Annotated in this window: 48 protein-coding genes; 27 read left to right on the top strand and 21 right to left on the bottom strand. The window is 67.4% G+C overall.

The genetic code is table 11. The features are described 5' to 3' along the window. Positions 1–96: 96 nt before the first annotated feature. On the bottom strand, positions 97–1,233 hold the full coding sequence (locus tag ASE78_RS14825; RefSeq protein WP_056498102.1) for a sensor domain-containing diguanylate cyclase: 1,137 nt from the start codon (positions 1,231–1,233) through the stop codon (positions 97–99). A gap of 73 nt (positions 1,234–1,306) precedes the next feature. Then, positions 1,307–3,898 (bottom strand): aminopeptidase N, encoded by a 2,592-nt coding sequence (gene pepN, locus ASE78_RS14820; protein WP_056498100.1) that lies wholly within the window; start codon positions 3,896–3,898, stop codon positions 1,307–1,309. 149 nt (positions 3,899–4,047) lie between these two features. On the opposite strand from pepN, the gene ASE78_RS14815 reads away from it, so the two are divergent. The 3 genes from ASE78_RS14815 (at position 4,048) to ASE78_RS14805 (ending at position 8,470) form a co-directional block, all read left to right on the top strand. Continuing rightward, entirely contained in the window at positions 4,048–5,676 is a 1,629-nt protein-coding gene (locus tag ASE78_RS14815) for a M20/M25/M40 family metallo-hydrolase (RefSeq protein ID WP_235515097.1), read from the top strand. Between the two features lie 178 nt (positions 5,677–5,854). Beyond that, positions 5,855–7,471, top strand: a complete 1,617-nt coding sequence (locus tag ASE78_RS14810; protein WP_056498097.1) for a M20/M25/M40 family metallo-hydrolase — start codon at positions 5,855–5,857, stop codon at positions 7,469–7,471. Between the two features lie 171 nt (positions 7,472–7,642). Then, positions 7,643–8,470 (top strand): hypothetical protein, encoded by an 828-nt coding sequence (locus ASE78_RS14805; protein ID WP_056498094.1) that lies wholly within the window; start codon positions 7,643–7,645, stop codon positions 8,468–8,470. Here ASE78_RS14805 and ASE78_RS14800 read toward each other — a convergent pair. The 3 genes from ASE78_RS14800 to ASE78_RS14790 all read right to left on the bottom strand — a co-directional run bounded on the left by ASE78_RS14800 (position 8,380) and on the right by ASE78_RS14790 (position 12,820). Beyond that, positions 8,380–9,297: a DMT family transporter gene (locus tag ASE78_RS14800; protein ID WP_056498092.1), complete on the bottom strand. Its 918-nt coding sequence runs from the start codon at positions 9,295–9,297 to the stop codon at positions 8,380–8,382. The two genes, ASE78_RS14805 and ASE78_RS14800, sit on opposite strands and share 91 nt — an antisense overlap. Then, positions 9,294–10,295, bottom strand: coding sequence for a threonine aldolase family protein (locus ASE78_RS14795; protein ID WP_056498091.1), 1,002 nt, complete (start codon positions 10,293–10,295; stop codon positions 9,294–9,296). The genes ASE78_RS14800 and ASE78_RS14795 overlap by 4 nt, the downstream gene beginning before the upstream one ends. Positions 10,296–10,657: 362 nt before the next feature. After that, positions 10,658–12,820: a transglycosylase domain-containing protein gene (locus tag ASE78_RS14790; protein ID WP_056498090.1), complete on the bottom strand. Its 2,163-nt coding sequence runs from the start codon at positions 12,818–12,820 to the stop codon at positions 10,658–10,660. 235 nt (positions 12,821–13,055) lie between these two features. On the opposite strand from ASE78_RS14790, the gene ASE78_RS14785 reads away from it, so the two are divergent. Further along, positions 13,056–13,415 (top strand): hypothetical protein, encoded by a 360-nt coding sequence (locus tag ASE78_RS14785; RefSeq protein ID WP_056498089.1) that lies wholly within the window; start codon positions 13,056–13,058, stop codon positions 13,413–13,415. A gap of 82 nt (positions 13,416–13,497) precedes the next feature. Here the strand turns inward: ASE78_RS14785 and ASE78_RS14780 are convergent, their stop codons facing one another. Next, complete coding sequence (locus tag ASE78_RS14780) at positions 13,498–14,064, bottom strand: HNH endonuclease (RefSeq protein WP_056498088.1); 567 nt, start codon at positions 14,062–14,064, stop codon at positions 13,498–13,500. 77 nt (positions 14,065–14,141) lie between these two features. On the opposite strand from ASE78_RS14780, the gene gluQRS reads away from it, so the two are divergent. The 5 genes from gluQRS to egtD are packed head-to-tail and all read left to right on the top strand — an operon-like array spanning position 14,142 to position 18,073. Beyond that, positions 14,142–15,014: a tRNA glutamyl-Q(34) synthetase GluQRS gene (gluQRS, locus tag ASE78_RS14775; RefSeq protein WP_056498087.1), complete on the top strand. Its 873-nt coding sequence runs from the start codon at positions 14,142–14,144 to the stop codon at positions 15,012–15,014. A 10-nt stretch (positions 15,015–15,024) separates the two neighbouring features. Further along, positions 15,025–15,252 carry a twin transmembrane helix small protein gene (locus ASE78_RS14770; RefSeq protein WP_055758999.1) on the top strand — a complete coding sequence of 76 codons (228 nt, stop codon included), beginning with the start codon at positions 15,025–15,027 and terminating at the stop codon, positions 15,250–15,252. Continuing rightward, complete coding sequence (locus tag ASE78_RS14765) at positions 15,252–15,818, top strand: cob(I)yrinic acid a,c-diamide adenosyltransferase (protein WP_056498086.1); 567 nt, start codon at positions 15,252–15,254, stop codon at positions 15,816–15,818. Before ASE78_RS14770 ends, ASE78_RS14765 begins: the two co-directional genes overlap by 1 nt. An 18-nt stretch (positions 15,819–15,836) precedes the next feature. After that, positions 15,837–17,099, top strand: a complete 1,263-nt coding sequence (gene egtB, locus ASE78_RS14760) for an ergothioneine biosynthesis protein EgtB (RefSeq protein WP_056498085.1) — start codon at positions 15,837–15,839, stop codon at positions 17,097–17,099. Next, positions 17,099–18,073: an L-histidine N(alpha)-methyltransferase gene (gene egtD, locus ASE78_RS14755; protein ID WP_056498084.1), complete on the top strand. Its 975-nt coding sequence runs from the start codon at positions 17,099–17,101 to the stop codon at positions 18,071–18,073. The genes egtB and egtD overlap by 1 nt, the downstream gene beginning before the upstream one ends. A gap of 89 nt (positions 18,074–18,162) precedes the next feature. Here egtD and ASE78_RS14750 read toward each other — a convergent pair whose 3' ends face one another. After that, positions 18,163–19,257: a DUF1176 domain-containing protein gene (locus tag ASE78_RS14750; protein WP_056498083.1), complete on the bottom strand. Its 1,095-nt coding sequence runs from the start codon at positions 19,255–19,257 to the stop codon at positions 18,163–18,165. An 82-nt stretch (positions 19,258–19,339) separates the two neighbouring features. On the opposite strand from ASE78_RS14750, the gene ASE78_RS14745 reads away from it, so the two are divergent. The 3 genes from ASE78_RS14745 to ASE78_RS14735 all read left to right on the top strand — a co-directional run bounded on the left by ASE78_RS14745 (position 19,340) and on the right by ASE78_RS14735 (position 20,888). Then, positions 19,340–20,209 carry a 3-hydroxyacyl-CoA dehydrogenase NAD-binding domain-containing protein gene (locus ASE78_RS14745; protein ID WP_056498082.1) on the top strand — a complete coding sequence of 290 codons (870 nt, stop codon included), beginning with the start codon at positions 19,340–19,342 and terminating at the stop codon, positions 20,207–20,209. A 65-nt stretch (positions 20,210–20,274) separates the two neighbouring features. Beyond that, the gene (locus tag ASE78_RS14740; protein WP_056498081.1) at positions 20,275–20,691 is read left to right on the top strand and encodes a hypothetical protein; all 417 of its coding nucleotides are present in this window, start codon (positions 20,275–20,277) and stop codon (positions 20,689–20,691) included. After that, positions 20,688–20,888: a helix-turn-helix transcriptional regulator gene (locus ASE78_RS14735; RefSeq protein ID WP_056498080.1), complete on the top strand. Its 201-nt coding sequence runs from the start codon at positions 20,688–20,690 to the stop codon at positions 20,886–20,888. The genes ASE78_RS14740 and ASE78_RS14735 overlap by 4 nt, the downstream gene beginning before the upstream one ends. 185 nt (positions 20,889–21,073) lie before the next feature. On the opposite strand, the gene ASE78_RS14730 is transcribed toward ASE78_RS14735, so the two are convergent. From ASE78_RS14730 to ASE78_RS14720, 3 genes are all read right to left on the bottom strand, one after another. Further along, a complete protein-coding gene (locus ASE78_RS14730) occupies positions 21,074–21,376 on the bottom strand; it encodes a YggT family protein (protein WP_055759019.1) in 303 nt (100 codons plus the stop codon). Positions 21,377–21,434: 58 nt separating this feature from the next. Beyond that, entirely contained in the window at positions 21,435–22,331 is an 897-nt protein-coding gene (argB, locus tag ASE78_RS14725) for an acetylglutamate kinase (RefSeq protein ID WP_056498079.1), read from the bottom strand. A 246-nt stretch (positions 22,332–22,577) separates the two neighbouring features. Then, complete coding sequence (locus ASE78_RS14720; RefSeq protein ID WP_056498078.1) at positions 22,578–23,231, bottom strand: queuosine precursor transporter; 654 nt, start codon at positions 23,229–23,231, stop codon at positions 22,578–22,580. Positions 23,232–23,368: 137 nt separating this feature from the next. Between ASE78_RS14720 and ASE78_RS14715 the strand changes: the two genes are divergently transcribed. Both ASE78_RS14715 and ASE78_RS14710 read left to right on the top strand, forming a co-directional pair. Then, positions 23,369–24,631 carry a NupC/NupG family nucleoside CNT transporter gene (locus tag ASE78_RS14715; RefSeq protein WP_056498077.1) on the top strand — a complete coding sequence of 421 codons (1,263 nt, stop codon included), beginning with the start codon at positions 23,369–23,371 and terminating at the stop codon, positions 24,629–24,631. A gap of 84 nt (positions 24,632–24,715) precedes the next feature. Next, positions 24,716–25,123 (top strand): Hpt domain-containing protein, encoded by a 408-nt coding sequence (locus tag ASE78_RS14710; RefSeq protein WP_082467242.1) that lies wholly within the window; start codon positions 24,716–24,718, stop codon positions 25,121–25,123. 48 nt (positions 25,124–25,171) lie between these two features. Here the strand turns inward: ASE78_RS14710 and bfr are convergent, their stop codons facing one another. The 4 genes from bfr to purL form a co-directional block, all read right to left on the bottom strand. Then, the gene (gene bfr, locus ASE78_RS14705; RefSeq protein WP_055759029.1) at positions 25,172–25,663 is read right to left on the bottom strand and encodes a bacterioferritin; all 492 of its coding nucleotides are present in this window, start codon (positions 25,661–25,663) and stop codon (positions 25,172–25,174) included. A 104-nt stretch (positions 25,664–25,767) separates the two neighbouring features. After that, entirely contained in the window at positions 25,768–25,938 is a 171-nt protein-coding gene (locus ASE78_RS14700; RefSeq protein WP_055759032.1) for a bacterioferritin-associated ferredoxin, read from the bottom strand. Positions 25,939–26,020: 82 nt separating this feature from the next. Beyond that, positions 26,021–27,241, bottom strand: a complete 1,221-nt coding sequence (locus ASE78_RS14695; protein WP_156351516.1) for a DUF418 domain-containing protein — start codon at positions 27,239–27,241, stop codon at positions 26,021–26,023. Further along, positions 27,234–29,456: a phosphoribosylformylglycinamidine synthase subunit PurL gene (gene purL, locus ASE78_RS14690; protein WP_056498188.1), complete on the bottom strand. Its 2,223-nt coding sequence runs from the start codon at positions 29,454–29,456 to the stop codon at positions 27,234–27,236. The genes ASE78_RS14695 and purL overlap by 8 nt, the downstream gene beginning before the upstream one ends. 278 nt (positions 29,457–29,734) lie before the next feature. On the opposite strand from purL, the gene ASE78_RS14685 reads away from it, so the two are divergent. Beyond that, positions 29,735–29,971, top strand: coding sequence for a hypothetical protein (locus ASE78_RS14685; protein ID WP_056498075.1), 237 nt, complete (start codon positions 29,735–29,737; stop codon positions 29,969–29,971). A gap of 58 nt (positions 29,972–30,029) precedes the next feature. Here ASE78_RS14685 and ASE78_RS14680 read toward each other — a convergent pair whose 3' ends face one another. From ASE78_RS14680 to aroQ, 6 genes are all read right to left on the bottom strand, one after another. Then, positions 30,030–30,299: a hypothetical protein gene (locus ASE78_RS14680; protein ID WP_056498074.1), complete on the bottom strand. Its 270-nt coding sequence runs from the start codon at positions 30,297–30,299 to the stop codon at positions 30,030–30,032. A 19-nt stretch (positions 30,300–30,318) separates the two neighbouring features. Beyond that, complete coding sequence (locus tag ASE78_RS14675) at positions 30,319–31,914, bottom strand: phospholipase D-like domain-containing protein (RefSeq protein WP_056498073.1); 1,596 nt, start codon at positions 31,912–31,914, stop codon at positions 30,319–30,321. A gap of 197 nt (positions 31,915–32,111) precedes the next feature. Then, on the bottom strand, positions 32,112–32,447 hold the full coding sequence (gene arsC, locus ASE78_RS14670) for an arsenate reductase (glutaredoxin) (RefSeq protein ID WP_056498072.1): 336 nt from the start codon (positions 32,445–32,447) through the stop codon (positions 32,112–32,114). Positions 32,448–32,800: 353 nt separating this feature from the next. Continuing rightward, positions 32,801–34,153, bottom strand: a complete 1,353-nt coding sequence (accC, locus tag ASE78_RS14665; RefSeq protein WP_056498071.1) for an acetyl-CoA carboxylase biotin carboxylase subunit — start codon at positions 34,151–34,153, stop codon at positions 32,801–32,803. Position 34,154: 1 nt separating this feature from the next. Further along, positions 34,155–34,667, bottom strand: a complete 513-nt coding sequence (accB, locus tag ASE78_RS14660; RefSeq protein WP_055759051.1) for an acetyl-CoA carboxylase biotin carboxyl carrier protein — start codon at positions 34,665–34,667, stop codon at positions 34,155–34,157. A 38-nt stretch (positions 34,668–34,705) separates the two neighbouring features. Then, positions 34,706–35,152 (bottom strand): type II 3-dehydroquinate dehydratase, encoded by a 447-nt coding sequence (gene aroQ / locus ASE78_RS14655; RefSeq protein WP_200911068.1) that lies wholly within the window; start codon positions 35,150–35,152, stop codon positions 34,706–34,708. A gap of 111 nt (positions 35,153–35,263) precedes the next feature. Between aroQ and thiS the strand changes: the two genes are divergently transcribed. Then, entirely contained in the window at positions 35,264–36,259 is a 996-nt protein-coding gene (thiS, locus tag ASE78_RS14650; protein ID WP_082467241.1) for a sulfur carrier protein ThiS, read from the top strand. 89 nt (positions 36,260–36,348) lie between these two features. Beyond that, positions 36,349–36,531 (top strand): CsbD family protein, encoded by a 183-nt coding sequence (locus ASE78_RS14645; protein ID WP_056498070.1) that lies wholly within the window; start codon positions 36,349–36,351, stop codon positions 36,529–36,531. An 88-nt stretch (positions 36,532–36,619) separates the two neighbouring features. Here ASE78_RS14645 and ASE78_RS14640 read toward each other — a convergent pair whose 3' ends face one another. Further along, positions 36,620–38,272: a thiamine pyrophosphate-binding protein gene (locus tag ASE78_RS14640; RefSeq protein WP_056498069.1), complete on the bottom strand. Its 1,653-nt coding sequence runs from the start codon at positions 38,270–38,272 to the stop codon at positions 36,620–36,622. A 125-nt stretch (positions 38,273–38,397) separates the two neighbouring features. On the opposite strand from ASE78_RS14640, the gene ASE78_RS14635 reads away from it, so the two are divergent. The 10 genes from ASE78_RS14635 to grxD all read left to right on the top strand — a co-directional run bounded on the left by ASE78_RS14635 (position 38,398) and on the right by grxD (position 45,142). Continuing rightward, entirely contained in the window at positions 38,398–39,099 is a 702-nt protein-coding gene (locus ASE78_RS14635) for a CoA transferase subunit A (RefSeq protein ID WP_056498068.1), read from the top strand. A 128-nt stretch (positions 39,100–39,227) separates the two neighbouring features. Continuing rightward, a complete protein-coding gene (locus tag ASE78_RS14630) occupies positions 39,228–40,130 on the top strand; it encodes an HAD family acid phosphatase (RefSeq protein WP_056498067.1) in 903 nt (300 codons plus the stop codon). Positions 40,131–40,136: 6 nt separating this feature from the next. Then, the gene (locus ASE78_RS14625; RefSeq protein WP_056498066.1) at positions 40,137–40,772 is read left to right on the top strand and encodes a CoA transferase subunit B; all 636 of its coding nucleotides are present in this window, start codon (positions 40,137–40,139) and stop codon (positions 40,770–40,772) included. Between the two features lie 429 nt (positions 40,773–41,201). After that, positions 41,202–42,647, top strand: a complete 1,446-nt coding sequence (leuC, locus tag ASE78_RS14620; RefSeq protein WP_056498065.1) for a 3-isopropylmalate dehydratase large subunit — start codon at positions 41,202–41,204, stop codon at positions 42,645–42,647. Further along, the gene (locus ASE78_RS19815; RefSeq protein WP_268795720.1) at positions 42,644–42,766 is read left to right on the top strand and encodes a hypothetical protein; all 123 of its coding nucleotides are present in this window, start codon (positions 42,644–42,646) and stop codon (positions 42,764–42,766) included. The genes leuC and ASE78_RS19815 overlap by 4 nt, the downstream gene beginning before the upstream one ends. Continuing rightward, entirely contained in the window at positions 42,766–43,593 is an 828-nt protein-coding gene (locus ASE78_RS14615; RefSeq protein ID WP_056498183.1) for an N-acyl homoserine lactonase family protein, read from the top strand. The genes ASE78_RS19815 and ASE78_RS14615 overlap by 1 nt, the downstream gene beginning before the upstream one ends. Next, positions 43,593–44,183, top strand: a complete 591-nt coding sequence (gene leuD, locus ASE78_RS14610) for a 3-isopropylmalate dehydratase small subunit (protein WP_056498064.1) — start codon at positions 43,593–43,595, stop codon at positions 44,181–44,183. The genes ASE78_RS14615 and leuD overlap by 1 nt, the downstream gene beginning before the upstream one ends. Before the next feature lie 65 nt (positions 44,184–44,248). Next, entirely contained in the window at positions 44,249–44,572 is a 324-nt protein-coding gene (locus tag ASE78_RS14605; protein WP_056498063.1) for a DUF1476 domain-containing protein, read from the top strand. A gap of 1 nt (position 44,573) precedes the next feature. Further along, positions 44,574–44,810: a BolA/IbaG family iron-sulfur metabolism protein gene (locus ASE78_RS14600; protein WP_056498062.1), complete on the top strand. Its 237-nt coding sequence runs from the start codon at positions 44,574–44,576 to the stop codon at positions 44,808–44,810. A gap of 11 nt (positions 44,811–44,821) precedes the next feature. Then, positions 44,822–45,142, top strand: a complete 321-nt coding sequence (grxD, locus tag ASE78_RS14595; RefSeq protein ID WP_055759082.1) for a Grx4 family monothiol glutaredoxin — start codon at positions 44,822–44,824, stop codon at positions 45,140–45,142. Positions 45,143–45,472 lie beyond the last annotated feature (330 nt).

The following is a 45,472-nucleotide window of genomic DNA, read 5'->3' as shown; positions in this document are numbered from 1 at the left end:
CCTCCCGACCACCCACAGCGTATCCTGAATGGGTGGTCGGGAGGGGGAGCGGGCCGGCACCGCAAAATGCGTTTCGACGCATTTTCGGACATCCTGTCATGCGGCGCAGGGCACGCCCGACCGCCGCGCCTGTTTCGCCGCATACAGCGCGTCGTCGGCCGCCTGCATCGCGCCCTGCAACGTCGCCGATCCGGCGGGGCAGTGGGCGATGCCGATGCTCGCCGACCATGGCGGCACTTTTGCCGGACCATGCGGCGCGGCGCCCAGGTGGCGGTGCAGCGTGGCGGCCAGCACTTCGTCGTCGGGCATGAACAGGATCAGGAACTCGTCACCGCCCAGCCGGACCACCTCGGCGGCATGGGCATCGGCCCAGTGCCGCAGATGCGCGGCGAAATCGACCAGCAACCGGTCGCCCGCCGCATGGCCGCACCGGTCGTTGACCCCCTTGAACCCGTCGAGGTCGATCATCGCCACGCCGGCCCCCGCCGCCGCCCGCGCCGCTTCGCCATCGCCCAGCCAGCGACGGTTGTAGAGGCCGGTCAGCCCGTCGCGCCACGCCGCCTCGCGCAGCCGCTCCATCGCCACCATGCCCGGCATCGCCAGCAGCACCAGGTCGATCGCGACCATCAGCACCGGCTGCGTCATGCGCAGATAGGACGCTATCGCGTCGTTGCCCTCGCGCCCGATATAGACCGAGGCGAGGACCGTCGCATAGCTCGGCAGATGCGCCAGCAGCGCCACCCCGACCGCGCGCGACCATCCACCGACGCGCCGCGCCACGGTGCCCGCGAACAGCGACGCGCCGCATCCTCCCAGCACGACCGTCAGCATCGTGCCGCCGACCATGCGCTGCAACGGCGATCCGCCGGGGGTCGTGCCACCCGACGACAGGAACGCGGCCGCCAGATACCCGGTCGGCGGCAACGCCAGCAGGACGACGATCCACCACCGCCACGCCGGCATGCCGGCAAAGGCGCGCATGCCCACCAGCGTCAGCACCGTCGCCCCGCCGACCAGGCCGAACAGGACGCCGCCGATCGTCGGCACGATCGGCTTCGCCAATTCGCTCAGCCCGACGACGCCGACGATGTAACAGATGCCGCTCGCCGCCCAATATCCCCAGTAACGCTCGGCCGGCTGGCGCAGGCGCAAGGCGAGGAACGTCGCGGTGAAACACAGGCTGACGACGACCGCGCACAGGCTCAGCGTGGTTTCATCGGGCACCCGGAACACCGGCACGGTCCTTTTCGCATCGCATTGATTCGAAAAAGACTAACCGGGATTGATTGACGAGGGGTGAAACCGCTTACCCCAGCGACTTGCCCACCTGCTCCAGCATATCCTTGGACAGTCCCGGCACCGACAGGATGCGCTCCAGCTCAGCGCGCATTCGCTGGCCGCGCGCCGCGTCGAATCGCCGCCACCGCGCGAGCGGGGGCAGCATCTTGGCGGCGGTCTGCGGGTTGATCCGGTCGAGCGCGATCAACCGGTTGGCGAGGAAGCGGTATCCCGCGCCGTCGATCCGGTGGAACGCCTTCTGGTTCATCGCGAACGCGCCGATCAGCGCGCGGGCGCGGTTGGGGTTGGTCAGCGTGAAGTCGCGGTGCCCGGCCAGTTCCTCCACCTGCTCGAACGCATCGGCGCGGGTCGACAGCGCCTGCGTCGTGAACCATTTGTCGAGCACCAGCGCGTTGTCGCGATACCGGTTGTAGAAGATGTCGAGCGCGGCGATGCGCGCGTCGGCATCCGAATTGACCAGCGTCATCAGCGCGCCCTGCCGGTCGGTCATGTTGTCGGCGGCATCGAACTGGGCAAAGGCGATGGTGGCGGCATCGGCCGCGCCCGACGCGGCGATATAGCCCAGCGCCACGGTGCGCAGTCGCCGCTTGCCCTTGGCATCGGGGGTATAGGCGAAACCGTCGGGCGCGGCGGTGGCGGCATAGACCTCGCGCCAGTCGGCGATCAGCGCCCGGCCGATGTCGGCCCGCAGCGCCTCCCGCGCGGCGAAGATCGCATCGGGATCGACGATACCCATCTGGTCGCCGACGAAACTGTCGGACGGCAGCAGCACCGCCTCGGCCACGAACGCGCGGTCGAGCCGGTCGTCGGCCAAGGTGTTCGCCACCGCCTGCACCACCGCGTCATGCTCGCCGCGCCCGCCCGCGACCGATGCGACCAGCGTGTCGAGCATCAGTTGCTGCATCGCCTCGTATCGCGCGAACGGATCGTCGTCATGCGCGCTCAGGAAGGCGAGGTCGGCCGAACTGCGATCGGTTTCGACGATGACGGGTGCCGAAAAACCGCGGTTGATCGACAGGATCGGCCGCTCGGCCACCACTTCGAAAGTGACGCTGGCGGTTTCCTCTTCCAACAGCACCAGATGCTCCTCGCTCGCCGGCTCGCCCGTCTCGCCGCCGAACAGCTTGATCCTGAGCGGCAGGACCATCGGCCGCTTCACCTCCTGTCCCGGCGTCGGCGGCACCATCTGCCGGAGCGTCAGCGTGGCGCGCCCGCCGCCGGCGGTATGCTTCAGCATCGCCGAGACGCGCGGCGTCCCCGCCTGTTCGTACCAGCGGCGAAAACGCGACAGGTCGACGCCCGAGGCTTCCTCCATCGCGACCACGAAATCCTCGCAGGTGGCCGCCGTCCCGTCGTGCCGCGCGAAATACAGGTCGGTGCCGGCGCGGAATGCCTGCGGCCCCAGGATCGTCGCGATCATCCGCACGACCTCCGCCCCCTTGTTATAGATGGTGGCGGTGTAGAAGTTGCTGATCTCCTGATACGCATCGGGCCGGATCGGGTGGGCCAGCGGCCCGGCATCCTCGGGGAATTGCGACGCGCGCAAGGATCGGACATCCTCGATCCGCTTGACCGCCGCCGATCCCTGATCCGCCGAAAACCCCTGATCGCGGAACACGGTGAAGCCCTCTTTCAGCGAGAGCTGGAACCAGTCGCGGCAGGTGATGCGGTTGCCCGACCAGTTGTGGAAATATTCGTGCGCGACCACGGCGGCGATGCCGTCGTAATCATAATCGGTCGCGGTATCGGGGTCGGCGAGGATGTAGCGGCTGTTGAAGATGTTCAGCCCCTTGTTCTCCATCGCCCCGAAATTGAAATCGTCGACCGCGACGATGTTGAACACGTCGAGGTCATATTCACGCCCATAGACCCGCTCGTCCCACGCCATCGACGTTTTCAGCGCGTGCATCGCATGGTCGGTCTTGGGCAAGTCGGCGGCGCGGACCCAGATGCCGAGGTCCACCTCGCGCCCCGACGCGGTGACAAAATGCGACCGGTTGGCGACCAGATCGCCCGCCACCAGCGCGAACAGATACGACGGCTTGGGGAAGGGGTCGTGCCACTCCGCCCAGTGCCGCCCGTCGTCCAGATCGCCCGCGCCCACCGGATCGCCGTTCGACAGCAGCACCGGGAAGCGCGCCTTGTCGGCGGTCATGCGTACGCGGTAGCGTGCCAGCACATCGGGCCGGTCGGGGAAGAAGGTGATGCGGCGGAACCCCTCCGCCTCGCACTGGGTACACAGGTTCCCGCCCGAGGCGTACAGCCCCATCAACTGGGTATTGGCCTGCGGTTCGATCACGACTTCGGTCGTCACGTCATGCGCGTCGCCGGTGAGCGGCACGACCAGCACCGGGCCGTCCATATGCCAGCCATCGAACGGCACGCCGTCGACCTTCACCGCGCGCGGGGTCAGCCCGTCGCCGTCCAGCCGCAACGGCTCGTCGCCGTGCCGCACCACCGACAGCGTCGCGGTGACATGCGTGCCGCGCGGATCGAGGTCGAAATCCAGCGCCACGTCGCGCACCTGCCATGGGGGGGCGCGATACGCATCACGCCGGATGACGGGCGGGGCGATCGGGGTGCGCGTCGCGTCGAGCATAAGCATAGGAACTTCCGTTGGTGCCGGCGGCAGCCGGCGCGTTGCACGCCGCCCCGACTGGCGGTACGCCTGTATCTATGATCGCTTGTCGAAGGATTCCAATGTTCCGTCCAGCCTTGTCGCTTGGTCTTTTGCTTTCCACCGCCGCCATGGCCCAGACGCCACCCGCGCCCGCGCAGCCGACCGCTGCCGAGGTTCAGGCGAGCAATGCCCAGATCAACGCCGTCCTGCCGCCGGCGCAGGCGGCGATGAAGGCGCACGTCATGTTCCTCGCCAGCGACGCGATGCGCGGCCGCGACGCGGGGTCGCCCGAATTCGACATCGCGGCGCAATATGTCGCCTCGCAATTCTATGCGGCGGGGCTGCGTCCGGCGGGTGACGACGGCAGCTATCTCCAGCGCGTGCCGCTCATCAAGGTCGGCCCGGCCGACATGGGCAAGCTCGCCCTGAACGGTCAGCCGCTGACCTTCGGGCAGGACTATCTGCCCGGTGTCAATCCGGCGTCGGCGCAGACCATGCTCGCCGCACCGGTCGTCTATGTCGGCTATGGCGTGTCATCGCCGTCGCGTGACGATTACGCCGGGCTCGACGTGCGCGGGAAGATCGTCGCGGTGGTGCGCGGTGCGCCCGACGGCCTCGACAGCGAGGAAGCGGCGCATTTCGGCGGCCTGCCGACCAAGGCGGCGATTGCGAAGGCGAAGGGCGCGGTCGGAATTATCGCGCTCCAGACGCCCGAAGCGGCGGTACGCATGCCGATGGGCAAGACCGTCGCCACCGCGCAGCCGACCAGCGTCACCTGGGCCGAAGCCGATGGCAAGGGCCACATCATGGGCGACGGCGTGCCGACGCTCGCGACGCTGTCGGCGGCGGGTGCCGAAAAGCTCTTCGCCGGTTCGGGCACCACCTGGGCGAAGGCCGCCCAAGCGCTGTCGGCCAAGGGCAAATTCCGCGGGCTGGCGTTGAAGCCCCGCCTCGACGTGGCGATCAACACCGCCACCACCCCGTTGCCGAGCTACAACGTCGCCGGCATCCTGCCGGGCAGCGATCCCACGGTCGCGCCGGAGACGGTCGTGCTTTCGGCGCATCTCGACCATGTCGGCGTCGGCAGCCCGAATGCGAAGGGCGACACGATCTACAACGGCGCGATGGACAATGCGGTCGGCATCGCCTCGCTGATCGAGGAAGCGAAGCGCTTCGAGACGGCGGGCAAGGCGCCGCGCCGCTCGATCCTGTTCCTCGCGGTCACGGCCGAGGAAAAGGGCCTCGTCGGCTCCGACTATTTCGCGCACAACCCGACGATCGCGAAGATCATTCCGGGCGGCACGATGGTCGCCGACGTCAATCTGGACATGCCGATCATCACCTACAAGTTCACTGACGTCATTGCTTTCGGCGCGGCGCGCTCGACCTTGGGGGACATCGTCAAGCGCGCGGCGGCACAGGCCGGGGCCAGCTTCTCGCCCGATCCGATGCCCGAAATGGCGCTGTTCGTCCGCTCGGACCATTATCGCTTCGTGCAGCAGGGCGTGCCCTCGGTGTTCCTGTGGCCGGGCACGTCGGGGCCGGGCAAGGCGGCGGTCGATGCGTTCTTCGCCAACAACTACCACAAGCCTTCGGACGAGGTCGTGCAGGGGCCGCCGATCGACTGGGAATCGGGCGAACGCTTCATCAACGTGAACTACCAGATCGCCCGCGACATCGCCGACGCCCCCCAGCGCCCGGCATGGAACAAGGGCGATTTCTTCGGCACGCTGTATAACGGGTACGGCGCGAAGTGAGCTGACCGCCGCGTACGCCCCCTCATCCCCCGGACTTGTTCCGGGGGGCACGGTGCCGCAACCACAACGACTGGTGCGTGCGCGGCACGGTGGCCCCCGGAACGGGTCCGGGGTGACGATGGGGATGCGGAACCGGCTTCACGCCATCCTCCGCCGACCTTTTGATCGGGACACCCCCATGCGCCTCCTGCCCCTCACGCTGCTGCTCGCATCCACCACCGCGCTGGCGCAGACCGCGCCGCCGCTCACCCCGCAGGAAGCCGCGATGCGCGCGCATGTCGCGTTCCTCGCCAGCGACGCGATGCAGGGGCGCGAGCCCGGCACCCCCGAATATGACCGCGCGGCGGCCTATGTCGCCGATCAGTTCCGCGCGGCTGGCCTGCAACCTGCCGGCGACGACGGCGGTTATCTGCAAAAGGTGCCGCTCGCCGCGCTGGTGCCGGCGGGCGAGGGGCGGCTGACCGCGCCCGGTCGCCCGGCGCTGACCTTCGGCACCGACTACATCACCCCAACCAGCTTCCGCGAGGCCGACTTCCGGCGCGGCGGCGAGGTGGTGTTCGTCGGGCGCGGCGTCGTCGATGCGACGCACGGGCTCGACGACTATGCGGGCCTTGATGTGCGCGGCAAGATCGTCGCCTATCTCTACGGCGCGCCCGCCGGCCTGCCGAGCGAGATCCGCGCCCATCTGGCCAGTAGCGATTCGAAGCGCGCGACGGCGGCGGCGAAGGGCGCTACGGCCGTGATCGCGATCGAGAATGCCGAACAGGCCAAGCGCTATCCCTTCAGCTACATCGCCGGCATCTGGCGCGCGAAGCGGATGACGTGGGTGGGCAAGGACGGCGTGCCGCACGTCGTCGCCCCCGCCGCGCAGGCGGTCGCCGCGCTGAGCGCCACCGGCGCGGCCAAGCTGTTCACCGGCACGAAGATCGACTGGGCGGCGGTGGTGAAGGCCGATGCGGCGGGCCAGCCGACCCCGCGCGGGGCCACCGGCGTGCGCGTGTCGACGCAGCAGCGCGGGGTCGTCACCCGGTTCGACAGCAGCAACATCGTCGGCAAGCTCCCCGGCAGCGATCCGGCCTTGCGCGACCAGTATGTCGCGCTGTCGGCGCATCTCGACCATATCGGCGTCTCGACCGATCCCGACCTGCCCGCTGGCGCGGACCGGATCAACAACGGCGCGATGGACAATGCCGCCGGCACCGCCGCGATGATCGAGGCGGCCAAGCTGTTCGCCACCGACGTGAAGAAGCCGCGCCGCAGCCTGTTGTTCGTGAGCGTCACCGCCGAGGAAAAGGGCCTGATCGGCAGCGACTATTTCGCACAGAACCCGACGGTGCCTGTCGGATCGATCGTCGCCGACGTGAACCTCGACATGCCGATCCTGACCTATCGCTTCGAGGACCTCGTCGCGATCGGCGCGGACCATTCGACCGTGGCGCAGGCGGTCGGCCGCGCCGCCGCCGCGCGCGGGCTGAAACTCACCCCCGATCCCGAACCGGAGGAAGCGATCTTCGTCCGGTCGGACCATTATAGCTTCGTCAAGGCGGGTATCCCGGCGGTATCGCTCGACACCGGTCCCGCCGGCCCGGGCAAGGCGGCGATCGCCGATTTCCTCGAACACCGTTACCACCAGCCGGGCGACGACATGACCCAGGCGTTCGACTGGGCGGCGGGGCGCGCGTTCGTGAGCATCAACCACGACATCGCGCTCGACCTCGCCGATGCCGACGAACGGCCGCGCTGGAACAAGGGCGATTATTTCGGCCTGCTCTATGGCGGCTACGGCGCAAAGTGATCGGTTGACGGTGGTGTTGACGATGACCGCGCATCCACCCCCATCGTCACCCCGGACTTGTTCCGGGGTCCACCGTGCCGCGAACGCCGCAATCGTTGCTTGCGCGGAACCGTGGACCCCGGAACAAGTCCGGGGTGATGGCGGGATCGGAACGAACGAAAGCGAACGACCATGCGCCTCCTGATCTTCGGCATGGGCTACACCGCCCGCGCCATCGCCGACCGGCTGGAGCCGCACGGCTGGCGCGTCGCCGGCACCACCCGCGACGGTCGCGCTGGCACCATCGCCTTCGCCGACCATGATCGGGTGGCGTTCGAGGCGCGAGCCGCCACCGCGATCCTGTCGAGCATCCCGCCCGACACCGACGGCGATCCGGTGCTGAACACCTACCGCGATCTGCTGGACGGCCCGGTCCTCGCCTATCTCTCCTCGACCGGAGTCTACGGCGATGCCGGTGGCGGCTGGGTCGACGAGGCATCGCCCATCGCCGGCCGCCGCGTCGGCCGCAACGCCGCCGACGCCGACTGGCTGGCGATGGGCGCGCGGGTGTTCCGCCTGCCCGGCATCTACGGCCCCGGTCGTTCGCCGCTCGACCGGGTAGCGGAGGGCAAGGCACACCGCGTCGACCTGCCCGATCAGGTGTTCAGCCGCATCCATGTCGCCGACATCGCCGATGGCGTCGCGCGCGGCCTCACCGCGCCCGCCGGCGCCTACAACCTCGCCGACGACCTGCCATGTTCGCAGAACGAGGTCGTCGCCTATGCCGCCGCGCTATTGGGCCTAGCCCCGCCGCCGTTCGTACCGCTAGAGTCGCTCAGCCCGATGGCCCGCGCCTTTTATGCCGAGAACCGCCGCGTCGCGAACGGCCGGGCGAAGCGCGTCCTCGGCTGGACCCCGGCCTATCCCGACTACCGGTTCGGCCTGCGTGCCTTGAGCGCCACCACCAGCCCGACCAGCGCCAGCGCCGCGCCGGCACCGGCCAAGAGCGACCAGCGATAACCCTCGAACAGGGTCGACAACAGCATCGCGATCACCGGCACGATCACGCCATTATACGCCGCCTTGGCCGGGCCGATCACCCGGATCAGCCCGAAGTACAGCGTAAACGCCACCGCCGAGGCGATGATGCCGAGGTAGAACAGCCCGGCGACATAGCTCCACCGCCAGTCGAACACCGGCGCCCCCACCGTCGCCCCGGCATAGGCCGCGTCGATCGTGGCACCGATCAGCATCGCGATCCCCAGCACCGGCACCATCGGATAGGCCCGCGCGGTCGGCGTCGCCTGCATCACATTGGCCGCCGATGCCGCGAACACGCCCGCCAGCGCGATGCCCAGCCCCAGCAGCACCTCGCTCCCGCTCTCGGGACGCACCCGTGCTTCGTGCAGGAACAGCAGCGCGACGCCGCACAGCGCGATGCCCGATCCGACCAGCAACTGCCCGCCCATCCGTTGCCCCAGAAAGACGCGCGCCAGCACCGCATTGGGCACGATCAGCAACGCATACATCAACGCCACCAGCCCGGAGGTGATGTGCAGTTCGGCGCGATAGACGAAATTGAAGTTCAGGCAGAATTGCGCGAGCCCAAGGCCCGCGGCGAACAGCCATCCGCGCCGGTCGAGCGCGAACCGGTCGCCGCGCATCGCCGCCCATGCCAGCATCGTCACCCCCGCGATCACGAAGCGGTACGTGACCGACCATGACGCCGGCACCACCCCCAACTGGTCGCGGATGACGATCCACGTCGATCCCCAGATCAGCGTGACGATGCCGAACGGCACCAGCACGGCGGCGCTCGCCGAACGGGGCGGGGCGGCGTCGCTCACAGCGCCGCGATCGCGCGGGCCAGCGGGGCGACGATCTCGGCTCCCTGATCCCACGCCACCACCAGCCGCGCCTGCCCCGCGCCCCAGTCGTAGAAATCAAACCCCTGCGCGCGCAGGCCCGCTGCCTCTTGCGCGTTCAATCGCACGAAGACCTCGTTGGCCTGCACCGGATGCACCAGCCGCTCGCCCGCGGCCTCCGCCAGCATCGCTGCCCCGACATTGGCGGTCCGCGCATTGGTCAGCCACACGTCGTCGTCCAGCATCGCCAGCAACTGCGCCGCGAGGAACCGGCCCTTCGACGCCAGCAATCCGGCACGCTTGCGGCGGTACTTGGCGACCTTCGCCAGTTCGGGCCGGAAGAACACCAAAGCCTCGGCCGACATGCCGCCGTTCTTGATGAAGCCGAAGCTAAGCGCATCGACCCCGGCCTTCCACGTCACCTCGGCGGGCGTGCAGCCGAGATACGCCACCGCATTGGCGAAGCGCGCGCCGTCCATATGCAGCCCCAGCCTGCGTTCTCGCGCCATTGCGCCGATCGCCGCGACCTCTTGCGCGGTGTAGACGCACCCCGCCTCGGTCGCCTGCGTGATCGACACGACATGCGGCTGCACCTGATGCACGTCGTCGCGCACCGTCGACAGGAACGCGGTGATCGCATCCGGGGTCAGCTTGGCCTGCTCGCCGCCCAGCAGCATTAGCTTGGCGCCATGGGTGTAGAATTCAGGCGCGCCGCCCTCGTCGTTCTGGATATGGGCGTCCGCGTGGCAGACGATGCCGCCATGCGGCGGACACATCGCGGTCAGCGCGAGGCAGTTGGCGGCGGTGCCCGACGGCACCCACAACACCGCGACCTCGCACCCGAACACCTCGCCGAACCGCGCGTCGAGCCGCCGGCTCAGCGAATCGCCGTCATAGGCGGTATCCTGCCCGTTCGCCGCGAGAATCGCCTCCAGCACGGCGGGATGGGCGGGGGCGGCATTGTCCGAAAAGAAACGCATGACCAGCGCCTTGGAACGCGGGCGGGCAGGGGTCAACCGTTGCCCGAACCCGTCTGTGGGGCCGGTACGAAGCGGGGTGACAATAGGGGAGGGGCGGGCCGACAAACCCAAATCGTCACCCCGGACCTGTTCCGGGGTCCACCTGTCCGCAAGCGTTGCTACCGGAAATCGCTGCGGCAGCGTGTGCGGATCGGTGGACCCCGGAACAAGTCCGGGGTGACGAGGGGGAATCGCCCCACACTCCCTCGTCATTCCCGCGAAGGCGGGAATCCATAGACGCAACGGTTGCGGCCCAAGACCCCACGTCAGCGTGTATGGATTCCCGCCTGCGCGGGAATGACGAAAGATGCCCCGAAAAATCCCTACTGCTCGCCCTCATCCTCCGGCGCGCGACGGTCCTCCACCGGCGGCCCATCGTCCTCCCGCCGCCGCTCCTCGCGCGGATTGAACCGCACCTGCCCGTCACGGTCGAGCGACACGTCGAACCCCGGTCCCTCCACCGTCATCGGCCCCTCGTCGGGGATGCCCAGCGCTTCCTGTACCGCGTCGATCGCATTGTCGATCGGCTCCGGCTCGGCCACCACCGGTTCGGGCGCGCGCAGGTCGAGCGCCTGGCGCATGAAGTCGCGCCAGATGCGCGCGGGCAATCCGCCCCCGGCCAGCCCCGGATTGGGCGTGTTGTCGTCGTTGCCCAGCCACACCCCGGCGACGATCCCGCCGGCATAGCCGATGAACAGCGCGTCGCGGCTGTCCTGCGTCGTCCCGGTCTTGCCGAACGCCTCGACGGGCAGGTTCGCGGCGCTGCCCGTGCCCTGCCGGATCGATGCCGCCAGCAGCGTCCGCATCCCCTCCAGCTCGTGCTTGCCCAGCGACTTGCGCGACGAGCGCAGCTTGTCGAGCCAGCTCGGCTCCTGTTCCTCCGCCAGCCCGCGCGGCACGATCGGCGCTTCGCCGGCGGCGATCGCGGCATAGGCGCTGGTGAGTTCGAGCAGCGACACGGTCGAGGTGCCAAGCGCGATCGACGCCTCGTTGGCGATCGGCGTGGAGATGCCCAGATCGCGCGCGGCGCGGATCACGTTCTTGACGCCGACTTCCTTGGTCAGCCGCGCGGCGGCAACGTTGCTCGATCGCTGGAACGCGCGGGTCAGGCTGATCGTCCCCTGATAGCGGCCGTCGCTGTTCTTCGGACTCCACTCGCCGATCGTCACCGGCTCGTCGAGGACGTCGCTGTCGGGGTCGAGCCCCGAGCGCAGTGCCGCCAGATAGACGAACAGCTTGAACGTCGACCCCGGCTGCCGCCGCGCCTGCACCGCGCGGTTGAAGGGACTCGCGCGGTAATCCTTGCCGCCGACCATCGCGATCACCCGCCCGTCGGGCCGCATCGCGACGATCGCCACCTGCGTCTGTTTCAGCCCGGCGTTGCGTACCGCGCGCTCGGCGGCGCGCTGCATCTTCACTTCCAGCGTGGTCGTGACCTTGCGATCCGCGCCGATCCCGCCGGCGCGGTCGCGCGCCTGCGGCAAGACCCAGTCGGCGAAATAGGTTCCCGACGGCAGCGTCCGGGTGCCGCCGACGCGCAGCACGGCCGGCTGGACGCGGTCGGCCTCGGCCGGCGTCAGATAGCCCGCCGCCTCCATCGCGCCGACGACGACCTTCTGCCGCGCGCGCGCACCCTTCAGATTATCGGTCGGGGCAAGCCGCGACGGCGCCTTGACCAGTCCCGCCAGCATCGCCGCCTGTCCGACGGTCAGGTCCTTGGGCGCGCGGCTGAAATAATGGCGCGCGGCGGCATCGAGGCCGTAGGCGTTGTCGCCGAAATAGGCGTTGGACAGATAGCGCGACAGGATTTCGTCCTTGGTCAGCCACGCTTCCAGCCAGAAGGCGATCATCACCTCGCGCAGCTTGCGCGCTGCCGTCCGGTCCGAGTCGAGGAACGCATTCTTGGCGAGCTGCTGGGTGATCGTGCTCGCCCCCTGCCGCACGCCGCCCGCCGCGGTGTTGGTCCACAGCGCGCGGGCGATGCCGCGCGGGTCGACCCCCCAATGGGTGCGGAACCGTCGGTCCTCGATCGCCATGAACGCTTCGGTCACATGCGCGGGCAGTTTGGCGGCGTCGACCGGCTTGCCGATATTGGCGCCGCGCTCGGCGATCGGTTTCCCCTCGGCCGACAGCAAGGTGATCGACGGCGGGGCAGGGGGTTCGAGCGACTTGGACAGCGGCGCGGTCAGCGCCAGCCACGCGATCGCGATGACCAGCAGGACGATAAGCACGCCAAGGCCCCGCATCGCCCAGCGCAGATACCAGCGCAGTGGCCGCTTGCGCCGGGGCGGCTCCGTGCCACCGCCGCCATCGCCTTGACCACCGCCGCCGCCAGTACCGGGAAACGACCGGTCGAACGCGGCCAGCGCCCCGTCGAACGAATCGATCCGCTGCCGCCGTGTTCCCGGATCGTCGCGCAACGTGCGCGGCGGTTCGGCCAGCGCGCCGTCCAGCGTCCGCCTGCGCGCCAGCGCCTCGCCCGACAAGGGCCGGGACAGCCGCCCGATGTCGCCCGGCGCAATCCTCGGGTCAGGCGACTCCCCGGACGGAGCGTGGTCGGGACGGGAAACGCGGCGCCGGAACATCACACTGTCCTATTGGGATAGGACAGCGCGCGCAAGCGGCGTTGCGGCGGGCCGAACCGTCCGCCGCGCACCCTTGCCGGAACCGCCGGGTGCTGCCACGCGCTGGGCCCTCCACAATCACTGGAGACAAGCGACCATGGACGACGATCGCATCTGGAGCTTCGAGGAAAGCCTGTGGACTGCCGATGCGGCGCATTACGAGGAGTCGGTCGACGACGAATGCCTCATGGTGCTGCCCACCCCGCCGTTCGTCTTTACCGGCGCACAGGCCATTGAGGCGGTGAAGAACACCCCGCGCTGGGACAAGGTGTCGCTGACCGACCGCCAGGTCGCCCGCCCGCAGGAAGGGCTGATCGTCGTCGCCTACAAGGCGGAAGCGCACAAGGGCGGCGAGGCGTATCTCGCCTATTGCACCTCGACCTATCGCTGGATCGAGCACGGCGTCTGGACCGTCGTTCAGCACCAGCAGACCCCGCCGCTGACCTCGAAGGGCTAATAAGCGCTACGCCGAACCAGACGTCATTCCAGCGCAGGCTGGGATGACGCCGGGTGGCAGCGGCGCGATCCAGTCGTCCCGCTCAGGCCTCCAGTTCGACGTCCCAGTATAGCCAGTCGTGCCACGTGTCGTGCAAATGTCCCGGTGGAAAGCGGCGGCCCTGTTCCTGCAACTGCCAGCTCGTCGGGCGGATCGGCGCGACGTACAGCGGCATCGCTGCCTGCTTGGGCGTGCGCCCGCCTTTGCGCAGGTTGCATGGCGCGCATGCCGTCGCGACATTTTCCCATGTCGTGCGGCCGCCCTGCGCGCGCGGGATGACGTGATCGAACGTCAGGTCGTGCGCCGCCCCGCAATATTGGCAACTGAACCGGTCGCGCAGGAACAGGTTGAAGCGGGTGAACGCCGGAAACGCCGATGGCCGGACATATTGCTTGAGCGCGATCACCGACGGCAGCTTGATGCTGGCGGACGCGCTGCGCACTTCGCGCTCATATTCCGCCACGATGTCGACGCGGTCGAGGAACACCGCCTTTACCGCCGTCTGCCACGGCCAGACGCTCAACGGGTAATAGCTCAATGGCGTATAGTCCGCGTTGAGCACCAGCGCGGGACAGCCATCGGGATGGCGGAGGCGATCGGGATGGTACATGAAGTCCCCCTCGCGTAAAGGTCGCAGCCGATATGATCGGCATCGATTACGCTGGCATGACAGCACGGCGCGACCCCATGAGTCAAACCGGTGGCGTCGTCACCCGCTTCGCCCCCAGCCCCACCGGGCCGCTCCACCTTGGCCACGCGCTCGCCGCGATCGAATCGCATGATCGCGCGCGGACGTCGGGCGGCCGTTTCCTGCTGCGGATCGAGGATATTGACACCGGCCGCAGCCGCCCCGAGCATGTCGCGAGCATCCTTGTCGACCTCGACTGGCTCGGGCTGGCAAGGGACGGCGAGGTGGTGTTCCAGTCGCAGCGGATGGCGCAGTATGCCGCCGCCCTCGACCGGCTGCGCGCGCAAGGCCTGCTCTACCCGTGTTTCTGCACCCGCGCCGACATCGCCCGCGAGGTCGCCGACAGTGCGTCGGCCCCGCACGGCGCGGACGGGGTGCGCTACCCCGGCACCTGCCGCGCGCTGCCCCGCAACCCCGCGCTGCTCGCCCGCCCGCACGCATGGCGGATCGACATGGCCCGCGCGGTGGCGATCGCCGGTCCGCTGACATGGACCGACGAGATCGCCGGCACGATCGCCGCCGATCCGCTCGCCTCGGGCGACGTTGTCCTCGCGCGCAAGGACGCCGGCACCAGCTATCACCTCGCCGTCACCGTGGACGATGCCGCGCAAGAGATCACCCACGTCGTGCGGGGGGTTGATCTGTTCCACGCTACCCACATCCACCGGCTGTTGCAGGCGCTGCTCGACCTGCCGGTCCCGACATGGCGCCACCACCGGCTGCTGACCGGCCCCGATGGCCAGCGCCTTGCCAAGCGCAGCGGCGCGTCCGCGCTGGCGCTGCTGCGCGCGGGCGGCGTCGACGGACCGGCACTGGCCGACGATCTGCGTGCTGGCCGGCTACCGCTTGGCATCGGCACCACAAGTCCCTAGCTTCAGGTCCATGAACACCTTCCTCGTCCTGTTGCTGATCGCGGCGATGATCGCGGTCGTCGTCGCGCTCGTCCGCGGCATCGTGTCGTTCCTTGCGCAAGGGAGCGCCGAGGTGCGCGGCGAGGGGCCGAGCGAACACGCCATCAAATCGAACAAGATGATGCAGGCCCGCGTGCTGTTTCAGGCGATCGCGATCCTGATCGTCGTCGTGCTGCTGTTCGTCGCCGGCCGCACCTGATGGTCAAGCTCAACCGGATCTACACCCGTACCGGCGATGCGGGGACGACCTGCCTTGTCGACGGATCGCGCGTGGCGAAGGATGCCGCCGTGGTGCAGGCGATGGGCGATGTCGATGAAGCCAATTCGGCGCTCGGCCTCGCCATCGTCGCATTGGGCGACGATCCCGCCATGGCGACCTTGCTGACGATCCAGAACGACCTGTTCGACGTGGGAGCGGACCTTGCCACCCCCGCCGGCATCGACGGTGCGCTGCGCATCGTCCCCGGTCAGGTGACGGCGATCGAGGCGGCGATCGACCGGGTCAACGCCGACCTCACGCCGCTCACCTCGTTCATCCTGCCCGGCGGGACGGGTGCTGCCGCCGCGCTGCACCTCGCCCGCGCCATCGTCCGCCGCGCTGAACGCTCGGCGGTCGCCGCCGATCATATCGCGCGGCTCAACCCAGATTTATTGGCCTATCTCAATCGCTTGTCTGATTTCCTGTTCGTGTTGGCCAGAAAGCTGAACAAAAACGGCACATCGGACGTTTTATGGGTGCCTGGGGGGGAGCGCCCTCGGCCATAGTAGCGGGAGCAGGCCGGAATGCAGTCGATACCGGCCCCCGCCACTGCGCCATGTCTATGGCTCACCGATCGGTTCCGCGCCGTCCGCGCGCTTACCGACTCACTCGCCACGCCGCTGTCCGATGCCGATGCCAGCGTCCAGTCGATGGACGATGCTTCGCCGGTAAAATGGCATCTGGCGCACACCACTTGGTTCTTCGAAACCTTCGTCCTGCGCGACCATGTGCCCGGTTACACACTGTACGACGACCGGTTCCCGTTCCTGTTCAACAGCTATTACGAGGCGGAGGGGCGTCGCCACGCCCGCGCCCGGCGCGGCATGATTACCCGCCCGTCATTGGACGAAGTGCGCGGCTATCGTGCCGCCGTCGACGCCGCACTGATCGCTGCCTTGCCCGATCTGCCGCCCGCCGCGCTCGAACTGGTGGCCCTGGGATGCCATCACGAGGAACAGCATCAGGAATTGTTGCTGACCGACATCCTCCATCATTTCAGCGAAAACCCGCTCGAACCGGCGATGTTCGCCCCCGAACCCAAGCGTCCGGTCGCGGTCCCGCCACCGATCGGCTGGATCGAACACCCCGGCGGCATCGTGCAGGCCGGGCATTGCGGCGAAGGCTTCGCGTTCGATTGCGAAAGCCCGCGCCATGATACGCTGCTCCACCCCCATGCCATTGCCGATCGCACCGTCACCAACGGCGAATGGGACGCGTTCATCGCCGATGGCGGGTACACGACCCCGAAGCTGTGGCTCGCCGACGGCTGGGCATGGGTGCAGGCCAACCGCATCGCCGCGCCGCTCTACTGGGAGCGGCGCGGCGACGTCTGGACCCGCTTCGGCCTCGACGGGCGCCGCGTGATCGATCCTGCCGCGCCCGTCACCCATGTCAGCTTCTTCGAGGCCGACGCCTATGCGAGTTGGGCCGGCGCGCGCCTGCCGACCGAATTCGAATGGGAGGCGCATGCCGCGTCCCATGATCCGGCGGGCGGCAACCAGCTCGACGCCGCCGGCCCGGTCGAACCGCGCCCCGCCGCGCACGGCCCCGCCTTCTTCGGCGACGTGTGGCAATGGACCGGCAGCGCATACCGTCCCTATCCCCGCTTCCGCGCGGTCGAAGGCGCGGTCGGCGAGTATAACGGCAAGTTCATGAGCGGCCAGTTCGTGCTGCGCGGATCGTCGTGCGCCACCCCGCGCGGCCATGCCCGCACCTGCTACCGCAACTTCTTCTATCCCCACCAACGCTGGCAATTCACCGGCGTCCGGCTCGCCAAGGATTTGTGATGCTGCTGACCGACGAAGCGCCGATGGCGAGCCGCGCCGACCCCGCGTTCCGCGCCGACGTGCTCGCCGGGCTGCGCTTGCCGCAAAAGGCGATTCCGGCGCGCTGGTTCTACGACCGGCGCGGCTCCGAACTGTTCGAGGAGATCACCGCACTTCCCGAATACTATCCGACGCGCGCCGAAACCGCGATCCTTCACACCATCTGCCCCGAACTGGTCGGCGCGGTGGGGGATGGGGTCGCGGTGGTTGAATTCGGCTCGGGATCGTCGGTCAAGACGCCGATCGTGCTCAACTGCATCGAACCGGCGGCGTATGTCCCGATCGATATTTCGGGTGATTTCCTGCGCAGCTCGTCCGCCACGCTGGCGAAGCAGTTCCCCGGCCTGCCGGTGCTGCCGGTCGAGGCTGATTTCATGAAGCCGGTGCCGCTGCCTGCCGAAGTGGCGGATATGCCCAAGCTAGGCTTCTTTCCCGGATCGACGATCGGCAACATGGAGCCGCAAGCCGCGACCACGTTGCTGGCGGCGATGCGCGACTGGCTGGGTGAGGGGGCGCTGCTGCTGATCGGTATCGACCGGATTAAGGACACCGCCGTCCTCACCGCTGCCTATGACGATGCCGCCGGCGTCACCGCCGCGTTCAACCTGAACCTGCTGGAGCGCATCAACCGCGAACTGAATGGCAATGTGCCGATCGACGCCTTCGTCCACGAAGCCCGCTGGAACGACGATGCCGCGCGCATCGAAATGCACCTGAAGGCGGTGCGCGACATCCGCTTCACCATCGACGGCCACGACCTGTCGATGACGGCGGGCGAGACGATCCATACCGAAAACAGCCACAAATACAGCGACCGTGACGCCCGCCTGCTGCTGCGCGCCGGCGGCTGGACTCCCCGCCAGCAATGGTGCGGCACCGACGGTGCTTTCTGCGTGATCCTCGCCGAAGCCCGCCCCTTGCCCATCGCGCCCTGACGCAAGGGATGCATCGTCGTCCCGGCGAAGGCCGGGATTTACCATGCCACAACCGTAAAACCGTTACCGGACGCGCAAAAGCGCAACCCTCACCGCACCACCTGTACCGTCCACGTGCGGATGAAGTCGATGCTCCCGCGGCATTCCTCCATCTCGCGCCGCTCGATCAGGCGGAACCGTGCCCCGTCCCATGCGAAGCGCTGGCCGATCCCGCAATCGCCCAGCCCACGCCCCTTGGCATCGCTCGACAGTACGTCGTCGGTGAAATCGACGTTGATGAGGAACGGCACGTTCGCCGCCAGCCCCAGCGACTCGCCGTCGAACACCGTCGGCGTATCGAACGCCGCCGGTACCGCCTTGCCCGCCGCGACCACGAATACCGCCGTGACGATATTATACGCCCCGGTCAGGCAGGGCACCAGCGCCAGCGTCCGCCCCCCGCCCAGTGCCTTGGTGGTGACGTCGGGCAGGTCCTCGCCCTCGCACTTCGCGTTCAGCCGCATCGCCTTGACCAACTGCGGGTCGAGCAGCGCCGCCTCGCCCCGAATTGTCGGGGCCAGCACCACCGACAGCGCCGGGGCCGCCCGGTCGTCGGGGCGGTTCCCCTTGGCGACCAGCGCCCCGGTCGTGCCGGCGCGACCCTGCTGCGCATCCGCCCAGCGCAGCGCCGCCGACGCCCCGGTCAGCGACAGCGTGCCGATCGCCCGCCCGTCGCCACCGGTGATCGCCGCTGATCGTCCGCCCGCGATCACGCGGGCGATCGTCGCCGCCGGCGCGCCGGTCCACTGCGTGAACTCGCCCGCCCGCGCGCCGCCGCGCACCACCGCCACGTCATCGACCGTGATCGTCAGCGGCAGGCGCGGTTCGCCCTCGCTCTGTACCCGCACCCGGATCGCCCCGTCCGGCCCGGCCGCCCGCTCGATCGACAACAGCACCGGCGGTGCCGGGGCATCCTCGTTCATCAATGCGTTCGCCTGACAGGTGGCGCCATTGTCGCATCCCACCGTCCAGTCGGTGAAGGTCTTGAGTCCGCCCGGCGCCGGTGCGGTCCGGCTATCGGCGACCGTGGCGGGCGAGGATGCCGCCGGGGCGGGGGTGGCGCCGTTCCCGCCGGGGTCGCGATCGGTCGAACCGCCGCAGGCGAGGAGGGGCAGGGCGAGGAGCAGGGACAGGAGCGCGCGCATGGCCGATGCGTTACCGCCATGGACGAACCACGCAAACCCGCTATCGCGGGCGACAGGGCAGAATAGTCGAGAGAGGTAGCATATGCAGACGGTTGGAGTGATCGGCGCGGGACAGATGGGCGCGGGCATCGCGCAGGTATCGGCACAGGCGGGCTATGCCGTGTTGCTGTCCGACGTATCGGTCGACCGCGCGCAGGCGGGCAAGGACGGCATCGCGAAGCAGCTCGCCCGCGCGGTATCGAAGGAAAAACTGACCCAGGCGGACGCCGACGCCGCGCTCGAGCGGATCACGCCGATCGGCGATCTCGCCGCCATGGCCCCGTGCGATCTGGTGATCGAGGCCGCGACCGAACGGGAAGCGATCAAGCGCCAGATTTTCGAGACCGTCGGCAAGGCGCTGTCCGACACCGCGATCCTCGCCAGCAACACCTCGTCGATCCCGATCACCCGGCTGGCACAGGCCTCGCCCGATCCGGCGCGTTTCGTGGGCGTGCATTTTTTCAATCCCGTGCCGGTGATGGGCCTGATCGAACTGATCCGTGGGCTGGCCACCAGCGACGCGACCGTCGCGGCGGTCGAGGCGTTCGGCCAGAGCCTGAACAAGCGCATCGTCCACGCCAACGACGCGCCCGGCTTCATCGTCAATCGCGTGTTGATGCCAATGCTCAACGAAGCCTGTTTCGCGCTGGGGGAGGGCGTGGCGACGATCGCCGACATCGACGCCGCCTGCCAGTTGGGACTGAACCATCCGATGGGGCCGTTCACGCTGGCCGACTTCATCGGCCTCGACACCTGTCTGGAAATCACCCGCGTGCTGTTCGAGGGTACGGGCGATCCCAAATTCCGTCCCGCACCGCTGCTGGTGAAATATGTCGAGGCCGGCTGGTACGGCCGCAAAGTCAAGCGCGGCTTCTACGACTATAGCGGCGCGGAACCGGTACCGACGAGGTAAAGGACACTTGACGTAAAGCGAACTTGTCATGTAAAGCGTCCTTCACACAGTGGAGGACGCTCATCATGGAACGACGCAATCTCGCACAGCGGCGCTACCTGCGCCGGTTCATGCCGTTGATGGTCAGCTATGCGATGATCCTGATCGGGGTCAGCGCGGCGCAGCGGCACGGCGATCTCGCCGGCGCGACGCTCGGGGCCATGTCGGTGCTGCCCGCCATCCCGCTGGTCGGCGTCATCATCGTCATGGGGCTGTATCTGCGCGAGGAACGCGACGAGTTCGTCCGCAACCGCCTCGTCATGGCGATGCTCGGCGGCACCGGCATCCTGCTCGCCGCGACGACGGTGTGGGGCTTCCTAGAAAACAACGGCATGGTCGGCCATCCCCCGACCTTCCTCGCCTTTCCCTTCTGGTGCGGGGCGATGGGCATCACCCAATGCGCGATGGCGCTGCACGACCGGCTGACGAGCCCGGCGGAATGAACAACCATCTCAAAACACTGCGCGCCGAGCGGGGCTGGTCGCAACAGCATCTGGCCGAACGGCTCGACGTCTCGCGCCAGAGCGTCAACGCGGTCGAGACGGGCCGCTACGACCCGTCGCTCCCACTCGCCTTCCGCATCGCCGAACTGTTTGACCTGCCGATCGAGGCGGTCTTCGTCAGCCCGTCGCGCGGTTAGAGTGGTTTCCGATCAGATTGGATCATCATCACGGAGCCGGTTTCGGTTCGGGGCAAGGCGCGAGGAGGGCGCGATGCTGAAGCATCGTGACCAACGAGCAACGCAGCCCCGGATCGAAACCGGCCCGCCGCGCACGCGGTCGCCCGCAGGGCGATGACGATGGTTCAATCTGGTCGGAAACCACTCTAGATGAACATCCCCACCGTATTGCGCGCGATTGCTGGAATGATGATGCGATCGACGATCTGGATCAGGATCAGCACCACGAACGGCGCGAAATCCATTGCCCCGAAGTCGGGGAGGATGCGCCGGATCGGGCGATAGATCGGCTCGGTCAGCGTCACCAGACCACTGTAGAGCTGACGGACCACGTCGTTCTGCGTGTTGATGACGTTGAACGACAGCAGGATCGACAGGATCGCCTGAACGATGATGATCCACCACAGGATGTTCAGGAGCACCTGGACGATTTCGAGCAAGACGTTCAACGCAGCACCTTTCGAATGACGGCCTGACTATAGAGCGTGCGGGGCAGCACTCCAAGCCTCAGGCGCGAACCAGCGTGCCTGCGCCCTGTTCGGTAAAGATTTCGAGCAGCATCCCGTGCGGCACCCGCCCGTCGAGGATGACCGCCGCGTCGACGCCCTTGGCCACCGCATCGACGCACGTCTCGACCTTGGGGATCATGCCGCCCTTGATCGTCCCGTCGGCCTGCAACGCGGCGATGCGGGCGGGGTCGAGGTCGCGCAGCAGCTCGCCCTGCTTGTCGAGCACGCCCGCGACATCGGTCAGCAGGAAGAAGCGCGACGCCCCCATCGCGCTCGCGATCGCGCCCGCCATGGTGTCGGCGTTGATGTTGTAGGTATGGCCGTCCGCGCCCAGTGCCACCGGGGCTACGACCGGGATGAAGCCGTCGCGCGCGAGGCTGTGGAGGATCGTCGGGTCGACATTGCTGGGCGTGCCGACAAAGCCCAGATCGACATGGCGCTCGATGCCCTGCGTCCGGTCCGGCTCGCTGCGGTTGACCTTTTCGGCGGTGACGAGCTGCGCGTCCTTGCCCGAAATGCCGACTGCCTTGCCGCCCGCCTGCGCGATCCACGCGACGATTTCCTTGTTGATCTTGCCGGCCAGCACCATTTCCGCGACCTCGGCGGTGGCGGCGTCGGTGACGCGCAGGCCATCGACGAAGCGCGATTCGACGCCGAGCCGCTTAAGCATCGCGCCGATCTGCGGCCCGCCGCCATGGACGACGACCGGGTTGATGCCGACGGCCTTGAGCAGCACGACGTCCTCGGCGAAATCGCGCGCCAGTTCGGGGTCGCCCATCGCGTGCCCGCCATATTTCACCACGAACGTGCGGCCCGCATAGCGTTGCAGATAGGGCAGCGCCTCGGTCAGCGTTTCCGCCTTGGCGAGCATGCGGGGGTCGGGAGCGTTCGTCATGGCCGCGCCTTTAGCGGCCTATCGCGGGCGAGGGAAGAAGTTGGGTTCGCGCGGAGACGCGGAGTGAAGAAGGGAAGTGAATTTTCGCGCAGAGGCGCAGAGACGCAGAGAGGGCTTGGACCGGGAGAGTTCGGCCTGTTCGGCGAAGCCTCTCGCTTCGCTGTATCGGCAATCAGAGAGCCGCTATCGCGGCAGGCGCAACTTCTCCGCGTCTCCGCGCCTCCGCGTGAAACCGAATCCCTATTCCTACCGAACCCGATCGAGCCACCGCCCCAGGCCGACGAACGCATAGATCAGCGGCGGCACCAGCACGATCGACAGAACGACCTTGGCCAGCATCTGCCCGACCACCAACTCGCCGATCGGGAACACGCCATAGAAGGCAACCGAGATGAAGATCAGCGTATCGACGATCTGCGACAGCACGCTGGCGATCGCCGCGCGCAGCCACAGCAGCTTGCCTTGCCCACGCTTCAGCCAGTCGAAGATCGTGACGTTCAGCGTCTGCGAGATGCCATAGGCGAGGATACCCGCCCCCCAGATGCGCGGCGTGGCGCGCATCATCAGGTCGAACGCCGCCAGCCGCTCGGGCTCCATCGATTCCGACGGCGGGACCGCCAGCACGACCAGCAGCAGCACGATCGAGGTGACGAGCGGTATGAATCCGAACTGCACCAGCCGGTTGGCGACCGAACGGCCATGCAGTTCCGCCACCGCGCTCGACACCGCGACCAGCAGCAGGAAAGCAAAGATGCCCGCCTCCACCGCCAGCGGCCCGATCGCGACCTGCTTGTTGCCCAGCACTCCGGCGATGCACACCATGCCGCCGTAGAAGATCGAGAGCAGGAACAGCGACCGCGGCATGTTGATGGTCGCAGGGGCGGAGGAGGGTGTCGTCATGGCCCCTGCTATCGCCCAAATCGCCCATATGCAAAAGCGTTTGTCTCGGCTGGCGTCCGTGGACGTGCCATGGCATGTCACGCTGGTTTGGGCCGTCCCGCGGAGGCGGGCGGCGGGGTAGGGTAGTTCAGCTTCACATGACACGGTTTCTCATCGGCGTCGCCGGCATCGTCGTGATTCTCACGATCGCCGTCGCGCTGTCCACCAACCGCCGGGCGATCCGGCCGCGCGTCGTGGGGTCGGCCTTTGCGCTTCAGGCCGGGATCGCCGTGCTGGTGCTCTATACGCCATGGGGCAAGGGCGTGCTCGGCTTCCTGTCGGGCGGGGTCGCCAATCTGCTGGGCTATGCCAATGCCGGCACCACCTTCCTGTTCGGGCCGCTGGCCCGACCCGAGATCGGCGGCACCAGCTTCGCCATCGCCGCGCTGCCGGTCATCATCTTCTTCGCCTCGCTGGTGTCGATCCTCTATTATCTCGGCATCATGCAGTTGGTGGTGCGCTGGATCGGCGGCGGCATCGAAAAGGTGATCGGCGTCAGCAAGGTCGAATCGCTGTGCGCCGCCGCCAACATCTTCGTCGGCCAGAGCGAATCGCCGCTCGTCATCCGCCCCTATCTGTCGGGCCTCACCCCGGCACAGTTGTTCACGGTGATGACCAGCGGCATGGCCGGCGTGGCGGGGACGATCCTCGCCGCCTATGCCTCGATGGGCATCCGCATCGATTTCCTGCTGGCCGCCAGCTTCATGGCGGCCCCTGGCGGCATATTGATGGCCAAGATCATCATGCCCGACACGCCCGAGCCGCCCGCCGGCGAACTGCCGCTGGGCGACGACCGCGAGGCCGAGGCGATTGCGCTCGCCGAGGCGACGCATGACGAGGAGCGTCCGGCGAACCTCATCATGGCGGCGGCGCAGGGCGCGCAGACCGGCGTCAAGCTGGCGGTCGCGGTCGGCGCGATGGTGCTGGCGTTCGTCGCGCTGGTCGCGCTCGCCAACGGGCTGCTCGGCGGGGTGGGCAATTGGTTCGGGGTCGCCGATCTGAGCTTCCAGCGGCTGCTCGGCTATGTGTTCGCGCCGGTCATGTTCCTGCTGAACGTGCCGTGGAGCGAGGCAGGCATCGCCGGCGGGTTGTTCGGGCAGAAGGTCGTGCTGAACGAGTTCGTCGCCTATATCTCGCTCGGTGAAGCGGGCAGCGCGCTGTCGGCGCGGACGATTGCGATCGTCACGTTCGCGCTGTGCGGTTTCGCCAATTTCTCGTCGATCGCGATCCAGATGGCGGTGACGGGCAGTCTGGCCCCCAATCAGCGGCCGATGATCGCCCGGCTCGGCATCCGCGCGCTGATCGCGGGCAGCCTTGCCAATCTGATGTCGGCGGCGCTGGCGGGGTTGCTGATCGCCTGATTGTAACCCTTTGTTTACCGGGGTTCCGGTAGCTTTCGGGTGGGTCTTCGTGCGGGGCCATAACGGGTGGCAAGGGCAGGCGTGATGGAGCAGGGGCTGATCGATGCGGGGGCGCTTGCGGCCGCGCGCGCCGAGCTTGGCGGCAACTTCGTCCGCATTCTCGGCTATTTCCGCGAAGATGGCGTGAAATCGGTTTCGGCGATCGAATCGGCGATGCGCGATTCGAATGCGGCGGCGATGGTGTTGCCGGCGCACACGTTGAAGGGCGAGTCGCGCCAGTTCGGCGCGGAAACGCTGGCGGATATTGCCGAAGGGATCGAGACGATCGCGCGAAGCTGCGTCGAGACGCACGACGATCCGTCCGAGGCACTGGAGCATGTCGCCCGGCTTCGCCCGTTGTTCGATGCAACGCTGGCGGTGCTGGAGCGGACCAGCAACCCGCTCGCCACGCGCCGGCCCGCCGGTTTCGGACGGCGCGTCGCCGTCATCTGACCGGGTAGGGACCCGACCGCATCCCCAGGATATGGTCGGGGATAATCCTCAGCCTTCCATCTTGTCGTATTCCGACTTCGAGTTGAGCTGGATATAGTTGTGGATGCCCATGCGTTCGATCATCTCGAACTGGGTTTCCAGCGTGTCGACATGCTCTTCCTCGTTCATGAGGATTTCGGCGAACAGGTCGCGGCTGACGAAGTCGCGCACGCTTTCGCAATAGGCGACGGCTTCACGCAACTGCGCCACCGCCTCGACCTCGATCGCGAGATCGGCCTTGAGCACTTCCTCGACCGTCTCACCGACACGCAGGCGGCCCAGAAGCTGGAAATTGGGCAGACCGTCGAGAAACAGGATGCGCTCCGCCAGACGGTCGGCGTGCTTCATCTCGTCGATCGATTCATGCCGTTCGAACTGGGCGAGCTTGTAGACGCCCCAATGGTCGAGCAGGCGATAGTGCAACCAATATTGGTTGACCGCCGTAAGCTCGTTCCTGAGCGCCTCGTTAAGAAATTCGATGACCTTGGCGTCGCCCTTCACGGATACCGTCCCTTATCTGATGATCGGTATCGTTCTACGCGCATCGCCGGCAATGTGACAGCCAAAAATCGGCGGAAATCCGCGACTTTGGGCGGTTGCGAACGCTACGCAGCCGCGCGTTCCGAATCGATAATGGCTCGCGCGAACGGGACGCACTGGCCGCATTTCGCCTGGCAGCCGAGCGCGCGATAGGCCTGGCAGGTGGTGTTCGCACCACAGCGCGCCGCGTGGCGGACATCACGTTCCCGAATGGCATTGCAGACGCACACGACCATGATCGACCCCTCGCTCTGGACAGGGGCTTGATAGCGCTAGTGCAAATCGGTCGCAACACTTATTGCGTTTCAATCGCAAGTTTCAGCAGGTGGTGATCCGTATCGGTTGCACCTGCCACCGCGACAACGACCGCCACAGCCACTCGAACGGGCCATAGCGAAAGCGTGACAGCCACCACGGCGACCAGAGCAGCATGGCGAGGCACATCACCGCGACGAACGGATAGAGACCCGCACGCGAAAAGCGTCCGAACAGGCCCAGCCCCCAGCCGTAGAACAGGAAGCACATCACGATGCTGGTCGCGAGATAGTTGCTGAGCGCCATCCGCCCGACATCGGCCAGCCGCCGTGCCAATGGTCGCTGTGCCCGGCCGAGCAGGACGAGGACGGCCGCCCAGCCGGCGATCATGATCGCGCGGGGCACGATCGCCAGCACCAGCGGCCCCGCCGCGATCGCCAGCGTGTCGAGGTCGCGCGACGCCATCCATGCCGCGATCAGCGCATAGCCGCCACCGCCGAGGCCGATACCGGCGATGGCCCAGCCGAGGTAGCGCCGCTGCGACCACGCGCCGGTCAGCATGCCCGATCGCAGCGCGGCCATGCCGAACACCATGTACGCAAGGGTTTCGCATCCGATGAGGACGGTGTTCGACAGGTTGATCGCCAGTTGGTTCAGATTATGCGCGACGATGCCGCCGAACCCGCCGCGGAACAGCGCCAGTTGCGCGGCGATCGTGGTCGGATCGGGCACGCCGAAGCCTTCCTCAAACTCGCGAAGGCTGGCGGCGGCCTGCGCGGTATGGGCCGCTGTCATCGTCAGATACGACAGCGGTATCGATCCCATGAGCAGCAGGTCGACGACGCTCAGCGTCACGCCGAACGCGACCAGCCGCCACGGTTCATGATGGCGGAACAGGAAGGCAACCGACCCGATCAGCGCATAGTGGACGAGGATGTCGCCCGACCACAGCAGCACGGCATGGGCCAGCCCCAGCACCAGCAGCCACGCCATGCGCCGGTAATGGACCGGTGCCGCATTGTCCCCGGCACGATCGGCGATCAGCAGCAGCGAGCCGCCGAACAGGAACGAGAACAGCCCGCGCATCTTGCCGTCGAACGCGACGAATACCGCATAATAGGTCCAGCGATCCGCCGGCCCGTCCAGTCCATAGGCGCGCGGCGAAAGATACGCCGCCTCCGGCATCGCGAACGACACGATGTTGAGGAACACGATCCCCATCACCGCCACCCCGCGCACCGTATCGAGCGTGGCGATACGCTGCGCGGGGGGAAGGTCAGGCAAGGGCGGCGTCTGCACCCATGAGCGCCGGGAAGAAGCCCTCGTGCGCGGTGCGCAGATCGGCGAGCAATACCGCGAAATCGCCGTCGGCCAGTTCGAAGATGATCCGGCTGCCGATGGTCCGGCCGATCGGCTCGGCATCGACCCCGGCCTTTTCCGCGCCCTGCAGGAAGCCAAGCAGCGCATGGTCGTGGACGGTGACGATATAGACGCCCTGATCCTCGGCGAACAGCGAGCGGGCGATGTCGTCGAACGGCAGCTTGCGGTCGAGGATCGCACCGACGTTCCCGGCGAGTGCCATTTCCGCGACCGTTACCGCGACGCCGCCGTCGGACACGTCATGGCATGCGGTGATCTGACCCGACAGGATCGCCTGGCGGATATAGCCGCCGGTGCGGCGCTCGCCATCGAGGTCGACCGGCGGTGGCGGGCCTTCCTCACGGCCGTGCAGTTCGCGCAGCCACAGCGACTGGCCGAGCGGGCCGGTGCGGTCGCCGACGCGCAGGATGATGTCGCCGGTCTGCTTGAACGCGATCGTCGCCGACTTTTCCCAATCCGCCAACAGCCCGACGCCGCCGATCGCCGGGGTCGGCAGGATCGCCGAGCCACCGCCGGTCGCCTTCGATTCATTGTAGAGCGAGACATTGCCCGACACGATAGGGAAGTCGAGCGCGCGACACGCCTCGCTCATCCCGTCGAGGCAGCCGACGATCTGGCCCATGATTTCGGGGCGCTGCGGGTTGGCGAAGTTGAGGCAGTTGGTGACGGCCAGCGGCGTCGCGCCGACCGCGGTAAGGTTGCGATACGCCTCGGCGATCGCCTGTTTCCCGCCCTCGACCGGATCGGCGAAGCAATAGCGCGGGGTGCAGTCGGTGGTCATCGCCAGCGCCTTGGACGTGCCATGCACCCGCACCACCGCCGCGTCGCCGCCGGGGCGCTGCACCGTGTCGGCGCCGACCATGTGGTCATACTGTTCCCAGATCCAGCGGCGGCTGGCGATGTCGGGCGATCCCATCAGCTTCAGCAGATCGGCGGCCGGATCGGTGGATTCGGGCACGTCGGTCAGTTCGGCGGGCTTTGGCGTTGGCACATGCGGCCGGTCGTAGAGCGGTGCGTCGTCGGCAAGCGGCCCCAGCGGAATGTCCGCCACCACATCGCCCTGCCATTTCAGCACCATGCGGCCGGTGTCGGTGACATGGCCGATGACCGCGAAGTCCAGTTCCCATTTGTCGAAGATCGCCTTGGCGAAATCCTCGCGGCCGGGTTTCAGCACCATGAGCATCCGCTCCTGGCTTTCCGACAGCATCATCTCGTACGGGGTCATGCCGCGCTCGCGTTGCGGCACGTCGTCCATGACCAATTCGATGCCGACCCCGCCCTTCGACGCCATTTCAACCGACGAGGAGGTGAGGCCGGCCGCGCCCATGTCCTGGATCGCGACGATCGCGTCCGACGCCATCAGTTCGAGGCACGCCTCGATCAGCAGCTTTTCGGTGAAGGGATCGCCGACCTGCACGGTCGGGCGCTTTTCCTCGGCATCCTCGCCGAAATCGGCCGAGGCCATGGTCGCGCCGTGGATGCCGTCGCGTCCGGTCTTGGAACCGACATAGACGATCGGATTGCCGATGCCGCTGGCAGCCGAATAGAAGATTTTGTCCGTATCGGCGATGCCGACGGTCATCGCGTTGACGAGGATGTTGCCGTCATAGGCCGGGTGGAAGTTCACCTCGCCGCCGACGGTCGGCACGCCGACGCAATTGCCATAGCCGCCGATGCCGTGGACCACGCCCGCGATCAGGTGGCGCATCTTGGGATGATCGGGCCGGCCGAAGCGCAGCGCGTTGAGGTTCGCGATCGGGCGCGCGCCCATCGTGAACACGTCGCGCAGGATGCCGCCGACGCCGGTCGCCGCCCCCTGATAGGGTTCGATGTACGACGGGTGGTTGTGGCTCTCCATCTTGAAGATCGCCGCCTGTCCGTCGCCGATGTCGATGACGCCGGCGTTCTCGCCCGGGCCGCAGATGACCTGCCGCCCGGTCGTCGGCAGCTTCTTCAGGTGGATGCGGCTGGATTTATAGCTGCAATGTTCCGACCACATGACCGAGAAGATGCCGAGTTCGGTGAGGTTCGGCTCGCGCCCCATGGCATGGAGCACGCGCTCATATTCTTCGGGGCTCAGGCCGTGTTCGGCGACGATCTCGGGCGTGATCTGGGTCATGGCCAGCGCCTCTAGCGCGCGGAGGTCGCGGGTGCCAGCGGGTTTCGTGCGGCGGGTGGCGTCTCGATCATTGTGCATGTGCAGCAAGTTTTGGTGCGACTATGGTCCCCGAACCGCTCCGTGCGTTGCAGCAAAGCTACAATCGGTGCGCAACCGCATCCATTCCGGCGGATTCCCGGCAATTCCATTGTCCCGTCAATGGAACCCGTTATCGTCCTGTTGGTCGGTATTCGACGCCACACGTCGTGGCGTCGGGCCGAGGCAAGGGAGATAATGCCATGGTTTCGAAGTTCCTCACCGCGCTTGCTGCAACTGCGCTGGTCGCCGCCCCGATCGCCGCCAACGCCCAGAACGCGTCGGCCCTGTCGGTCGCCAAGTCGGTCCGCGCGAGCGCGCCGCAGAAGGCATCGAACAAGCTGGCCGGCGGCGGCATCGTGTTCCTGCTGCTCGCAGCGGCGATCGTCGCCGGCGGCGTGTACATCGCGGTCGACGACGACAACTCGGACAGCAACTAAGTCCGGGTCGGTACGGGGAGCCGGCGGCTCCCCGTACTTCCGCATCGTCCGCGATCGTTCAGGCCGACAGATCGGCCTTCGATCGCCGCGTGGCGGAGCGGATGCAGGAGTCGGCGGCAAGTCCGAGCACCTGTATCGCGAACGCGCTGTCGTTCCATTCCGTCGCCGCGAAATCGGCGTGCCACCATTGCAGGCAGAGCAGCAGAAAGCCCATCAGCGCCGCGCCGGTAACGATCTGCACCGTTCGCTGCGGAACATGGGGCTGGATGACCGGCAAAGACGTCGCCGCCATGGTCCACGCAAGCCCCGCCACGATCCACGCCAGCATGTCTCTCACTCCGCCATTGTTATGATGGTTGACCGGTATCGCGCCTGCGCCACGCCTGCCACAACATCATGCCGACCAGCGTGCCGCCGGCCACCACGCCGCCGACCGCGACCGCCGTTACCACCGGGGACAGGGTGTCGTCGGCGCGGTGGAGATGCGGGCGGTGCTTCGCCAGCCGGCGCAGCAGCGGCTTGCGGGTCGAGAATGCCTCGAACATCTCCTCGGGACCTTCGGGATCGAGGACCTTGTTGTCGGCCAGCCATTCCATGACGCCGTTGAGGTCGGGAATCTCATAGGGACGCAGCGAGCGGCCGTCCCCACGCAGTTCCTCTATCGTCGCGATCAGCGAGTTCGTGCACGCCAGCGTGTCCTGTACCACCTGACAGGTCACGTCGAGATGTTCGGCCAGCAGCGAATCGCGGATGCCGGCGATGGTGCTGCGTTCGTCGGCGTTGGCGCTGCGGGTCGCGTCGATCGTCACGTCGCATTCGGTGTCGAGCCGGAGCGAACGGTTGTTGAAGTTGGACGAGCCGACGCGCAGCAACTGGTCGTCGATCACCGTCACCTTGGCATGGACGTAGATCGCCGTGCCGCCGGCGGTGAAGGGATGATAGAGCCGCAGCCGGTCGTGCCGGTCGCGTTCCTTGAGCGCCTGGAAGATCCGGGCGCGCGCCGAATCCATCGCGATCGGCTCCAGCCAGCCTTCGGCGGTGGTCGGATTGACGATCACGACTTCGGGGCCATCGGCCTCGTCGAGCCGCCGGGCGATCGCCTCAGCGACCTTGCGCGAGGCGAAATACTGGCTCTCGGCATAGATGAAACGTTCGGCGCGGGCGATCAGGTCGAGGTAGAGCGCCTCGATCTCGTGGACGGGCACCTGTTCGGCCATCTCGGGGATGGTGCGGGCAATCGCGACCTCGACATCGGTGAAGTCGGGTTCGAGTCCGTCGGGCCAGCAGCCACCGGCATCGGTCGGCCGGGGCAGTTCCTCGCCGCCCGATACCTGCCAGCGGGCGCGGCACATGTCGCCGAGCGCAGCGGCGATCGGCCCTTCCAGGGCGGTGGTGACGTCGTGCCACGGCTTGTAGGGGGTGCCGTCGGGTTCGATCCGGCGGGGATCGTCATCGATATGCTCGCGCGTGTCCCACCGGTCGACGGTCATGTCGATGCCGCCGCAGAAGGCGACGTCGTCGTCGATCACCACCACCTTCTGGTGATGCGATCCGGCGACCGGATGATGCCCGTCGAGCCGGAGGTGGACCTGTGGGTCCTTGATCCATTTGGCGAGGCGCAGCAGGGTGCGGCCGTGGAACAGCGTCTTGATCGCGCCGGTGTCCCATCGCAGGATATGGACTTGAAGCCCCGGTGTCCGGCGGACCAGCCAGCTTATGAATTCGCCAACCTTTTCAGGGCCTTCGCTCGCCGGATCGGTCTTGAAGCGGATGCGCGCGTCGAAATCCCAGCCGATCAGCAGAATCTGTTTCCTGGCCTTCAGCATCGCGGCGCGGGCGGCGGCGAAATAATTGTCGGCATCGACCAGTACGGTCGCGCGGGTGGCCTGCTCGATCCGCCAGCAGTTGCGGTTCGGGTCGAGCGGAGGGGTATGAAGCGCCATGGCCGATGCAATGACAGGCAAACGTTACGGTTCCAAGCGATTACGGCGGGTTAGTCAATGCGCCCGGTCCAAAGTTTACAAAGTTTACACTAACGACGTGTTTCGTTGCTGTTCCTGCCTCCCCCGATCGATGCGCCGGCCCATGCCGCACGCGAAGGCGGCGAGCATGGCAGGGCGCGCCGGTGTAGGACAGCGCTTCAGAGCAGGTCGAGCAGCCGTTCGGGCGGACGGGCGATCACGACGCCCTTGTCGGTCGCGACGATCGGGCGTTCGATCAGGATCGGATGTGCAGCCATCGCGGCGAGGATCGCGGCGTCGTCGGCACCCTTCAATGCCTTTGCGTCGGCTTCGCTGGTGCGCAGCGCGTCGCGTGCGGTAATGCCGGCGCGGGTGAACAGGGCGCCGAGGGTTTCGGCGTCGGGCGGGGTCTTGAGATAGTCGATGACGGTCACGGTCGCGCCGGCTTGCGTGAGCAGCGCGAGCGCGGCGCGCGATTTCGAGCAGCGCGGGTTGTGATAGATCGTCGCGTTCATGGCGTTCTCTAAGTCCGATCGACATTCTGTTCGCCGGTGCCGGCGACTTGCTCCATCATACGTCGTCACTCCCGCGCAGGCGGGAGTCCATATGCGCCAGCGTTGCGGGTCTGGCTGAAACGTCGGCAGTTATGGATCCCGCCTGCGCGGGAATGACGAACATTCATGGTTGCCGCTGAGCGGCGATCGATCCGGGCTTTCCCCAAACGTCGCCCCAGCGAAGGCTGGAGCCTCTCGCGGTTCCTGTCGCGTGCTGTCACCGGGAGATCCCAGCCTTCGCCGGGATGACGTTGGCGGCGATCGGGATATGCGGGTTCCGGCGGGGAGGACCGTGCCCTCCCCGCCGGAGAGGGTCACTCCGGGGTGCGGGCCAGCCATTCCTCCAGCCACTTGATCGTATAGTCGCCCTGGTTGAACTGCGGATCGTCGATCAGCGCCTGATGGAGCGGGATGGTGGTCTTCATCCCCTCGATCACGAACTCCTCCAGCGCGCGGCGCAGGCGCATGATGCAGCGTTCGCGAGTGGTGCCGTAGACGATCAGCTTGGCGATCATGCTGTCGTAATAGGGCGGCACGCGGTAGCCGGCGTACAGGCCGCTGTCGACGCGGACGTGCATGCCGCCGGGCGCGTGGAAATGCTTCACGGTGCCGGGCGACGGCGCGAAGGTCCGTGGGTCCTCTGCATTGATGCGGCATTCGATCGCATGGCCGTGGAAGCGGACCTGTTCCTGGCGACAGGTGAGGCCATGCCCCTCCGCCACGCGGATTTGTTCGCGCACCAGGTCGATGCCGGTAATCATTTCCGTCACCGGATGTTCGACCTGAAGCCGGGTGTTCATTTCGATGAAATAGAACTCGCCGTTTTCCCACAGGAATTCGATCGTGCCCGCGCCGCGATAGGCCATGTCGGCCATCGCCTTGGCACAGACCGCGCCCATGCGGTTGCGCTCGGCCTCCGACAGGACGGGGGAGGGGGCTTCCTCCAGCACCTTCTGGTGGCGGCGTTGCAGCGAACAGTCGCGCTCGCCCAGATGGATCGCATGGCCGTTGCCGTCGCCGAACACCTGAAATTCGATGTGGCGCGGGTTGCCAAGATATTTCTCCATATAGACGGTGGCGTCGCCGAACGCGGCCTTCGCCTCCGACCCGGCCTGCTGCATCAGCGTTTCGAGCGTGTCTTCGCCGTTGCAGACCTTCATGCCGCGACCGCCGCCGCCCGAGGCCGCCTTGATGATGACCGGATAGCCGATCGACGCGGCGATCGCCTTGGCTTCCTCGACATCGGCGATGGGGCCGTCGGAACCGGGGACGAGCGGCAGGCCGAGCTTGCCGGCGGTGCGCTTGGCCTCCACCTTGTCGCCCATCACCCGGATGTGTTCGGGCTTTGGCCCCACGAAGATCAGATTGTGCAGCTCGACGATCTCGGCGAACTTGGCGTTTTCCGACAGGAAGCCATAGCCCGGATGGATCGCGTCCGCGCCGCTGATCTCCGCTGCCGAAATGATGTTGGGGATGTTCAGATAGCTGTCGGTCGCCGACGGCGGGCCGATGCAGATCGCCTCGTCCGCCAGGCGGACGTGCATCGCGTCGGCATCGGCGGTCGAATGGACCGCGACCGTCTTGATCCCCATTTCGTGGCAGGCGCGGTGGATGCGCAGCGCGATTTCGCCGCGGTTGGCGATCAGCAGTTTCTTGATGTCGGGCATGTTATTCGACGACTACCAGCGGCTGGTCGAATTCGACCGGCTGGCCGTTCGATACCAGGACCTGCGTTACGGTGCCCGCCGCCGGGGCGACGATCGGGTTCATGACCTTCATCGCCTCGATGATGACCAGCGTGTCGCCGGCCGACACCTTCTGGCCGACCGCGACGAACGGCTTGGCTTCGGGATTGGCCGCCAGATAGACGGTGCCGACCATCGGCGATGTGACGGGCGGCACCGCGCTGACCGGGGCGACGGCGGCGGCGGCCTCGATCGTGGTGGTGGCGGCCGCCAGTTGCGGCTGGACGGGGGCGGGGGCATAGGCCGGGGCATAGTTTGCCGCCTGTACCGGCGCATGTTTGCGCACCACGCGGACCTTGCGCGCGCCGTCCTCGACCTCGACCTCGGTAAGATCGGTTTCGTCGAGCACCTGCGCCAGCGCGCGGACCAGATCGATGTCGACGCGCATCGCGTGGCTGGTGAACGGCGTTCCTTCGCCCTGATTGTCGTCTGCCATGCCTACCCCTTAACGATTCTCAAAAAACCGCGCCTGTGTCAGATGCGGGCGGCCGCTTCAAGCGCGACCAGATAGGAGAGCGCGCCGAACCCGGCGACGGTGCCGCGTGCCGCGCGCCCGATGAAACTGGTGTGGCGGAAGTCCTCGCGCTTGTGCGGGTTGGACAGGTGGACCTCGATCACCGGGGTCTTCACCGCCTTGATCGCGTCGTGGATCGCGACCGAGGTGTGGGTGAAGCCGCCGGCGTTGAGCAGCACCGCCTTCGCCCCTTCGGCCTGCGCCTCGTGCAGCCAGTCGATCAGATGGCCTTCGTGGTTCGACTGGCGCAGGTCGATGGCGAGGCCCAGTTCGCGCGCCCGGTCCTCCAGCATCCCTGCGATGTCGTCCAGCGTGTCCGACCCGTAGATTTCGGGTTCGCGCAGGCCCAGCAGGTTCAGGTTCGGACCGTTCAGGACATAGACGATGGCGGGCGCGGGGGATGGCACGGACGGCGGCTTTCGGTTGCGGGTGCGCGGGCGCGGTCCCTATATGCAGCGCACCATACCCGGACCGGGGGGCGCAAGTCGAGACTTTGGCGTGCCCCGACAGGAGACGACATGCATAGCGACGGCACCATCACCATCACGGTCAACGGCGAGCACAGGCGGGTGCGCGACGGGATCACGCTGGCCGAACTGGCCGCGCAGATCGGACTGGTGCCCGAAAAGGTCGCGGTCGAGCGCAATCTGGAGGTCGTGCCGCGATCGGCGCTGGCCAGCGTCAAGGTCGAGGATGGCGACGAGCTGGAGATCGTCCACTTCGTCGGCGGCGGCGATCATGGGGCGGCCGATACGTGGAGCGTGGCGGGCCGGACCTTCACCTCGCGGCTGATCGTCGGGACCGGCAAGTACAAGGATTTCGAGCAGAACGCCGCCGCCGTGGCGGCATCGGGCGCGCAGATCGTGACCGTCGCGGTGCGGCGGGTGAACGTCAGCGATCCCAAAGCACCGATGCTGACCGACTATATCGACCCGAAGAAGATCACCTACCTGCCCAACACCGCCGGGTGTTTCGATGCCGACAGCGCGATCCGCACGTTGCGCCTCGCTCGGGAGGCGGGCGGCTGGGACCTCGTCAAGCTGGAGGTGCTGGGCGAGGCGCGCACGCTGTATCCCGACATGGTCGAGACGTTGCGCGCGACCGAGGTGCTGGCGAAGGAGGGCTTCCTGCCGATGGTGTATTGCGTCGACGATCCGATCGCCGCGAAACGGCTGGAGGATGCCGGGGCGGTCGCGATCATGCCGCTGGGCGCGCCGATCGGATCGGGGCTGGGCATCCAGAACCTCGTCACCATCCGCCTGATCGTGGAGGGGGCGAAGGTGCCGGTGCTGGTCGATGCCGGCGTCGGCCAGCCGTCCGACGCGGCGGTGGCGATGGAGCTGGGCTGCGACGGGGTGCTGATGAACACCGCGATCGCCGAGGCGAAGGACCCGGTGCTGATGGCCGCCGCGATGAAGGCGGCGGTCGAGGGCGGACGGATGGGCTATCTGGCGGGACGCATGCAGCGGCGGCGCTACGCCGACCCGTCGAGTCCGCTCGCCGGGCTGATATGAATTAAGTTTAATGGAACCGGTGGTGGCGGTGGCGGTTTGTAACTTCGCAATCCAGCGAGGGAAACTTCGCCAATCTGAAGGAGCCAATCATGGGTGAATTCACCGACAAGCTCGCCGCCGCCGGCAACAAGATCGCCGGCAACGTCAAGGAAGCCGTGGGCAAGGCGACCGACAACGAGCGCCTGGAAGCCGAGGGCGAGGCCCAGCAGGTCAAGGGCACCGGCCAGGACGTCAAGGGCAGCGTCAAGGGCGCGCTCGGCGACAAAATCTGAGCCGTACGGCACCGCGTATCGCCGATGTAGTGGTGAATGGTGTCAAAGAGCCGCTCCGGGAAACCGGGGCGGCTCTTTTCGTTTTGGCCTATCGCGCGCGGATCGCGGCGATGGTGGTGCCGTGGGTGATGACCTCGATGTCGGTTTTCAGGTGGAGCAGGCGGACGCCGCTTCGCGCCAGCGCCCGGTCGAGCGCGGGGGCGAACTCCGCCGTCGTGCCGACGGTTTCGGCCCAGCCGCCATGGGCGCGGGCGAGCGCGGCGAAATCGGGGTTGGCGAGCGCGGTGCCGCTCGGGCGCGCGGGGTATTCGCGTTCCTGGTGCATGCGGATCGTGCCGTAGCCGCCGTTGTCGACGAGGATGACGAGCAGGTCGGCGCCATGCTGGACGGCGGTGGCCAGTTCCTGCCCGTTCATCAGGAAATCGCCGTCGCCCGCCACCGCGACCGCCAGTTTGTCGGGTTCGCGCAGGGCTGCGGCGACGGCGGCGGGGACGCCATAGCCCATCGCGCCGCAGGTCGGGGCGAGCTGCGTGCCCGACCAGCCATAGTGCCAATAGCGATGCCACCAGCCCGAGAAATTGCCCGCGCCGTTGCAGATGATCGTGTCGTGGCCCGACAGCCGCTCGCGCATCGCCGCGACGCATTGGCCGAGGTCGAGCGTGACGTCGCGCGGCGCGGGGGTCGACCATGCGAGCCATTCGGCATGGGCTTCGGCACCCGAGGGATGCGGATTGGCCGGCGGTTCGGCGCGGGCGAGCATGTCGGCGAAGGCGAACGGATCGGCGGCGATAGCGATGTCGGTGCGGTAGACGCGGTCGAGTTCGGCCGGGTCGGGATGGACGTGGATCAGCGTCTGGCCCGGATGGTCGGGGGTGATGAGGGTGTAGCCGTCGGTCGTCGCTTCGCCCAGTCGCGCGCCGACGACGAGCAGCAGGTCGGCGGATTTGATCCGCTGCACGAGTTTGGGCGAGGGGCCGTAGCCGAGGTTGCCGGCCCATGCGGGATGATCGTTGGCGATCGCGTCCTGCCGGCGGAACGCGCCGGCGACGGGCAGGCCCCAGTCTTTGGCGAAGGCGGCGAAGGCGGCGCCGGTCGCCTTGTCCCACCCTGCGCCGCCGACGATCGCGACCGGGCGTTCGGCGCGGCGCAACTGACCCAGCACGTCGGCGAAGTCCGCCGGGTAGAGCGTGGCTTCGAGTTTCGCCAGCGGCGGCCGGTCGGTGGCGACCGCCTGCTCGACCAGCATGTCCTCGGGCAGCGCGATCACCACCGGGCCGGGGCGGCCGGAGGTCGCGGTGCGCCACGCGCGGGCGATATATTCGGGGATGCGCGCCGGATCGTCGATGCGCAGCACCAGCTTGGCCAAGGGAGCGAACATCGTCAGGAAATCGACTTCCTGAAACCCCTCCCGGTCGCGCATCGCGCGGTCGACGTCGCCGATGAACAGCAGCATCGGCACCGAATCCTGCATCGCGACATGCACCCCGATCGAGGCGTTGGTGGCACCAGGGCCGCGCGTGACGAAGGCGACGCCGGGCTTGCCCGTAAGCACCGCATCGGCACAGGCCATGAAGCCGACGCCGCCTTCCTGCCGGCAGGTCACGAGATCGATGGCGGGCGTGTCGTGCAGCGCGTCGAGCACCGCGAGGAAGCTTTCGCCCGGAACGTGGAAGATGCGGTCGCAGCCATGGATGCGCAGCGCGTCGACGAGGATGCGGCCGCCGGGTCGTGGACTTGTCATGACCCCACGCTATCGCCTGCGCCAGAGCAGCGCCAGTATTCGACGAAATCGAAGGCCGGTCCGGCTGCTTGACCCGGTGTGGCCCCCATGCCTAATCCGATCCGAGCGACCAGAGGAGAGAGCGAGTGAAGAAGCTGTACCCCGATGCCACGGCGGCGCTGGACGGATTGCTCCACGACGGCATGACGATCTGCGCGGGCGGCTTCGGCCTGTGCGGCATCCCCGAACGGCTGATCGACGCGATCGAGGCCTCGGGGGTCAAAGGCCTGACGATCGCCAGCAACAACGCCGGGATCGACGGGCAGGGTCTGGGCAAGCTGCTGCGCAGCCGACAGGTCGCCAAGATGATCTCGAGCTATGTCGGCGAGAACAAGGAGTTCGAGCGGCAGTATCTCTCGGGCGAGCTGGAGGTCGAGTTCTGCCCGCAGGGCACGCTGGCCGAGCGGTGTCGCGCAGGGGGGGCAGGGATTCCGGGCTTCTACACCAAGACGGGCGTCGGCACGCTGGTGGCCGAGGGCAAGGAAGTGAAGTCGTTTGACGGGGAGGAGTATATCCTCGAACGCGGCATCCGCGCCGACCTGTCGATCATCAAGGGGTGGAAGGCCGACGAGAGCGGCAATTTGATCTTCCGCAAGACCGCGCGCAATTTCAACCAGCCGATGGCGACCGCCGCCAACCTCTGCGTCGCCGAGGTCGAGGAGGTGGTGCCGGTCGGCAGCCTCGATCCCGACACGATCCACCTGCCGGGCATCTATGTGAAGCGGATGATCGTCGGCAGCCCGTACGACAAGCAGATCGAGTTTCGTACCGTGCGGGAACGGGCGTGATGCGGTTGGACGAGCGTGTTCCGCAACCACGCCTTCACCCCGGACCTGTTCCGGGGGCCGCTGATCCACGGCCACAACGCGCGTTGCTTTCGCAGCACGGTGGACCCCGGAACAAGTCCGAGGTGACGATGGGGCGGGGGGTAATCCGCGCGCTTGCTACAGGCGCTGCGGCGTTTGCGCTGTCGGGGTGTGTCGTCGCGGTCGGCAACCAGTCGGCCCCGGTCGCCCCCGCGACCGTCGCCGGCGTGCCGTCGGGGATGCAGTATCTCTATGGATCGGGCGAGGCGGCGGCGGCCAGTCGCCAGACCTATGCCGCGCTGGTGCGCTATGTGCAGCAATATCAGCGTGACCGGATGACGCTGCGCCGGATGCCGTTGCAGGCGGTGCTGACGCCCGGCGCGACGCTGGCCGAGCCGGGGCAATTGCCCTGCACCGGGCCGGCGGCCGTGGTGTTCGACGTCGACGAAACCGTGCTGCTGAACACCGGTTACGAATATTCCGATGCGCGCGGTGGGCTGTCGTACGATGCGACGCGCTGGGAACGGTGGGAGCGGTCCGACGGACGCGCGACGCAGGCGGTGCCCGGCGCGGTCGAGGCGCTGGCGGCGCTCAGGGCGGCGGGGGCGACCGTGGTGTTCAATTCCAACCGCAATGCCGCGACCGCACGGTTCACCGAAGCGGCGCTCCATCGGGCGGGCCTCGGCCCGGCGAAGCATGGCGAAACGCTGTTCCTGAAAGGCGATACGCCGGGCGGGTCGGCCAAGGATGCGCGGCGGGCGATGATCGCGAAACGCTATTGCGTCGTAGCGCTGGTCGGCGATCAGCTCGGCGATTTCAGCGACCTGTTCAACGCCGGGCTGAAACCGGCCGAGCGGCGCGCGGCGGCCAATGCGCCGGCGATCGCCAGTCTGTGGGGCAATGGCTGGTTCGTGCTGCCCAACCCCGTCTATGGCACCGCGCTGGCGGGCGATTTCGACGATGTGTTCCCCAATGATCTGCGCTGGAGCGATCCCGGCGCGCGCAAGGAGTAAGCCCGCATGGCATGGACCCGCGATGAAATGGCGGCACGCGCCGCGCGCGAGCTGAAGGACGGTTTCTACGTCAACCTCGGCATCGGCATCCCGACGCTGGTGGCGAACCACATCCCCGACGGGGTCGAGGTGACGCTCCAGTCGGAGAACGGAATGCTCGGCATCGGGCCGTTTCCGTGGGCCGGCGAGGAGGACCCCGACCTCATCAACGCCGGCAAGCAGACGATCAGCGAACTGCCGCAGTCGGCCTATTTCAGCAGTGCCGACAGTTTCGCGATGATCCGCGGCGGGCACATCGACCTGACCGTGCTGGGCGCGATGGAAGTGGCCGAGAACGGTGACATCGCGAATTGGATGATTCCGGGCAAGATGGTGAAGGGCATGGGCGGGGCGATGGACCTCGTCGCGGGGGTGAAGAAGATCATCGTGGTGATGGAGCACACCTCTAAGAACGGCGATGCGAAGTTCATCCCCGCATGCACCCTGCCGCTGACCGGCAAGGGCGTGGTCGACATGATCGTCACCGATCTGGCGGTGTTCCAGCGGGCGGACCATGACAGCCCGTTCCGGCTGATCGAATGCGCGCCGGGCGTGACGCGCGAGGATGTTCGGTCGAAGACTACGGCGATGTATGTCGAGTAGGCCATTTCGGTTCACGCGAGGGCGCTGAGATACGAAGGTGGAGGGGTTGTTCGCGCGGAGGCGCGGAGTAGCGGGAAGAAGGTAGTTTTCGCGCGGAGGCGCAGAGGCGCGGAGAGGTTGCGTTCCGGGCGGCTGTGGTTTGTCGGGCGAAGCCTTCATGTTCGTTGCGGCGGGGGTGAAGGGTCGCTGTCGCGACTGCCCTGTGCCGCACACGGTTTTCGCGCCTTCGCGTGAACCAGACTATCGCCTTGCCGTATCGTGCAGCCTGACCCCGACAGCAGCGCCACCTCGACTATGGCGATGGTCATCATCACGCCTGCCATCGCTTCGGGGAGCCGGGGGCGGTTTCGGCTTCCCGAACCGGGTCTTTACGCAAGAAAATGTTGCCTTGCCTTTCGATCGGGCGCGTTTTCGGTTAACGGCAGGGCCATGAGCACCATCCCGCGCACGCTGTACGAGAAAATCTGGGACGATCATGTCGTCGAACGCCGCGACGACGGCACCTGCCTGATCTACATCGACCGGCATCTCGTCCACGAAGTCACCAGCCCGCAGGCGTTCGCCGGGCTGCGCGCCGCCGGGCGGCGGGTGCGTCGGCCCGACCTGACGCTGGCGGTGCCCGACCATAATCTGCCGACAACCGCGCGCAGGGATGCGGCGGGCAACCGGTTGCCGATCGCCGATCCGGCGAGCGCCAGCCAGTTGGCGGCGCTGGAGGCGAACGCGCCCGATTTCGGCATCCGCTATATCGACGCGACGGCGGCCGAGCAGGGTATCGTCCATGTCGTGGGGCCGGAGCAGGGCTTCACCCTGCCGGGCACGACGCTGGTCTGCGGCGACAGCCATACCAGCGCGCACGGGGCGCTGGGTGCGCTGGCGTTCGGCATCGGCACCAGCGAGGTCGAGCATGTGCTGGCCACGCAGACGCTGTTGCTGCAACCCTCCAAGACGATGGAGATCCGCGTTGACGGGACGCTGGGCTATGGCGTGTCGGCCAAGGACGTGGTGCTGGCGATCATCGGCAAGACGGGTGCGGCGGGCGGCACCGGCTATGTCGTCGAATATACCGGTGAGGTGATCCGCGCGCTGTCGGTCGAGGGACGGCTGACGGTCAGCAACATGTCGATCGAGGGGGGGGCGCGCGCCGGGCTGATCGCGCCCGACGAGACGACCTTCGCCTATCTGAAAGGCCGGCCGATGGCGCCCAAGGGCGCGGACTGGGATCGGGCGGTCGAATACTGGCGGACGCTGCCGACCGATGCGGGCGCGGTGTACGACAAGGTCGTGCGCCTCCACGCCAGCGACATCGCGCCGTCGCTGACCTGGGGGACCAGCCCCGAGGACGTGGTGCCGATCACCGGCGTCGTGCCGTCGCCTGACAGCTTCGCCGATCCGAGCAAGCGCGTCGCGGCGCAGAAGTCGCTCGATTACATGGGGCTGACGCCGGGCACGCGGATGCAGGATGTGCCGGTCAGCTATATCTTCATCGGTAGCTGCACCAACAGCCGGATCGAGGATCTGCGCGCGGCGGCCAGCGTGGTGAAGGGGCGGCGGGTCGCAGGCGGCGTGAAGCAGGCGCTGGTCGTGCCCGGATCGGGGCTGGTCAAGCGGCAGGCCGAGGCCGAGGGGCTCGACCGCATCTTTACCGAGGCGGGGTTCGAGTGGCGCGAGCCGGGCTGTTCGATGTGCCTGGCGATGAATCCCGACAAGGTGCCGCCGGGCGAACGCTGCGCTTCCACCAGCAACCGCAATTTCGTAGGGCGGCAGGGACCGGGTGCCCGCACCCACCTGCTCAGCCCCGCCATGGCGGCGGCGGCGGCGGTGACGGGGCGGCTGGCCGATGTGCGCGAACTGGTGACGGAGCAGATGGCATGAAGCGGGTGTTGATGGCGTTGATCGCGGGCGCGGTGCTGAGCGGCATGGCGGCGGCCTATGCGTCGAGCGTGCGCCCGACGGGCAAGCCGATCACGCCGCGCGAGGATGCGCGTTCGTGATCGCACGGATCGCGGCGGTCGCCGCGTTGCTGCTGACGATGGGGCAGGCACCCGCTCCCAAGGCGGCCGACGTCGAGCTGTGGCGGCTGGATTGCGGCGGCGTGCAGGTCAACGACCTCAACGCCTTTTCCGACACGCTGGCCTATACCGGCCGGACCAAGCGGCTGGTCGCGAGCTGTTATCTGATCCGGCATGGCGGCGACTATATGCTGTGGGACACCGGGCTGCCCGAGGCGGTGCTGGGCAAGGCGCCGAACACCACCGACGCGATGTCGCCGGTGCTGACCACCACGATCAAGCGGCAACTGGCGCAGATCGGCGTCGCGCCCGAGAAGATCGGCCGCGTCGGCATCAGCCATTATCATTTCGACCATAGCGGTCAGGCGGCGGGCTTTCCCGGCGCGACGCTGCTGATCGGGCAGGGCGATGTCGACGCGCTGAAGGCCGGCACGCCGGGCACGAGCGCCGAACCGCTCAAACCGTGGTTCGGTGGCGGATCGAAGATCGAGGGTGTCGAGGGAGACAAGGACGTGTTCGGCGACGGCAGCGTCACGATGCTGACCATGCCCGGCCACACGGCGGGGCATCACGCGCTGCTGGTGCGGTTGAAGGGCAAAGGGCCGGTGCTGATTTCGGGCGATACCGCGCATTTCCGCGAGAATTACGGCAGCAATGGCATTCCGCCGTTCAACGTCGATCGCGCGCAGTCGCTCGCCTCGCTCGACCGGTTCAAGCGGCTGGCGGGCAATCTGAAGGCGACGGTGATCCTTCAGCACGAGGCGGGGGACGTGGCGAAGCTGCCCGCCTTCCCGGCATCGGCCCGCTGATGGAACCGGTGGTTCATGTCGAGGGGCGCGCCTATCCGTGGGGCGCCAAGAATATCGACACCGACATCATCATCCCGGCGCACTGGCTGAAAACCACGACGCGCGAGGGATTGGGCAAGGGCGCGTTCGAGAGCGTGCGCGCCGAGCCGGGCAATCTGTTCGACGATCCGCGCTATGCCGGCGCGCCGGTGCTGATCGCGGGTGAGAATTTCGGCTGCGGCTCCAGCCGCGAACATGCCGCATGGGCGCTGGGCGACATGGGCGTCAAGGCGGTGATCGCGCCGAGTTTCTCGGACATTTTTTCGGGCAACGCGATCAAGAACGGCATCGTCACGGTCGTGCTGCCGCAGGACGCGGTCGACCGGCTGGTCGAGGTGGCGCGCGAGCATACGATCGCGGTCGATCTGGAGACGATGACGGTGACGACGCCGTTTCAGGATCGCTTTACGTTCGAACTCGACCCGTTCCGGCGCAAGTGCCTGATCGAAGGGCTCGACGAGATCGGCATGACGCTGGCGCGGGATACGGCGATCGGCGGCTATGAGGCGCAGGTCGCGACGGCGCGGCCGTGGCTGAACGGTGGTGGCTGACGCTACGGCGTTGCACGGGGGCGTCGGCGGACCTATCTGGTGCGTAACGACCACAGGGGACCGCCATGACCATGTTCGACGACCGGGAACGCGCTTTCGAGGCGAAATTCGCTCGCGACGGTGAGATGGCGTTCCGCGTGACGGCGCGGCGCAACCGGTTGCTGGGGCATTGGGCGGCTGGCCGCATGGGGCTGACCCCGGAAGAAACCGATTCCTATGCGACCGCCGTCGTGCAGGCCGATTTCGAGGAAGTCGGCGACGAGGACGTGGTGCGCAAGCTGGTGTCGGACCTGACCGCCGCCGGTGTGACCTTCGAGGAAGCCGAGATTCGGCAGGCGATGGCCGATGCCGCGGTCGAGGCACGTCGCCAGTTGCTGGAGAGCATGTGACATGCCGATGGCAGCCGAGGACATTCAGGCGCTGATCGTCGCCGCCATTCCCGATGCGGTGGTCGAGATCACCGATCTGGCCGGTGACGGCGACCATTATGCCGCGCGCGTCACCTCCGAACAATTCCGTGGGCTGAGCCGCGTCGCGCAGCAGCGCGCGGTCTATGCCGCTTTGGGCGGGCGCATGGGCGGCGTGCTCCATGCGCTGCAACTGACCACCGCCGTTCCGGCGGCCTGAGGACCAAGACCATGACCGACGACACGAACGCCCGCATCGATGCGGTGGTGAAGAACAACGACGTGGTGCTGTTCATGAAGGGCAGCCCGCTGTTTCCGCAATGCGGTTTCTCCAGCCGGGCGGTGGCGATCCTGAACCACCTGAACGCCGAGTTCGAGAGCGTCGACGTGTTGCAGGATCAGGGCATCCGTCAGGGCATCAAGGCCTATTCGGACTGGCCGACGATCCCGCAGCTCTATGTCGGCGGCGAATTCGTCGGCGGATCGGACATCATGATGGAGATGTACGAGAGCGGTGAGCTTGCCGAACTGCTGGGCGACAAGGCGGCCTGAGGCTCGGACGCAAGGAATAATCCTCCCCGTCATTCCCGCCTTCGCGGGAATGACGAAAGAGAAGGATATGATATGGCCCGGCGGCACGGTGGTGCGGTCGGGCTTTTTGCTGTGCGGTGGGGAGGCCCCGGGTTGGGCGGATCGGCGACTGGAGAGAACCGATCCGCCCGTCGAGGCGCGAACGCATCGGGGTACGCGATAGGATGCAGTCGGCGTGCCAGTTGCCGGGGATGGCGGAATTTGGCGGGTTCGGATCGTTAACGCGGTTCGACGGGATGGCGCGATCGTAAGATTTTCCGACAGTCGGGAGGCGATGCTCCCCTCCCTGAC

This window comes from Sphingomonas sp. Leaf25 (assembly GCF_001421635.1).
GTDB lineage: Bacteria > Pseudomonadota > Alphaproteobacteria > Sphingomonadales > Sphingomonadaceae > Sphingomonas.
Note: the sequence above shows the minus strand (reverse complement) of the source record. Positions and strands in the feature narration are given on the sequence as shown.

Bases quoted from the DNA above. Each gene is read 5' to 3' on its own strand.
- pepN (WP_056498100.1), bottom strand. From the start codon at position 3,898: ATGCTCGACGCGACGCGCACCCCGATCGCCCCGCCCGTCATCCGGCGT.
- ASE78_RS14815 (WP_235515097.1), top strand. From the start codon at position 4,048: ATGGCCCAGACGCCACCCGCGCCCGCGCAGCCGACCGCTGCCGAGGTT.
- ASE78_RS14810 (WP_056498097.1), top strand. From the start codon at position 5,855: ATGCGCCTCCTGCCCCTCACGCTGCTGCTCGCATCCACCACCGCGCTG.
- ASE78_RS14805 (WP_056498094.1), top strand. From the start codon at position 7,643: ATGCGCCTCCTGATCTTCGGCATGGGCTACACCGCCCGCGCCATCGCC.
- ASE78_RS14795 (WP_056498091.1), bottom strand. From the start codon at position 10,295: ATGCGTTTCTTTTCGGACAATGCCGCCCCCGCCCATCCCGCCGTGCTG.
- ASE78_RS14785 (WP_056498089.1), top strand. From the start codon at position 13,056: ATGGACGACGATCGCATCTGGAGCTTCGAGGAAAGCCTGTGGACTGCC.
- ASE78_RS14780 (WP_056498088.1), bottom strand. From the start codon at position 14,064: ATGTACCATCCCGATCGCCTCCGCCATCCCGATGGCTGTCCCGCGCTG.
- gluQRS (WP_056498087.1), top strand. From the start codon at position 14,142: ATGAGTCAAACCGGTGGCGTCGTCACCCGCTTCGCCCCCAGCCCCACC.
- ASE78_RS14770 (WP_055758999.1), top strand. From the start codon at position 15,025: ATGAACACCTTCCTCGTCCTGTTGCTGATCGCGGCGATGATCGCGGTC.
- ASE78_RS14765 (WP_056498086.1), top strand. From the start codon at position 15,252: ATGGTCAAGCTCAACCGGATCTACACCCGTACCGGCGATGCGGGGACG.
- egtB (WP_056498085.1), top strand. From the start codon at position 15,837: ATGCAGTCGATACCGGCCCCCGCCACTGCGCCATGTCTATGGCTCACC.
- egtD (WP_056498084.1), top strand. From the start codon at position 17,099: ATGCTGCTGACCGACGAAGCGCCGATGGCGAGCCGCGCCGACCCCGCG.
- ASE78_RS14750 (WP_056498083.1), bottom strand. From the start codon at position 19,257: ATGCGCGCGCTCCTGTCCCTGCTCCTCGCCCTGCCCCTCCTCGCCTGC.
- ASE78_RS14745 (WP_056498082.1), top strand. From the start codon at position 19,340: ATGCAGACGGTTGGAGTGATCGGCGCGGGACAGATGGGCGCGGGCATC.
- ASE78_RS14740 (WP_056498081.1), top strand. From the start codon at position 20,275: ATGGAACGACGCAATCTCGCACAGCGGCGCTACCTGCGCCGGTTCATG.
- ASE78_RS14735 (WP_056498080.1), top strand. From the start codon at position 20,688: ATGAACAACCATCTCAAAACACTGCGCGCCGAGCGGGGCTGGTCGCAA.
- argB (WP_056498079.1), bottom strand. From the start codon at position 22,331: ATGACGAACGCTCCCGACCCCCGCATGCTCGCCAAGGCGGAAACGCTG.
- ASE78_RS14720 (WP_056498078.1), bottom strand. From the start codon at position 23,231: ATGACGACACCCTCCTCCGCCCCTGCGACCATCAACATGCCGCGGTCG.
- ASE78_RS14715 (WP_056498077.1), top strand. From the start codon at position 23,369: ATGACACGGTTTCTCATCGGCGTCGCCGGCATCGTCGTGATTCTCACG.
- ASE78_RS14710 (WP_082467242.1), top strand. From the start codon at position 24,716: ATGGAGCAGGGGCTGATCGATGCGGGGGCGCTTGCGGCCGCGCGCGCC.
- ASE78_RS14700 (WP_055759032.1), bottom strand. From the start codon at position 25,938: ATGGTCGTGTGCGTCTGCAATGCCATTCGGGAACGTGATGTCCGCCAC.
- purL (WP_056498188.1), bottom strand. From the start codon at position 29,456: ATGACCCAGATCACGCCCGAGATCGTCGCCGAACACGGCCTGAGCCCC.
- ASE78_RS14685 (WP_056498075.1), top strand. From the start codon at position 29,735: ATGGTTTCGAAGTTCCTCACCGCGCTTGCTGCAACTGCGCTGGTCGCC.
- ASE78_RS14680 (WP_056498074.1), bottom strand. From the start codon at position 30,299: ATGCTGGCGTGGATCGTGGCGGGGCTTGCGTGGACCATGGCGGCGACG.
- ASE78_RS14675 (WP_056498073.1), bottom strand. From the start codon at position 31,914: ATGGCGCTTCATACCCCTCCGCTCGACCCGAACCGCAACTGCTGGCGG.
- arsC (WP_056498072.1), bottom strand. From the start codon at position 32,447: ATGAACGCGACGATCTATCACAACCCGCGCTGCTCGAAATCGCGCGCC.
- accC (WP_056498071.1), bottom strand. From the start codon at position 34,153: ATGCCCGACATCAAGAAACTGCTGATCGCCAACCGCGGCGAAATCGCG.
- accB (WP_055759051.1), bottom strand. From the start codon at position 34,667: ATGGCAGACGACAATCAGGGCGAAGGAACGCCGTTCACCAGCCACGCG.
- thiS (WP_082467241.1), top strand. From the start codon at position 35,264: ATGCATAGCGACGGCACCATCACCATCACGGTCAACGGCGAGCACAGG.
- ASE78_RS14645 (WP_056498070.1), top strand. From the start codon at position 36,349: ATGGGTGAATTCACCGACAAGCTCGCCGCCGCCGGCAACAAGATCGCC.
- ASE78_RS14640 (WP_056498069.1), bottom strand. From the start codon at position 38,272: ATGACAAGTCCACGACCCGGCGGCCGCATCCTCGTCGACGCGCTGCGC.
- ASE78_RS14630 (WP_056498067.1), top strand. From the start codon at position 39,228: ATGGGGCGGGGGGTAATCCGCGCGCTTGCTACAGGCGCTGCGGCGTTT.
- ASE78_RS14625 (WP_056498066.1), top strand. From the start codon at position 40,137: ATGGCATGGACCCGCGATGAAATGGCGGCACGCGCCGCGCGCGAGCTG.
- leuC (WP_056498065.1), top strand. From the start codon at position 41,202: ATGAGCACCATCCCGCGCACGCTGTACGAGAAAATCTGGGACGATCAT.
- ASE78_RS19815 (WP_268795720.1), top strand. From the start codon at position 42,644: ATGAAGCGGGTGTTGATGGCGTTGATCGCGGGCGCGGTGCTGAGCGGC.
- leuD (WP_056498064.1), top strand. From the start codon at position 43,593: ATGGAACCGGTGGTTCATGTCGAGGGGCGCGCCTATCCGTGGGGCGCC.
- ASE78_RS14605 (WP_056498063.1), top strand. From the start codon at position 44,249: ATGACCATGTTCGACGACCGGGAACGCGCTTTCGAGGCGAAATTCGCT.
- ASE78_RS14600 (WP_056498062.1), top strand. From the start codon at position 44,574: ATGCCGATGGCAGCCGAGGACATTCAGGCGCTGATCGTCGCCGCCATT.
- grxD (WP_055759082.1), top strand. From the start codon at position 44,822: ATGACCGACGACACGAACGCCCGCATCGATGCGGTGGTGAAGAACAAC.